Origin of the sequence: Arthrobacter sp. YAF34 (assembly GCF_052113245.1) — a bacterium.
In the GTDB taxonomy this organism is placed as follows: Bacteria; Actinomycetota; Actinomycetes; order Actinomycetales; family Micrococcaceae; genus Arthrobacter.
The window spans coordinates 224,314-278,470 of sequence record NZ_JBFRCV010000004.1; the positions used below are offsets into that span (position 1 = coordinate 224,314).

At 68.2% G+C, this 54,157-nt stretch carries 56 protein-coding genes (2 of these 56 running past the window's edge); 23 read left to right on the forward strand and 33 right to left on the reverse strand.

The annotated features are described in order from the left end of the window. From ftsH to dacB, 5 genes are all read right to left on the reverse strand, one after another. Positions 1 to 485, reverse strand: the start of a protein-coding gene (ftsH, locus tag AB4Y72_RS07030) for an ATP-dependent zinc metalloprotease FtsH (protein ID WP_441425427.1). Its footprint begins 1,582 nt before the window's first position; 485 of the gene's 2,067 nt are visible here — the first part of the coding sequence; it begins with the start codon at positions 483 to 485; the stop codon falls past the left edge of the window. 220 nt (positions 486 to 705) lie between these two features. Next, the gene (gene hpt, locus AB4Y72_RS07035) at positions 706 to 1,257 is read right to left on the reverse strand and encodes a hypoxanthine phosphoribosyltransferase (protein WP_441425428.1); all 552 of its coding nucleotides are present in this window, start codon (positions 1,255 to 1,257) and stop codon (positions 706 to 708) included. A 30-nt stretch (positions 1,258 to 1,287) separates the two neighbouring features. Then, positions 1,288 to 2,322, reverse strand: a complete 1,035-nt coding sequence (gene tilS / locus AB4Y72_RS07040) for a tRNA lysidine(34) synthetase TilS (RefSeq protein WP_441425517.1) — start codon at positions 2,320 to 2,322, stop codon at positions 1,288 to 1,290. Between the two features lie 98 nt (positions 2,323 to 2,420). Further along, a complete protein-coding gene (locus AB4Y72_RS07045) occupies positions 2,421 to 3,608 on the reverse strand; it encodes a zinc-dependent metalloprotease (RefSeq protein ID WP_441425429.1) in 1,188 nt (395 codons plus the stop codon). Between the two features lie 143 nt (positions 3,609 to 3,751). After that, on the reverse strand, positions 3,752 to 5,260 hold the full coding sequence (gene dacB, locus AB4Y72_RS07050) for a D-alanyl-D-alanine carboxypeptidase/D-alanyl-D-alanine endopeptidase (protein WP_441425430.1): 1,509 nt from the start codon (positions 5,258 to 5,260) through the stop codon (positions 3,752 to 3,754). A 142-nt stretch (positions 5,261 to 5,402) separates the two neighbouring features. On the opposite strand from dacB, the gene AB4Y72_RS07055 reads away from it, so the two are divergent. The 3 genes from AB4Y72_RS07055 (at position 5,403) to AB4Y72_RS07065 (ending at position 7,474) form a co-directional block, all read left to right on the forward strand. After that, positions 5,403 to 5,894 (forward strand): inorganic diphosphatase, encoded by a 492-nt coding sequence (locus AB4Y72_RS07055; RefSeq protein ID WP_441425431.1) that lies wholly within the window; start codon positions 5,403 to 5,405, stop codon positions 5,892 to 5,894. 100 nt (positions 5,895 to 5,994) lie between these two features. Then, on the forward strand, positions 5,995 to 6,750 hold the full coding sequence (locus AB4Y72_RS07060; protein WP_441425432.1) for a DUF429 domain-containing protein: 756 nt from the start codon (positions 5,995 to 5,997) through the stop codon (positions 6,748 to 6,750). A gap of 124 nt (positions 6,751 to 6,874) precedes the next feature. Then, entirely contained in the window at positions 6,875 to 7,474 is a 600-nt protein-coding gene (locus AB4Y72_RS07065) for a hypothetical protein (RefSeq protein WP_441425433.1), read from the forward strand. A 61-nt stretch (positions 7,475 to 7,535) separates the two neighbouring features. On the opposite strand, the gene AB4Y72_RS07070 is transcribed toward AB4Y72_RS07065, so the two are convergent. Beyond that, complete coding sequence (locus tag AB4Y72_RS07070) at positions 7,536 to 8,471, reverse strand: HAD family hydrolase (RefSeq protein ID WP_441425434.1); 936 nt, start codon at positions 8,469 to 8,471, stop codon at positions 7,536 to 7,538. A 149-nt stretch (positions 8,472 to 8,620) separates the two neighbouring features. Next, a complete protein-coding gene (serS, locus tag AB4Y72_RS07075) occupies positions 8,621 to 9,901 on the reverse strand; it encodes a serine--tRNA ligase (RefSeq protein WP_120952498.1) in 1,281 nt (426 codons plus the stop codon). Positions 9,902 to 9,979: 78 nt separating this feature from the next. Between serS and AB4Y72_RS07080 the strand changes: the two genes are divergently transcribed. Continuing rightward, positions 9,980 to 11,071, forward strand: coding sequence for a diacylglycerol/lipid kinase family protein (locus AB4Y72_RS07080; RefSeq protein ID WP_441425435.1), 1,092 nt, complete (start codon positions 9,980 to 9,982; stop codon positions 11,069 to 11,071). Here AB4Y72_RS07080 and AB4Y72_RS07085 read toward each other — a convergent pair. From AB4Y72_RS07085 to AB4Y72_RS07095, 3 genes are all read right to left on the reverse strand, one after another. Then, the gene (locus tag AB4Y72_RS07085; RefSeq protein ID WP_441425436.1) at positions 11,068 to 11,289 is read right to left on the reverse strand and encodes a hypothetical protein; all 222 of its coding nucleotides are present in this window, start codon (positions 11,287 to 11,289) and stop codon (positions 11,068 to 11,070) included. The two genes, AB4Y72_RS07080 and AB4Y72_RS07085, sit on opposite strands and share 4 nt — an antisense overlap. Positions 11,290 to 11,383: 94 nt before the next feature. Beyond that, on the reverse strand, positions 11,384 to 12,367 hold the full coding sequence (gene pheA, locus AB4Y72_RS07090; protein WP_441425437.1) for a prephenate dehydratase: 984 nt from the start codon (positions 12,365 to 12,367) through the stop codon (positions 11,384 to 11,386). An 18-nt stretch (positions 12,368 to 12,385) separates the two neighbouring features. Then, a complete protein-coding gene (locus AB4Y72_RS07095) occupies positions 12,386 to 12,712 on the reverse strand; it encodes a rhodanese-like domain-containing protein (protein ID WP_441425438.1) in 327 nt (108 codons plus the stop codon). A gap of 288 nt (positions 12,713 to 13,000) precedes the next feature. On the opposite strand from AB4Y72_RS07095, the gene AB4Y72_RS07100 reads away from it, so the two are divergent. Further along, positions 13,001 to 14,476 carry an amidase gene (locus AB4Y72_RS07100; protein ID WP_441425439.1) on the forward strand — a complete coding sequence of 492 codons (1,476 nt, stop codon included), beginning with the start codon at positions 13,001 to 13,003 and terminating at the stop codon, positions 14,474 to 14,476. An 89-nt stretch (positions 14,477 to 14,565) separates the two neighbouring features. Here the strand turns inward: AB4Y72_RS07100 and AB4Y72_RS07105 are convergent, their stop codons facing one another. Then, positions 14,566 to 15,192 carry a cation transporter gene (locus tag AB4Y72_RS07105; protein WP_441425440.1) on the reverse strand — a complete coding sequence of 209 codons (627 nt, stop codon included), beginning with the start codon at positions 15,190 to 15,192 and terminating at the stop codon, positions 14,566 to 14,568. 148 nt (positions 15,193 to 15,340) lie between these two features. On the opposite strand from AB4Y72_RS07105, the gene AB4Y72_RS07110 reads away from it, so the two are divergent. From AB4Y72_RS07110 to AB4Y72_RS07120, 3 genes are all read left to right on the forward strand, one after another. Beyond that, positions 15,341 to 16,474 (forward strand): alcohol dehydrogenase catalytic domain-containing protein, encoded by a 1,134-nt coding sequence (locus tag AB4Y72_RS07110; protein WP_441425441.1) that lies wholly within the window; start codon positions 15,341 to 15,343, stop codon positions 16,472 to 16,474. 161 nt (positions 16,475 to 16,635) lie between these two features. Beyond that, on the forward strand, positions 16,636 to 18,105 hold the full coding sequence (locus AB4Y72_RS07115; RefSeq protein WP_441425442.1) for a peptide MFS transporter: 1,470 nt from the start codon (positions 16,636 to 16,638) through the stop codon (positions 18,103 to 18,105). A gap of 4 nt (positions 18,106 to 18,109) precedes the next feature. After that, complete coding sequence (locus AB4Y72_RS07120; RefSeq protein ID WP_441425443.1) at positions 18,110 to 18,979, forward strand: phosphotransferase; 870 nt, start codon at positions 18,110 to 18,112, stop codon at positions 18,977 to 18,979. A 10-nt stretch (positions 18,980 to 18,989) separates the two neighbouring features. Here the strand turns inward: AB4Y72_RS07120 and AB4Y72_RS07125 are convergent, their stop codons facing one another. After that, on the reverse strand, positions 18,990 to 19,631 hold the full coding sequence (locus AB4Y72_RS07125) for a DUF4190 domain-containing protein (RefSeq protein WP_441425444.1): 642 nt from the start codon (positions 19,629 to 19,631) through the stop codon (positions 18,990 to 18,992). Positions 19,632 to 19,779: 148 nt separating this feature from the next. Between AB4Y72_RS07125 and pgm the strand changes: the two genes are divergently transcribed. After that, complete coding sequence (pgm, locus tag AB4Y72_RS07130; RefSeq protein WP_441425445.1) at positions 19,780 to 21,441, forward strand: phosphoglucomutase (alpha-D-glucose-1,6-bisphosphate-dependent); 1,662 nt, start codon at positions 19,780 to 19,782, stop codon at positions 21,439 to 21,441. On the opposite strand, the gene AB4Y72_RS07135 is transcribed toward pgm, so the two are convergent. The 3 genes from AB4Y72_RS07135 to AB4Y72_RS07145 all read right to left on the reverse strand — a co-directional run bounded on the left by AB4Y72_RS07135 (position 21,438) and on the right by AB4Y72_RS07145 (position 24,134). Further along, a complete protein-coding gene (locus AB4Y72_RS07135) occupies positions 21,438 to 22,592 on the reverse strand; it encodes a GGDEF domain-containing protein (RefSeq protein WP_441425446.1) in 1,155 nt (384 codons plus the stop codon). The two genes, pgm and AB4Y72_RS07135, sit on opposite strands and share 4 nt — an antisense overlap. 158 nt (positions 22,593 to 22,750) lie before the next feature. Beyond that, on the reverse strand, positions 22,751 to 23,332 hold the full coding sequence (locus tag AB4Y72_RS07140; protein ID WP_441425447.1) for a hypothetical protein: 582 nt from the start codon (positions 23,330 to 23,332) through the stop codon (positions 22,751 to 22,753). A gap of 196 nt (positions 23,333 to 23,528) precedes the next feature. After that, a complete protein-coding gene (locus AB4Y72_RS07145; RefSeq protein WP_441425448.1) occupies positions 23,529 to 24,134 on the reverse strand; it encodes a malonic semialdehyde reductase in 606 nt (201 codons plus the stop codon). 187 nt (positions 24,135 to 24,321) lie between these two features. On the opposite strand from AB4Y72_RS07145, the gene AB4Y72_RS07150 reads away from it, so the two are divergent. Further along, a complete protein-coding gene (locus tag AB4Y72_RS07150) occupies positions 24,322 to 25,671 on the forward strand; it encodes a uracil-xanthine permease family protein (RefSeq protein WP_441425449.1) in 1,350 nt (449 codons plus the stop codon). 100 nt (positions 25,672 to 25,771) lie between these two features. On the opposite strand, the gene AB4Y72_RS07155 is transcribed toward AB4Y72_RS07150, so the two are convergent. Further along, complete coding sequence (locus AB4Y72_RS07155) at positions 25,772 to 26,281, reverse strand: hypothetical protein (RefSeq protein WP_441425450.1); 510 nt, start codon at positions 26,279 to 26,281, stop codon at positions 25,772 to 25,774. Between the two features lie 67 nt (positions 26,282 to 26,348). Continuing rightward, positions 26,349 to 27,248: an SDR family oxidoreductase gene (locus AB4Y72_RS07160; RefSeq protein ID WP_441425451.1), complete on the reverse strand. Its 900-nt coding sequence runs from the start codon at positions 27,246 to 27,248 to the stop codon at positions 26,349 to 26,351. Between the two features lie 219 nt (positions 27,249 to 27,467). Between AB4Y72_RS07160 and AB4Y72_RS07165 the strand changes: the two genes are divergently transcribed. Further along, positions 27,468 to 27,968: a DUF6328 family protein gene (locus AB4Y72_RS07165; protein WP_441425452.1), complete on the forward strand. Its 501-nt coding sequence runs from the start codon at positions 27,468 to 27,470 to the stop codon at positions 27,966 to 27,968. A 43-nt stretch (positions 27,969 to 28,011) separates the two neighbouring features. After that, positions 28,012 to 28,674, forward strand: a complete 663-nt coding sequence (locus AB4Y72_RS07170) for a DUF6766 family protein (protein ID WP_441425453.1) — start codon at positions 28,012 to 28,014, stop codon at positions 28,672 to 28,674. Between the two features lie 3 nt (positions 28,675 to 28,677). Here AB4Y72_RS07170 and AB4Y72_RS07175 read toward each other — a convergent pair whose 3' ends face one another. The 10 genes from AB4Y72_RS07175 to AB4Y72_RS07220 all read right to left on the reverse strand — a co-directional run bounded on the left by AB4Y72_RS07175 (position 28,678) and on the right by AB4Y72_RS07220 (position 37,869). Then, the gene (locus tag AB4Y72_RS07175; RefSeq protein WP_441425454.1) at positions 28,678 to 29,802 is read right to left on the reverse strand and encodes a glycerate kinase; all 1,125 of its coding nucleotides are present in this window, start codon (positions 29,800 to 29,802) and stop codon (positions 28,678 to 28,680) included. 65 nt (positions 29,803 to 29,867) lie between these two features. Next, a complete protein-coding gene (locus AB4Y72_RS07180; RefSeq protein ID WP_441425518.1) occupies positions 29,868 to 30,608 on the reverse strand; it encodes a glycerophosphodiester phosphodiesterase in 741 nt (246 codons plus the stop codon). 207 nt (positions 30,609 to 30,815) lie between these two features. Further along, positions 30,816 to 31,064 carry a hypothetical protein gene (locus AB4Y72_RS07185; RefSeq protein WP_441425455.1) on the reverse strand — a complete coding sequence of 83 codons (249 nt, stop codon included), beginning with the start codon at positions 31,062 to 31,064 and terminating at the stop codon, positions 30,816 to 30,818. 108 nt (positions 31,065 to 31,172) lie between these two features. Next, the gene (locus tag AB4Y72_RS07190) at positions 31,173 to 31,991 is read right to left on the reverse strand and encodes an HAD family hydrolase (protein ID WP_441425456.1); all 819 of its coding nucleotides are present in this window, start codon (positions 31,989 to 31,991) and stop codon (positions 31,173 to 31,175) included. A gap of 98 nt (positions 31,992 to 32,089) precedes the next feature. Then, the gene (locus AB4Y72_RS07195) at positions 32,090 to 32,623 is read right to left on the reverse strand and encodes a YbhB/YbcL family Raf kinase inhibitor-like protein (protein WP_441425457.1); all 534 of its coding nucleotides are present in this window, start codon (positions 32,621 to 32,623) and stop codon (positions 32,090 to 32,092) included. Beyond that, complete coding sequence (locus AB4Y72_RS07200) at positions 32,620 to 33,624, reverse strand: carbohydrate kinase family protein (protein WP_441425458.1); 1,005 nt, start codon at positions 33,622 to 33,624, stop codon at positions 32,620 to 32,622. Before AB4Y72_RS07200 ends, AB4Y72_RS07195 begins: the two co-directional genes overlap by 4 nt. A gap of 106 nt (positions 33,625 to 33,730) precedes the next feature. After that, positions 33,731 to 35,092, reverse strand: a complete 1,362-nt coding sequence (locus AB4Y72_RS07205) for an MBL fold metallo-hydrolase (RefSeq protein WP_441425459.1) — start codon at positions 35,090 to 35,092, stop codon at positions 33,731 to 33,733. Positions 35,093 to 35,121: 29 nt separating this feature from the next. After that, complete coding sequence (locus tag AB4Y72_RS07210) at positions 35,122 to 35,424, reverse strand: rhodanese-like domain-containing protein (protein WP_441425460.1); 303 nt, start codon at positions 35,422 to 35,424, stop codon at positions 35,122 to 35,124. Between the two features lie 135 nt (positions 35,425 to 35,559). Continuing rightward, on the reverse strand, positions 35,560 to 36,921 hold the full coding sequence (gene nhaA, locus AB4Y72_RS07215; protein WP_441425461.1) for a Na+/H+ antiporter NhaA: 1,362 nt from the start codon (positions 36,919 to 36,921) through the stop codon (positions 35,560 to 35,562). Between the two features lie 150 nt (positions 36,922 to 37,071). Beyond that, complete coding sequence (locus AB4Y72_RS07220; protein ID WP_441425462.1) at positions 37,072 to 37,869, reverse strand: alpha/beta hydrolase; 798 nt, start codon at positions 37,867 to 37,869, stop codon at positions 37,072 to 37,074. A 241-nt stretch (positions 37,870 to 38,110) separates the two neighbouring features. Here AB4Y72_RS07220 and AB4Y72_RS07225 point away from each other — a divergent pair, with 241 nt between their 5' ends. Continuing rightward, positions 38,111 to 39,217: a GTP pyrophosphokinase gene (locus AB4Y72_RS07225; protein ID WP_441425463.1), complete on the forward strand. Its 1,107-nt coding sequence runs from the start codon at positions 38,111 to 38,113 to the stop codon at positions 39,215 to 39,217. A gap of 9 nt (positions 39,218 to 39,226) precedes the next feature. Here AB4Y72_RS07225 and AB4Y72_RS07230 read toward each other — a convergent pair whose 3' ends face one another. Continuing rightward, on the reverse strand, positions 39,227 to 40,750 hold the full coding sequence (locus AB4Y72_RS07230; protein WP_441425464.1) for a SulP family inorganic anion transporter: 1,524 nt from the start codon (positions 40,748 to 40,750) through the stop codon (positions 39,227 to 39,229). A 205-nt stretch (positions 40,751 to 40,955) separates the two neighbouring features. Here AB4Y72_RS07230 and AB4Y72_RS07235 point away from each other — a divergent pair, with 205 nt between their 5' ends. After that, positions 40,956 to 41,306, forward strand: coding sequence for a MerR family transcriptional regulator (locus tag AB4Y72_RS07235; protein WP_441425465.1), 351 nt, complete (start codon positions 40,956 to 40,958; stop codon positions 41,304 to 41,306). Between the two features lie 93 nt (positions 41,307 to 41,399). Then, positions 41,400 to 42,467 carry a bile acid:sodium symporter family protein gene (locus tag AB4Y72_RS07240; RefSeq protein ID WP_441425466.1) on the forward strand — a complete coding sequence of 356 codons (1,068 nt, stop codon included), beginning with the start codon at positions 41,400 to 41,402 and terminating at the stop codon, positions 42,465 to 42,467. Here AB4Y72_RS07240 and AB4Y72_RS07245 read toward each other — a convergent pair. Continuing rightward, entirely contained in the window at positions 42,464 to 43,039 is a 576-nt protein-coding gene (locus AB4Y72_RS07245; protein WP_441425467.1) for a LacI family DNA-binding transcriptional regulator, read from the reverse strand. The two genes, AB4Y72_RS07240 and AB4Y72_RS07245, sit on opposite strands and share 4 nt — an antisense overlap. Before the next feature lie 298 nt (positions 43,040 to 43,337). Here AB4Y72_RS07245 and AB4Y72_RS07250 point away from each other — a divergent pair, with 298 nt between their 5' ends. Continuing rightward, positions 43,338 to 43,940 carry a DUF6919 domain-containing protein gene (locus AB4Y72_RS07250; protein WP_441425468.1) on the forward strand — a complete coding sequence of 201 codons (603 nt, stop codon included), beginning with the start codon at positions 43,338 to 43,340 and terminating at the stop codon, positions 43,938 to 43,940. 55 nt (positions 43,941 to 43,995) lie between these two features. Here AB4Y72_RS07250 and AB4Y72_RS07255 read toward each other — a convergent pair whose 3' ends face one another. Then, positions 43,996 to 44,310, reverse strand: coding sequence for an antibiotic biosynthesis monooxygenase family protein (locus AB4Y72_RS07255; protein ID WP_441425469.1), 315 nt, complete (start codon positions 44,308 to 44,310; stop codon positions 43,996 to 43,998). Positions 44,311 to 44,579: 269 nt separating this feature from the next. On the opposite strand from AB4Y72_RS07255, the gene AB4Y72_RS07260 reads away from it, so the two are divergent. After that, positions 44,580 to 44,900, forward strand: coding sequence for a GYD domain-containing protein (locus tag AB4Y72_RS07260; RefSeq protein ID WP_441425470.1), 321 nt, complete (start codon positions 44,580 to 44,582; stop codon positions 44,898 to 44,900). 353 nt (positions 44,901 to 45,253) lie between these two features. Here AB4Y72_RS07260 and AB4Y72_RS07265 read toward each other — a convergent pair whose 3' ends face one another. Further along, the gene (locus tag AB4Y72_RS07265; protein WP_441425471.1) at positions 45,254 to 45,673 is read right to left on the reverse strand and encodes a DUF7793 family protein; all 420 of its coding nucleotides are present in this window, start codon (positions 45,671 to 45,673) and stop codon (positions 45,254 to 45,256) included. 625 nt (positions 45,674 to 46,298) lie between these two features. On the opposite strand from AB4Y72_RS07265, the gene AB4Y72_RS07270 reads away from it, so the two are divergent. The 3 genes from AB4Y72_RS07270 (at position 46,299) to AB4Y72_RS07280 (ending at position 49,498) form a co-directional block, all read left to right on the forward strand. Continuing rightward, the gene (locus AB4Y72_RS07270; protein ID WP_441425472.1) at positions 46,299 to 47,171 is read left to right on the forward strand and encodes a M20/M25/M40 family metallo-hydrolase; all 873 of its coding nucleotides are present in this window, start codon (positions 46,299 to 46,301) and stop codon (positions 47,169 to 47,171) included. A gap of 381 nt (positions 47,172 to 47,552) precedes the next feature. Continuing rightward, positions 47,553 to 48,806 carry an N-acetylglucosamine-6-phosphate deacetylase gene (locus tag AB4Y72_RS07275; RefSeq protein WP_441425473.1) on the forward strand — a complete coding sequence of 418 codons (1,254 nt, stop codon included), beginning with the start codon at positions 47,553 to 47,555 and terminating at the stop codon, positions 48,804 to 48,806. A 98-nt stretch (positions 48,807 to 48,904) separates the two neighbouring features. Beyond that, a complete protein-coding gene (locus AB4Y72_RS07280) occupies positions 48,905 to 49,498 on the forward strand; it encodes an NADPH-dependent FMN reductase (RefSeq protein WP_441425474.1) in 594 nt (197 codons plus the stop codon). 51 nt (positions 49,499 to 49,549) lie between these two features. Here AB4Y72_RS07280 and AB4Y72_RS07285 read toward each other — a convergent pair whose 3' ends face one another. Both AB4Y72_RS07285 and AB4Y72_RS07290 read right to left on the reverse strand, forming a co-directional pair. Continuing rightward, positions 49,550 to 50,380 (reverse strand): GAF domain-containing protein, encoded by an 831-nt coding sequence (locus AB4Y72_RS07285; protein ID WP_441425475.1) that lies wholly within the window; start codon positions 50,378 to 50,380, stop codon positions 49,550 to 49,552. 471 nt (positions 50,381 to 50,851) lie between these two features. After that, positions 50,852 to 51,298, reverse strand: a complete 447-nt coding sequence (locus AB4Y72_RS07290; protein WP_441425476.1) for a hypothetical protein — start codon at positions 51,296 to 51,298, stop codon at positions 50,852 to 50,854. A gap of 71 nt (positions 51,299 to 51,369) precedes the next feature. Here AB4Y72_RS07290 and AB4Y72_RS07295 point away from each other — a divergent pair, with 71 nt between their 5' ends. From AB4Y72_RS07295 to AB4Y72_RS07305, 3 genes are all read left to right on the forward strand, one after another. Then, entirely contained in the window at positions 51,370 to 52,020 is a 651-nt protein-coding gene (locus AB4Y72_RS07295; protein WP_441425477.1) for a LysE family translocator, read from the forward strand. A gap of 99 nt (positions 52,021 to 52,119) precedes the next feature. Continuing rightward, positions 52,120 to 52,386: a GlsB/YeaQ/YmgE family stress response membrane protein gene (locus AB4Y72_RS07300; protein ID WP_441425478.1), complete on the forward strand. Its 267-nt coding sequence runs from the start codon at positions 52,120 to 52,122 to the stop codon at positions 52,384 to 52,386. 42 nt (positions 52,387 to 52,428) lie between these two features. Next, positions 52,429 to 54,157 carry the 5' portion of a PEP/pyruvate-binding domain-containing protein gene (locus AB4Y72_RS07305; protein ID WP_441425479.1) on the forward strand. It continues 977 nt past the right edge of the window, so 1,729 of the gene's 2,706 nt are visible here — the first part of the coding sequence; it begins with the start codon at positions 52,429 to 52,431; its stop codon lies off the right edge, out of view.

Here is a 54,157-nt window from a genome sequence, read left to right on the forward strand (position 1 = left end):
TCCTTGTTGACGAGCTTGGCCTTGGACTTGCCGAACTGCATGACCTTGGATCCGCCGCCCTGCATCCGGGAGAGCAGGAACCAGAACAGGACGCCGAGCAGGAGCACGGGCACCAGGAGGGAGAAGAGCCCGGAGAACCAGTTGTTTTCGATCGGCTGGTCGGTGAAGCCGCCGGACGGTTTGGCGTCCGTGACCGCCTTGACGACGTCCTGGGCGCGGGCGTTGACGTAGTAGAACTGGACGTTCTTGCCCTTGTCCTGGCCGTCGACCTGCAGGTTGTCCTTCAGGACCAGGTCCACCCGGTTCTCGGCGTCAAAGATCTTGGCCTGTTCGACCTTGCCGCCGGAAGTCAGCAGCTCCAGGCCCTTGTCGGTGTCGATCCGGCTGGCGCCGCCCGGGGCCAGGGTGGCAAAGGCCAGCAGCAGCATGGCCACCACGACGACAATCCAGATGCCCGGGCCCTTGAAGAAACTCTTAGCTTTCATCTGTGCGGGGCTGGCCCCGTCCCTCCTGGTAGTGCTGCACGGCGACCGTTCTGCGCGCGTGTGGTGCTGCGTCAGCTTCTAGCTATACACCGTCGCACTAACTCACGCACGGTGAAGGGCAAAAGTTCCCTGAGGGCGTAGCGCGGCCAGGCATCGCCCCGCCCGCTCCCGGGCCGGGCGCCCCTGGCTGAACGGTTTACCGATTGTGCCCGCAGACAAACTACTCGTAGACGTGCGGTGCCAGGGTGCCGACAAAGTCCAGGTTGCGGTACTTCTCGGCGTAGTCCAGGCCGTAACCGACGACGAACTCGTTGGGAATGTCGTAGCCGACGTACTTGACGTCAATCTTGACCTTCGCGGCCGTGGGCTTGCGGAAGGCGGTGCAGATTTCCACCGAGGCGGTGCCGCGGGATTCCAGGTTGGTCTTGAGCCAGGACAGCGTCAGGCCGGAGTCGATGATGTCCTCGACGATCAGGACGTCTTTGCCCATGAGGTCGGTGTCGAGGTCCTTCAGGATGCGGACCACGCCGGAGGACTGGGTGCCGGACCCATACGAGGAGACCGCCATCCAATCCATGGAGACGTGGCTGTGCAGTGCGCGGGCCAGGTCTGCCATGACCATGACGGCGCCCTTGAGCACGCCGACGATCAGGAGGTCGCGGCCCGCGTAGTCCTCGTCGATCTGCGCCGCGAGCTCGGTGATCCGGTGCTGGATCTGTTCCCTGGTGTAGAGAACGTGCTTGAGGTCTGCCTGGACGTCGTTTGAATCCACCAATGGCTCCTGTGTAGATGCGGGGTGCGACTATTTTCGGGGCGGCTGTTGAGGCCGGAATACAAGCTTCCCACAGCGGGCGGCTTCGCGGGGAACACCGGGGGCGGACCGCTCCTCCGCAAGGAGCTGCGCGAGCGAGAGCCGGAAGACGCTCACGGCACCGGGAAGCTCCACCGGGCCGGCTGATCCCTGCCGGCGCAGCAGCGCTTCCGCCGCGAGCAGGCGCTGGTAGCTGGGCTGTTGACCGCCGACGGCGGCGGCGGCCTTGGCGATCACTCGGAACCTCACGGCCGGGGCAAGATCGCGCAGTTCGGCTTCCGGGAGGCTGATCGCCTCCCCGTGCTGCTGACGTAGCCGGTCAAAGGAGTCGTTCGCCACGTCCTCCAGGTAGTCGGCGTCGAGCTGCAGGATCGAGGCCGTGCGGGCGAGGGATTCGGCGACGCCCGGGCCGAGTTTTTCCTCGAGCAGCGGCAGCACTTCAACCCGGGCCCGGGAGCGGGCGTAGGCGGGATCGGTGTTGGACGGGTCGTGCCAGGGATCTAGGCCCTCCACCCGACAGATCTCCAGGGTTTCGGCGCGGCGCAGGCCCAGGAAAGGGCGCAGGAGCCGCCCCCGGGAGGGCCGCATCCCGGCGAGGGACCGCGTGCCGGAGCCGCGCGCCAGTCCGAGCAGAACCTGTTCGGCCTGGTCATCGAGGGTGTGGCCGAGCAGGATCACGCCCGCGCCGGCTTCCTCCGCGGCGGCGTCGAGGGCCGCATGGCGGGCGTCCCGGGCAGCCGCCTCGGGGCCCGCGCCGGTGGAGGCGACGTCGACGGTCCTGATCTGGACCGGGGAGATTCCGAGGTCCTCAAGGGTCCGGGCCGCGGTGGCGGCGATGCCCGCCGATCCCGGCTGCAGCTGATGGTCCACGACGACGGCGCCGACGGACACGGGGTGGCCGTCCACGTGGCCGCGGCGGGCGAAATAGGCGGCGACGGCGGCGAGCGCCAGCGAGTCCGGGCCTCCGCTGCAGGCGACCAGGACCCGTTCCGGGTAGCCGGCACCGGCAAGGGAGTCCTGCAGCATTTTCCGCGCGGTACCGACCACGGGCGCGAGGCGGCCGGGCCGGCGTCGTCCGGTCGAAACGGAGGTGGAACCGCCGGGGATGCGTTCCGGCATGGCAGCTAGAGGCCCATCCGCTCAAGCCAGAGCTTGGAGTCGTGGATCTCGGGTTCGGTGGGGAGATGGCCGGCGGACTCCCAGACTTTGTTGAAGCCTTCCATGCCGGCGGCGGCGACGACTTCCCGGACGAACTTGGAGCCGTCGCTGTACTGGCGCATCTTGGCGTCGAGGCCCAGGAGGCTGCGGATGAATTTTTCAATCACGCCGCGGTCCGTGCCGCGGGCGTTGAAACGCTGCCGGATGGTCTTCACCGACGGGACGATGCTGGCGTCAACGGCGTCCATGACCACGTTGGCGTGACCTTCGAGCAGGCTCATCAGGGCCGTCAGGCGGGACAGTGCCGCCTTCTCCTCCGGGTTCTGGAGCAGGTCCAGGATGGCGCCCCGGCCGGGGGCCGCCCCGGGTGCCGTGCGGTCCCTCAGCGATTTCGCGGCCGCCGAGGCCCGCTCCAGCAGGGAGTCGACGTTGCCCAGCAGCTGGCCGCTGAGGTTTTCGATCTCGTCCAGCATGTAGTGCCGCAGCCACGGGGCGGCGGCGAACTGGACCCGGTGGGTCTGTTCGTGGAGGCAGACCCAGAGCCGGAAGTCCGCGGGGTCGACGTTCAGTTCGCGTTCCACGGAGATGATGTTCGGCGCCACAAGCAGCAGGCGGCCGCCGGCGGGGGTCGTGGAATTTTCGGCGAGCGCGGAGAAAGGATCGTACTGGCCGAGGACCTTGCTGGAGAGAAAGGCCAGGATGGCGCCGAGCTGGCTTCCGGTGATGGCCCCGCTGACGCTGGCGGTTCCGGGGGTGACGGATCCGCGGCCCTCGAGGATCTTTTCCATGGCCGGGCCGAGCATGACGGCGAAGCTTTGCGTGTTGGCCTTGGCCCAGGAGGCGCGGTCCACCACCAGGACCTCGGAGTCGCGCAGGTCCCGGGCGGCGTCCAGGCCGGTGATGTGGTGGACGTGCGGCACGGAGATGTCCGCCATGTGCCGCAGGTTCTCGACGGCCGCGCCGATCTCCGCGGCACCGAGGACGGGTCCGGCCGGCGTCAGGCGGGCAGCCGTGGACGCGGCCAGCTCCCAGTTGATGAGACTCTGGGCCCGGACTGGCGCCGCCCCCGGAGTCTTTCCGGATGGCTCGTTTCCGGATGGCTCGCTGGATGTCTGGCTTGATGTCTCGCGTGCAGAGGACTCCATGTGGTCCATCAGATCACAGGGCCCGGACAATGCGCCTTAATTTTCGCTGACCGGCGAACCTCCCGCCCTCGATTTGCTCCGTACCTGCCGTTTTCGGGGCCTAAAAGGGCGGTTTCGGAGCAGTCGACGGCTCGATGTCGGCCGACATCCGGTCAGTGGCAGCCGCAGCCGGCGAGGACGGCGGCGGAGCGGTCCAGTGCGGCCTTGTTCGCCGAGCCGGGGGTGAGCCCGTTGCCGACGAAGGAAAAGACCAGCAGCCGGCCGTCGGCGTCGACGACGTACCCGCTCAGCGCGATGACCGTGTTCAGGGTGCCCGTCTTCGCGCGCACCAGCCCGGCGCCGGCGGCCGACGCCGCGTCCGTGTACCGGTCCTCCAGGGTGCCGGTGAGCCCGGCGACCGGGAATCCGGCGAGGGCAGCACGCAGCCGGGTGTCCGTGCCCGAGGCCATGGCCCGGACCACGTCCGTGAGTTGCCGGGCCGAAACCTGGTTGGCCAGGGCCAGGCCGGAGACGTCTGCTGCCCGGAGCGCACCGGTGGGGACGCCCATGTCCCTGACCTGCTGCAGCACGGCGGCGATGGCGTCCTTACCGCTGCCGGGCCGGCCGGTGCCGCGGGCAGTCATCCGTCCCATTACCTCGGCGAGGTAGTTGTCTGAGGTCCGCAGCATGAGGTCCACCTGCTCCCCGACGGTGGCGGACTGGACCTCGGCCAGGACCTTGGCGCTTGCCGGCTCCGGCGAGGCGCCGGGCGCAATCCGGGCGACGCCGGGGGCCACGGAGAGTCCGGCGGCCTTTGCGGCGTCGGTGAGCCGGGCGGCGAACGTCGCGGCCGCGGTCATGGCGGCGTCCTGCGGGCGGGGGCCGGTGGTCTTGGCCGGATCGAACCTGGCTGAGTTCAGCGCCAGCGGGTACAGCGGGGCCATTTCCCCGGCGGCGACGTCTTCGGGGCTCCAGGCCGGGCTAAGCGGCGGGCCGCTGAAGAGGGAGTCGTCGAGCAGCACGCGGATGGTGCCGGTGCCCGCGCCTGTGCCGCCGGCGCCGTCTTTGAGGGCCCGCACGGTGGCCCGGGCAAGGGTGGCCAGCCCGGCACGGCCCAGGACGGCACCGGGATCGGATTCGCCGGCGCCGAGGAGCACGTCGCCCCCGCCGGTCAGGACCACCGATCCGGGCGTGGGGCCGGCGACCACCCGGGTGCTGAAGCGGCGATCCGGGCCCAGGACGCGCAGGGCGGCGCTGGCTGTGAGGAGTTTCATGTTTGACGCCGGAACTCGGGCCTGGTCGGCTGCGCGGTTGAAGAGCACCTGCCCCGTGGCGGCGTCCTGGACGATCCCGGTGAAGGTGCCCCCGCCGTCGGTCTTCAGCGTCCCGTTGAGCCGTGCCGCGAGCGCGGCGCCGACGGGAACGGGCGCGGTGCCGGCGAGGGGCCCGAGTCCGCCCGGACCCGTGCCGGGAGCGCTGAGCGTGGCGGGGACCTGCTGCCAGGGCGGCGTCTCCTGCGATGCCTTCGAGGGCCGGTCGGGGCCGAGGAAGGCCGGGGCGATCACGACGCCGGCCGGCAGCGCCACGGCCACCACCAGGAGGGTTTGGAGCAGCAGTGCGACGATCCCGCGGAGCCTGCCGGGCGCCGGTCGGGTGCCCGCGGGGCTAGTGCTCGGTTTCATGATGCTGCTGGTCCTTCGTCCTGAAATGTCCCCACTAGTTCCTGAAACCAGCGCCTCTCGCTATATCCTCAATAGTAGTCGGCGGCACCGACAGCCCTTACGCGCGTGCCGCGCACCCCCTGAATCCGTCAAGGAGCATTCCATGAAGCATGACGTGACTATCGAGATCCCCAAGGGATCCCGCGTCAAGTACGAAGTCGACCATGAGACGGGCCGAGTCCGCCTGGACCGCGTCCTGTTCACGTCGATGCAGTACCCCACCCACTACGGTTTCTTCGAGAACACCCTGGGTGAGGACGGAGATCCGCTGGACGCGCTGGTGCTCCTGCAGGATTTCGACCTCTACCCCGGCGTGATCGTCGAGGCCCGCCCGATCGGCGTCTTCAACATGACCGACGACGGCGGCGGCGACGCCAAGGTCCTGTGCGTTCCGACCGATGCCCGGTTCGACCACATCCAGGAAATCAGCGATGTCAGCGAGTTCCTGATCAAGGAAATCGAGCACTTCTTCACCCGCTACAAGGATTTGGAGCCGGGCAAGTGGGTCAAGGCCGAAGGGTGGGGCGACCGCGCCGCGGCCGAAGCCGAGCTGGAGGCCTCCATCAAGCGCTACGTTCCGGCAGCCGGACACTAGTCGTTTCCGCACTGCAACGCGGGGTCACGTATCGCCCATCCGGAGCTCCGGAACGGGCGATACGTGACCCCGCGTTTTTTCGTGGTGTGCGGGGCCGCCGGTGAGAACCCTCGGCGTCGACCTCGCTGCGGCCGCGAAGAAGACCGCGGCGGCCGTCGTCGAGTGGGCCGACGGGAAGGCACGTCTGGCGCATCTGTCCCTGGACGTCAGCGACGAGGAAATCGTCCGGCTCTTCGCCGCCAGCGACATGACGGGGATCGACTGCCCCCTCGGCTGGCCGAACGCTTTCCTTCCTTTCATCGCGGGGCACCTGGCTTCCGACGCCGGGCCGGTGCTAGAACACGACGGGATCGAAGGCCGCCGGCTCCTCGCCTACCGGGACACCGACCGGTTCGTCACGGGCAAAACCGGCCTGATTCCGCTCAGCGTCTCTGCCGACCGCCTGGCGCACCCGGCCATGCGGTGCGCCGTGATCCAGGCCAAGATCGCCAGGGACGCGGGGGCTCAGGCCCGGGACGGGTCCGGCCGCCTCGCCGAGGTGTATCCGGCGGCGTCCCTGAAGGGATGGGGCATCCACGCGCGCGGCTACAAGGGACGCGGGGCCCCGGAAACGGCCAGGCTGTCCGCGGTCCTGGCGGACCTTACCCTGAAGGCCCCGTGGCTGGACCTGGCGGGCCACCGGGACGACCTTGCGGCGTCCGATGACATGTTTGATGCCCTCATCGCCTCGCTGACGGCCCGCGCCGTCAGCCTGGGGCGCACCCTGCGTCCCGACGCCGGCCACGCCGCGGCAGCCCGGAGCGAGGGCTGGATCCACCTGCCGGCCTGCCCGCTCGCCGACCTCGCGGCCGGCTAGCAGCCGGTAACCCGTCTGGCAGCGGCCGGGCAGCGGCCGGGCAGCGGCCACTGTTACGGTCCCGGTACTGCGGGCCGGCACACAACTTGCCCCCCAACTACCACCGGGTAGTGTGTCATCCAGAATGTTCACGCTGACCATCAACCAAACCGACAGCCGGCGCGACGGCGACCGCGTGCCGCAGCTCCTCAAGGACCTGCGGCACATCCCGGCGCGCCTCGATTTCGACCGTTCCGTGGAGGACGAGGTCCAGGGCATCCTGGACTGTCCGCATCAGGCGGTGGAGGCGGCCATGATCGCCCTGCGCAGCGGCAGCTGGTATGTGGGCATTGGGGTTGGCCCGGTGAACGAACCGCTGCCCAACCAGATCAAGGACGCCTCGGGCCACGGGCTGATCTATGCCCGCCGTGCCGTGGACCGGCTGCGGAACGGCAAGGACCGCGTCCGCGTGGCCGTGGAGGGGCCGCTGGCCGATCTCGCCGCGGAGGCGGAGGCCGTCCTGCGCCTCCTAGGCCACATCGTCCACGACCGGAGCCACGCGGAATGGCGGGTGCTGGATCTGCTCACTCCGGGGGTGCGGGGCCAGCAGAAGGCTGTGGCCGAGGAGCTCGGGATCACCACCCAGGCCGTGAGCAAGGCCGTGGCCCGGTCCCAGTGGAACGAGGAACACGCGGCGCGTCCCGCTGCGGCCCGGCTCCTGGGCCTCATCCTCGACGTCCGCTAGGCCGCGCAGCCCCGGTTTGGGGTTGCCCTGCTCCGGCGGACGTTCCAGCGGCGCCGGCTGGTTAGAGCAGGCTGCGGAGCACGTGCGCGGCGCCGTCGTCGTAGACCGACTTCGTCACTTCATCGGCGGCGGCAATGACCTCCACCGGGGCCTGGCCCATGGCCACACCGCGGCGTGCCCAGGTCAGCATTTCGATGTCGTTGCGGCCGTCGCCGACGGCGACAGTGCGGTGCGTTTCGATGCTGAGCCGGTCGCGGAGGTGCTCCAGCGCGCTGGCCTTCGTGACGCCGGCAGCGGCAATGTCCAGCCACGCCGTCCATCCGACCGAATATGTCACGCCGGCGAGGCCGATATGGCGGATCGCGGCGTTGAACTCTTCGGGGGTGTTCTCCGAGCTGAAGACCACCACGCGCACGGCGACAGCCTCCAGCATGGTCTGGAAGTCCACGCCGACGGCTTCGACGCCGAAGCTCGCGTCCTGGAAGCGCTCCGTGGACAGAAAATTGCCGTCAGCGTCCTCGAGGGCGTACTTGGCCGAGGGCAGCCGCTTGCGCAGGGCGCGCAGTGCGGGCCCTGGATCAAAAGTTGCCTTGTGGAGGATTTCGTAGCCGTCGGGCATCCCGGAGTCGACGCGCAGGATCACGCCGCCGTTGGAGCACACGGCGTACCCGGTGTCGATCCCGATGTGCTCGATGACGGGCAGCGTGGCGTTCAGGGAGCGGCCCGTGGCGATCATGACGTGGTGGCCGGCGGCCACGACGGCCTGGGCGGCCTCGCGGACCGGAACCGACATGTGGCCGTCGTGGTCCACGAGGGTGCCATCGACGTCCAGGGCGACCATCAGTTTGTCGCCGGCGACGCCTCGGACGCTCGTGGTGCCGGTTGTCTGGGACAGGGCCGCCGCGGTCTGGGCGGAGTCGTCTTGAGCTGGGTTGTTCTGGTTTGTCCTGCGCCGGTCATCGTTGCCGGCGACTGAGGATTCAGTCATGGTTGTCATCTCACAAGTAGAGCAGACGCCCCCGGCGGCCGCTAGGACTCACGCCACAGCAGGGCGTGAACTTGCGGTAAATATCCACAACCGGTCCACAGTGTGAATGTTTACCGCGGCGGCCTCCGTGGGCCTGGACGGTGGTGAAGGAACGGTGTTTAGAGAACGGGGAGGACTGTCATGCCGCCCAGGTACTTCTGCAGGGCGGCCGGGACGTTGACGGAACCGTCGGGGTTCTGGTGGTGCTCCAGGATCGCCACGATCCAGCGGGTGGTCGCCAGGGTGCCGTTGAGCGTGGCCACGGCCCGGGTGCCCTTGGGCGCACCGTCCTCGTTCAGGACACGTTCGCGGATGTTGAGGCGCCGGGCCTGGAACGTGGTGCAGTTGGAGGTGGATGTCAGCTCCCGGTACGCGCCCTGGGTGGGGACCCAGGCCTCGCAGTCGAACTTCCGGGCAGCTGAGTTGCCCAGATCTCCCGCCGCGGTGTCAATGACGCGGTACGGGATCTCGCACTTGGCCAGCATTTCCTCTTCCCAGGCCAGGAGGCGGGCATGCTCGGCGGCCGCCTCCTCAACGGTGGTGTAGATGAACATCTCGACCTTGTTGAACTGGTGGACCCGGATGATGCCGCGGGTGTCCTTGCCGTGCGAGCCGGCCTCGCGGCGGTAGCACGAGCTCTGGCCCGCGTAGCGGATGGGACCGCCCGTAAGGTCCAGGATCTCGTCGGCGTGGTACCCGGCGAGGGCTACTTCGGAGGTGCCCACGAGATAAAGGTCGTCTTCGGCGAGACGGTAGATCTCGGCGTCGTGCTTGACGTCAAAGCCGGTGCCCTGCATGGTTTCCGGGCGGACCAGGGTGGGCGTGATCATGGGCACGAACCCGGCATCAATGGCCTGCTCCATGGCCATCTGGAGGAGCGCCATTTCCAGCCGCGCGCCGACGCCGCGCAGGAAGTAGAAGCGGGATCCGGAGACCTTCGCCCCGCGTTCCATGTCGATCGCCCCGATCAGCTCGCCGATCTCCAGGTGGTCCCGGGGCTCGAAATCAGGGAATTCGCGCGGGGTGCCGACGGTCTTGAGAACGACGTAGTCGTCCTCGCCGCCAGCCGGGACGCCGTCTTCAATCAGGTTGGGGATGGTCCGGAGCAACTCCTCGTGGGCGCTCTGGGCGACATCGGCCTCGGCCGACGCGGCCTTGACGGAGGCGGCCAGGACCTTCACCTCGGCGAGGAGGGCCTGCTTCTCCTCGCCCTTGGCCTGCGCAACCTTCTTGCCGAACGCGTTCTGTTCGGCCCGGAGGTTCTCGAACCGGATCAGCGCGGCGCGCCTGGCCGAATCCGCAGCGATGATCGCGTCCACCGCGGCGTCGTCGGCGCCGCGGGCGCGCTGGCTGGCACGGAACTTGTCCGGATTTTCGCTGAGGTCTTTTACGTCGATCACCAGACAAGACTATCCAATCCGCCCACCGTTACGGGGCAATCCGGCCACGGGGCGCTGGCGGGATACTGTTGGAGCACAATGCGCGACTGGCTGCTCTACCTCGTCATCGCTGGGATCCTGGCGTTTGCCGTCTCCAGTTGGTGGGGAGTGCGCCGGTTGAGGGCCAAGCACACTCGCAGCGCCGTGTGGGAGGAAACCCACAGCCCGGGCCTTGGCCGGCAGAAGGTCGCGGTGGTCCTCAATCCCATCAAAGCCAGGTCGACCGAGGCCCGGGCACTGATCGAATCCGCCTGTGCCGAGGCCGGCTGGGAGCCGCCGCTCATCGTCGAAACCACCGCCGCGGACCCCGGCTTCTCGCAGGCGCGGGCCGCGGTGGACAGCGGGGCCGACGTCGTCCTGGCCGGCGGCGGCGACGGTACCGTGCGCGTGGTGGCCGAGGTGCTCGCAGGGACCGGTACCGCCATGGGCCTGATTCCGCTCGGCACCGGCAATCTGCTGGCCCGCAACGTGCACTTGGAGGTGAACGACCTTCAGGGCAGCGTGCAGACGGCTTTGTTCGGGCACCAGCGGTTCATTGATACGGCGCGGATGACCGTGGAGAATTCGCGCACCGGGGCATCGGCGCAATACACGTTCCTGGTGATCGCGGGCATGGGCATGGATGCCGAGGTGGTCGGTGACACCTTTGACGGCCTCAAGAAGGCCGTGGGCTGGCTGGCTTATACGGAGGCCTGGGTCCGGCACCTTGCGGGGCGCCGCAAGAAGGTCTCGATCGCGCTGGATGACCAGCCTGAGCAGGCCCGGAAGATCCGTAGCGTACTGTTCGCGAACTGCGGCCTGATCCCCGGGGGAATTGACTTCATCCCGCAGGCGATGATCGATGACGGGATGCTCGACGTCGTGGTGATGAGCCCGCGCAGTGCCATCGGCTGGCTCGCCATGTACACAAAGATCGTGCTGAAGCACAAAAAGGACCTGCCGGTCATGACGTATTACCGTTCCGGCAAGGTCACCATCCAGTGCTCCGAACCCCTGCCCACCCAGGTCGACGGCGATCCTTCCGGCGAGGCCACGAAGGTCACCGTCCAGGTCGCCCCGGGATCCCTGCTGGTCCGGGTCAGGGAGGGTGCCGAGGCGGCCAGGGCCGGCGCCGGGTGGGCCAGGGTCTAGGCGCTGGCAGCCTTCTTCGCGTCGGCCGCCTTCTTGGCGTCTGCGGCGGCCTTGGCGGCCCTGGCTTCGGACTGTTCGCGGATCATGGCCTGCTCCTCTTCGAAGCGCAGACGGTCCGCGCGGTCGGCGTCGTCGCCGTCCCAGTCCTGGTTGTCACCTGTCGGCTTGGGATTGACAATCATTCCCTGGCCGTCATTTTCCGTGCTGGTGTCTGACATGACCCGCTCCCTCCGGTAGAGGATTTCCCCAATATGGATCAGGCAAGCATACGCACAGTTGGTAAGGGGTGGAAGTGCGCCAGCCGGCATTTGCCTACGCTCTGGGCGAAGCGCCGGGGGTATATTCCGTCACGGCAGATACGCCGCCGAGTATGTCTTTCACCCACGCATGCGCAGACCGGAATGCCTGGTCCGAGGTATGCGGCGCAACCACGGACCGGTGGGCATCCGCACGCCGGTAGGATCCGAGAAACCGGGTGGCCGGGCTGATCCGGTGAAGGCCCGCGAGCGCATCGGCGACCCGGGCATCGGCCACGTGGCCGTCCGCGTCAATGCTGAAGAAGTAATGGCCCAGGTACTGCCCGGTCGGCCGGGACTCGATCCGGCTCAGGTTCACGCCGCGGGTGGCGAACTGGTCCAGGATCTCCATGAGCGCGCCGGGCCGGTCCTCGGGCAGCGGCACCACCACGGTGGTCTTGTCCGCTCCGGTGCGGGCCGGGAGTTCGCCGGGCCGGCCCACGAGCACAAACCGGGTGACCGCGCCGGGATTGTCGCCGATGTTGTCGGCCAGCACACTCAGCCCCGGCTGCTCTGCGGCCACGATCGGGGCGCAGATCGCGGCGTCGTAGTGGGCGCCGTCGTCGTCCAGCAGGCCCAGGGCGGCAGCCGCGGTGGAAGAACCCGGAATGTATTCCGCATCGGGCATATTGGCGTCCACCCAGAGCCTGCACTGGGCCCAGGCATGACCGTGGGTGGAGACCCGGCGGATGTCACCGAGGGCCACGCCCGGCCTGGCCACGAGGACGAAGCTGATGGGCACCAGGGCCTCTCGGAGGATCCTGAGTTCCTGGCCCGTGGCGATGGCGTCGAGGGTAGCCGTGACCCCGCCCTCGACGGAGTTTTCGATCGGCACCATGGCTGCGTCCGCGGAGCCGTCCCGCACCTTGTCCAGCGCCGTATTCACGTTCGAAGACGGGATGCGGATGGCGTCCGCCGCGCCCGGAACTTGCATCAGGGCCGCCTCGGTAAAGGTGCCCTCGGGGCCGAGGAACGTGTAGGTGGGCGTTGATGCGGGCATCGGTGCTTCCTTCTTCAGTTAGAGGACGACTGGCTTGAGGCCATTGTCGGACACCAGCGGCATGCCGGTCTCGACCCACTGGTCCATGCCGCCGGCGACGTTCAGTGCGGAATAGCCCATGCCGGCGAGCCACTGGGCGGCCCGGTAGGAACGGCCGCCGGTGCGGCAGATGACATAAACGTCGTCGTCCGGGTCAAGCTCCTCGATCCGGGCAGGCAACTGGTCCAGGGGTATGTGCAGGGCGCCCTCGGCGTGGCCCGCGACCCATTCATAGTCCTCGCGGACGTCAAGGATGCTGGCACCGTCGGGGATGCCAGACACGTTTACGGTCTGGAAGTCGCTCATGTTCGCCCTCTCCGCAGATTTCTAGGTCCCCTCCCAGCGTATCCCCCGCCGCTGGCCGAGCGCCCCCGCGGGCGGCACGTTACGCTTCTGGGGAGCGCAAAGGAGACCTCATGGCTGCCAATCACCCCGTGGAGCGGCCTGTCCGCCGCGGCATCCACGGGACATGCCCTCCCCGGGCTGCGAGCGCTGGACATAAGCCCACAGTGCCCTTCCGCAGCGCCCAGGAATGGACATGTCCCACCGCGGCGGGCGTTGCCGGGCTCCGGAAACGGCTGGAATCCCTACCCCTTGGTTGAGATCCACGAACTCTCCGCTGTCCGACTCCGCGATGCGCTCCGCGCCGGCGAGCTGTCCGCCCGGCAGGCCACCGATCATTTCCTGGACCGCATCGAGGCCGACAATGCGCGGCTGGGGGCCTTCGTCACGGTCACGGCGGAACAGGCGCGGAAGGACGCAGCAGCAGCCGACCGGCTCTACACCCTCCGGGCCCGGAACGGCGGATCACTGCCGCCGCTGCATGGCATGCCGCTCGCATTCAAGGACCTGACCGATGTGGCCGGGGTCGTGACCACGCACGGGAGCGCCGCCATGGAGCACAAGCCGGCGTTGACTGACGGAGCACTTCCCGCCCTGCTCAGGACCGCCGGCGTGGTCTCGCTCGGGAAGACCCAGGTCCCGGAGTTCGGCCTGACCGCCTACAGCGAGAACCGCATCGCCCCGCCGTCGCGCAATCCGCACGCACCCAGCCGCAGTTCGGGCGGGTCCTCGGGCGGCAGCGCTGCCGCTGTGGCCGCGGGGATGGTGCCGTTCGCGCCAGGATCCGACGGCGGCGGATCGGTGCGGATTCCGGCCGCGGCCTGCGGGCTCGTCGGGCTGAAGCCGGGCCGGGGGCTGGTGCCTGCCGGGGAAAGCTCGGGGGATCCCGCCCGGCTGGTGGTTGCCGGCCCGCTCGCCCGCTCCGCCCGCGACGCCGCCCTGCTGCTCGATGCCCTGGTGCCCGGGCCGGCCCGGCACGTTACCGGTCAGCATGGCCCAGACTTGCCCGAGGTGACGGCCCCGCCGGCCGCCAGCTACCTCGAGCTGACTGCCAGGGAACCGCGCCGTTTGAGGATCGGCGTTAGCCTGGACAGCCCGTGGCAGGCGGTCTTTCCCTTCACGCCGGACCGCGAGGCGCTGGATGCCTTGGCCGATGGTGTCGCTCGGCTGGAGGCCGCCGGCCACGAGACGTCGGAAGCGGCGATCCGGTATGACAACCGCTACGCGGATGCGTTCACCACGGCCTGGACGGCCGGCGTCGGGAGCGCGCGGATCGCACCCCAGCGTGAAGCCCTCCTGACCCCACTGACCAGGACGTTCCGGCGGCGTGCCCAGAAGCGCAGCGCGGCCCAACTCAATGAATCCCTCGAGTTCCTCCGGCAGTTCCAGCGGGACACGATCGTTCAGTATTCCGGGTGGGACCTCATTGTGACGCCGGCCCTGGCACAGACACCGCGCCCGGTGGGCTGGTTCACCGGCGCGGCCCACGGCGGAGGCTACTGGCCGGCCGCGGAATGGGCGGGCGACGCCGACGGCGACTACCGCAAGCAGTGCGAATACGCGCCGTGGTCATCCATGGTGAACGTCTGCGGACTGCCGGCCATCAGCATCCCCGTGCACTGGACGGGAGGGACCCCCGGGTGCGGCCTGCCGATGGGCATTCAGCTGATCGGCCCGATGGGTTCCGAGGGGCTGCTGCTGCAGGTGGCTGCCCAACTCGGCTTCTAGCCTCTGGCCGGCCCCTGCCGGTGAGGACAGGTCGACGCGTCGTGCCGCGCAGGCAGGAGACCCGCCGGCAGTTGCCTCATCGCATCAGTTCAGACCGGCGGCTCATCGCTCTTGTGGGTCAGGGCGTGGCGGGCCTCCCGCACGGCGTAATAGATGATGACAGCACCTGCCAGCGGATCAGCCCACCACCATCCGAGCAGCGCGTTCAGGGCCAGCCCGGCCAGGACGGCCCCGGCCAGGACGGCGTCGACGAGGGTCACCTTTCCCTCGGCGCGCAGGACCGGATTCCCCAGGGTCCGGCCGGTGCGGATCTTTCCCCACGCCAGACCGAGCATCACCACGAACGTCAGAGCCGTCCACGCGATGCCAAGTCCCGAAGGTTCCGGGCGCATCCCGGCCGCGAACACCACGGCCAACTGGATGACCAAGTACGCGGCGAGGACAGCGAAGGCCACCCCGATCAGCCGCATCGCCCGGGTTTCCCGGTTCTTGTGGACGCCTTTGAGGTGCCAGACAACGACGAGGGAGGCGAAGACCTCAATCAGTGAATCCAGGCCGAACCCCGCGAGGGCTGGAGACGCGGATGCGAGGGCGGCGGCAGCGAGGATCCCCAGTCCGGCGACGTTCCAGGCCAGGGTCGCGTATTCAAGGCGCAGTCCGCGACGCAGCAGGCCGTCACGGTCTATTGCGGCCTCGGTGTTTTCGGCACTGATCATCCATGGGTCCTTGTTCTTGCTGGGAGCCCGGGCTATCGCCGGGCACCGCCAATTATCGCAGGGCGTGCCCCGGGCCTTGCAAATGGACGCTGGCTCCGGCCGGCGGCTATGGTTCACTCAAACCTGACCAGGCGGCGAAAGAGGATCAATGAAGATCACCGGTGCAGTACTTGAGGAAATCGGCCGCCCGCGCCCGTTCGCGGAGTCCAGGCCCATCAGCATCTCCGAACTGGAGCTGACGGCTCCGGGGCCCACCGAGATCCTCGTCCGGCTGGAGGCCGCCGGGATCTGCCACTCGGACCTGAGCGTCGTCGACGGCAACCGGGTCCGGCCGGTGCCCATGCTGCTGGGCCACGAAGCCGCAGGCCGCGTCGTGGAGGTCGGCTCCGGCGTCACGGACCTGCAGCCCGGACAGCGCGTGGTCATGTCCTTCCTGCCCCGCTGCGAGAACTGCGCGAACTGCGCCGAGGACGGCCGGCTGCCCTGCACGGCCGGGTCCAAGAGCAACAACGAAGGAACCCTGCTCCACGGCCCCGGGCACTTGAGCCGCGGCGGCGAGCCCGTCCACCACCACCTGGGCGTCTCGGGATTCGCCACCCATGCAGTCGTGGACCGCGCTTCCGCCGTGCCCGTGGACGACGACATCCCCGCCGACATCGCCGCGGTCCTGGGCTGCGCCGTGCTGACCGGCGGCGGCGCCGTGCTCAACGCGGCCCGGCCCCGTCCGCAGGACAGCATCATGATCGTCGGCCTCGGAGGGGTCGGCATGGCGGCACTGATCACCGCCATCTCCCAAGGGATCTCCCGGATCATCGCCGTGGACACCCTGGGACAGAAACTCGAACACGCACACCGCCTCGGCGCCCACGAGACGTACACCCCGCAGCAGGTCCTCGACGGCGGGGTCAAGGCCAGGTTCGTGATCGAGTGCGCCGGAAATCCGCGCGCCTTCGAAACAGCCTTCGCCGCCACCTCGCCCGGCGGCACCACCGTCACGGCCGGGCTGCCCTCCCCCGATGCCCGCGCCCAGCTGGCACCGCTGACCGTCACCGCCGAAGCCAGGACTATCGTGGGCAGCTACCTTGGCTCCGCCGTCCCGTCGCGGGACATCCCGCACTACGCCCAGCTGTGGCGGGACGGGAAGCTGCCGGTCGAGGAGCTGATCTCGGAGCGCATCGCCCTGGCCGATATCAACCGGGCCATGGACCAGCTGGCAGACGGCAAGGCCATCCGGCAGATCATCATGTTCGACGCCGCAGAGACCGCGGCGGAGACCACCTGACGGCACGCAACCCGGCCCGGCCAGATCCCTGCCGAAAGTTTTTTTGACGCAGATCACATCCCCGGATACCGCGGAAAAAGCGGACGAAACACCATTCAGACTGCTTGCCCTGAGGCGCTGCGAATGTGACAATCCCGCTTCACAATGTCAGCATTAAGTAAATGAGCACTACTCATTTAGACACGCGCCCCGCCACAACGCCGGGCGATACCTCATTTTTTGGCCACCCAAAGATGCTGGCCAGCCTCTTCTCCGTAGAAATGTGGGAGCGCTTCTCCTTCTACGGCATGCAGGGAATCCTGCTCTACTACATGTACTTCTCGGCTGAGAAGGGCGGCCTCGGGATTGACCAGGGGCTGGCCGCCAGCCTCGTCGGCGCCTACGGCGGCGGCGTGTACCTCTCCACCATTCTGGGCGCCTGGCTCGCCGACCGGCTGTTCGGTTCCGAGCGCGTGCTGTTCGGCGCGGCCATCATGATCATGGCGGGCCACATCGCACTGGCCCTGGTCCCCGGAATCCCCGGTCTCATCGCCGGTCTTGTGCTGGTCGGCGTCGGTTCCGGCGGCCTGAAAGCCAACGCGACCGCCCTCGTCGGCAGCCTGTACGGCGAGAAGGACGAACGCCGCGACGCCGGGTTCTCGATCTTCTACATGGGCATCAACGCCGGTGCGCTGATCGGCCCCCTCGTCACCGGCTGGCTGCAGGAAAGCCAGGGTTTCCACTGGGGCTTCGGCGCCGCCGCCGTCGGCATGGCCGTGGGCCTGGTCGTCTACGCCATGGGCCGCAAGAGGCTCCCCGCCCAGAGCCAGCGGGTCGCGCACCCGCTCCCGGATGCGGAGCGCAGGAAGTACGGCCTGATCTTCGTCGGGATCGCCGCGGTCATCGCGGTGCTGCTCTTCACGGGCACGGTTAACGCCGAGAACCTGGCCACGTCCATGGCCTACGCCGCCATCGGCGCGTCCGTGATCTACTTCGCCCTGATCTTCAGCAGCAAGAAGGTCGACGCCACCGAACGCGGACGGGTGGCCGCCTTCATCCCGCTCTACATTGCCTCCGCCGCGTTCTGGGCCCTGTTCCAGCAGCAGTTCACCTTCATCGCCGTCTACTCGGAGGAGAAGCTGGACCGGAACTTCTTCGGCTGGGAAATGCCGGCCGCGTGGGTCCAGTCCATCAACCCGGTGTTCATCATCATCTTCGCCGGCATCATGGCGGCCCTGTGGACCCGGCTCGGCCGCAAGCAGCCGGGCTCGGCGCTGAAATTCTCCATCGGCCTGTTTGTGATGGGCCTGGCATTCCTGGCCTTCATCCCGCTGTCCGGTGACGGGAAGACCCCGCTGCTGGCCCTGGCCGGAATCCTGCTGCTGTTCACCCTGGCGGAACTGTTCCTGTCCCCCATCGGGCTGTCGGTGACCACCAAGCTGGCGCCGAAGGCCTTCCACACCCAGATGGTGGCGCTGTTCTTCCTGTCCGTGTCCCTGGGCACCACGCTGGCCGGCATCCTGTCCGGCCTGTACAACCCGAAGGACGAACTGCCCTACTTCATCGGAGTGGGCGGAACCGCGATCCTGCTCGCCGTGGGCATGGCCGCCGCCTCGCCGGCGATCAAGAAGCTCATGGGCGGCGTACGCTGACCCGATGAACCCCGCACATCGCGTCCCGGTTGCCTCGCGCGTCTACACCCCCGCCCCCGGCGGGCCGTCCGACGTCGAACTTATGCCGGCGGGCGATGTCACCGATGGCGTGGTGCGGGTTGGCGGAACCATCCGCCGCCCGCACCAGCCGCAATCTTTCGCCGTGGGCGAGTACTTGGACTGGCTGGAGGACGCCGGTTTCCAAGGATCCCCGCGCTTCCTCGGCCGCGACGCGCAGGGCCGGGACGTTCTGAGTTTCGTGCCGGGACGGTGCGCCGGGGCCTTGCCGGAAACCTGGGTCCAGTCCGAGGAGCTTTTGGCCTCCGTGGGCAATCTGGTGCGACGGCTGCATACCGCGTCGGCGGGCTACCTGCCGCGGACCCACCCGTTCCCGCCCCGTCCGTTTCCGAGCAGTCCGGCCCGGCCAAACCCCACCGGTGCTGCCGGGCTCATCTGCCACCTGGACGTGACACCGCAGAACGTCGTGGTCCGGGACGGCGTGGCCGCGGGGCTGGTGGATTTCGATCTCGCCGGCCCCTCCACCGCACTGCACGATTCACTCAACACCGCCATGCACTGGGTTCCGCTCCGGGACCCGGCCGACGCGTGGCCGGGGTGGGAGGACCAGGACCCGTTCCGCCGGCTGCGCATCTTCGCCGACGCCTACGGCTGGACGGAAGAAGAACGACGCCGGGTGCCGGGCGCCGGGATCGACGCCGCAGCGCTGAGCTACGAGCGGATGCGGCACAACGCCGCAACCCTGGGCGGAGGCTGGGCCCGGATGTGGCAGGAGGGCGTGGGCGGGCTCATCAACCGCCGGCGCGCCTGGCTGGAGGACAACGCCCGGCCGCTCGTGGCTGCACTGACACGCTGACCGGGACGCCTTATCCGCTGTTGCGCACGCTGCCGATAACCAGCCCGAAGATGACCAGCACCAGGACCGTGATGGCGATGCCCACGTACCCCATCACCAGGCCGGCGATCGCCATGCCGCGGCCGGCCGGTTCGCGCCGCAGGGCCAGGTGCCCCAGGATCACGGCGGCCAGCTGCGGGAGCAGGAAGAACCCGAATCCCACCAGCGCGGCGATGCCGCAACACATGCTGGCGATGCTCAAGGTCTTAGGCGACGCCGGCACGCCGTAATACGCCGGCTGGCCGTAGGCGTTGGGGCTGCCCGGCTGGGCGTACGGCGACGGTTGGACGTACGGCTGGACCGGCTGGCCATAATCCGCGTGACCGGAGCCGGAGGGAGTCCGGCCGGAGTCCCCGTACATCGGCGGGTACGGGCTTGAGAACTGGCCGCGGCCAGGCTCCGGTTCGCCGGGCTGCCGGCCCGGGTAGGCCTGCTGCGGGTGCTCGGGCTGCGCGAACTGCTGCGTCGCCGCCTGTCCGGCGTCCGGGCCGGCCGGCGCCTGCTGCGGCGGAACATCGGGCTGGTGGTCCGGGAGCCGCAGCGTCGGCTGGTAACCTTCCGGCGTCCCGTCCGTGCCGTGCTCGTTTTTCCCTTGTTGTGGCTGTTCAGTCATGGCGTGTCCCCTCAAGAAGTCCCTGCGTCCAGCGTACCGCCGCGGCGGTGCGCTGGGACGGCCCTGATCTGCGGCTTTCTTGCGTCACAGGAGCCGGTTTGGCGCGAAACCATGTTGCACCCCCGCCGTCGTCTGGCATGCTGGTGCCATGGCTAGCCGCGCGGGCACAGTTGCCCAACCCCAAGACCTTGTTGACCTCACTGCGCTCCTGGATGCGTACTACGACGTTTCGCCGGACCTCACTGACCCGGGCCAGCGGGTGGCCTTCGGCACCTCCGGGCACCGGGGATCGAGCCTGAAGGCGTCCTTCAACGAACCCCATATCCTCGCCATCACCCAGGCGATCGTGGAGTACCGGGCGGGCCAAGGCATCACCGGTCCCCTGTACATGGCAAAAGACACCCACGGCTTGAGCGAACCGGCGCAAAACTCCGCGCTCGAGGTGCTGGCGGCCAACGGCGTGCACGTCCTCATCGACGCCCGCCACGGGTACACGCCCACCCCTGCCCTGAGCCACGCCATCCTGACGCACAACCGCAAGGCGGCCCCCGGCGCGCCGCAGGCTGACGGGATCGTGGTGACTCCGAGCCACAACCCTCCGGGCGACGGCGGATTCAAGTACAACCCTCCGCACGGCGGCCCGGCGGACACGGACGCCACCGGGTGGATCGCCAACCGGGCCAACGAATTGCTCGAAAACGACCTGCGCGGCGTCAAACGGATCCCCGTGGCCGACGCCCTCGCCGCCGGAACCACTGGCAAGTTCGACTTCCTCAGCAGCTACGTGGACGACCTCCCCTCGGTGCTGGACCTGAATGCGATCCGCGACGCCGGGGTCCGGATCGGCGCGGACCCCATGGGCGGCGCGTCCGTGGACTACTGGGGCGAGATCGGCGAACGCCACCACCTCAACCTGACGGTGGTGAACCCGACCGTTGACCCGCAGTGGGCCTTCATGACCCTGGACTGGGACGAGAAAATCCGGATGGACTGCTCGTCGCCGTCGGCGATGGCGTCGCTGATCAACAGGATGTCTGTTGGTGCGGACGGGTCCGCGGCCTTCGACGTCGCCACCGGCAACGACGCCGACGCCGACCGGCACGGGATCGTTACGCCGGACGGCGGACTGATGAACCCGAACCACTACCTCGCCGTCGCCATCGATTACCTGTACCGGCACCGCACCGGCTGGAACCCGCAGTCCGTGATCGGCAAGACCCTGGTGTCCTCCTCGATCATCGACCGCGTGGCCGAGAGCCTGGGCCGCAAGCTCGTGGAGGTCCCCGTGGGCTTCAAGTGGTTCGTTCCCGGCCTGCTGTCCGGCGAGGGTGCGTTCGGCGGAGAGGAATCCGCGGGCGCCTCCTTTAACAAGATGGACGGCAGCGTCTGGACCACCGACAAGGACGGCATCCTGCTGGCGCTGCTGGCCTCGGAGATCACGGCCGTCACCGGCAAGTCGCCGTCGCAGCTCTACAAGGGGCTCACCGACCGGTTCGGCGACCCTGTCTATGCCCGGATCGACGCCGCCGCCACGCGTGAGCAGAAGGCCGCGCTGGGCAAGCTCTCGCCGTCGGACGTCACCGCTACCGAACTGGCGGGCGAAACGATTACCGCCAAGCTGACCGAGGCGCCCGGCAACGGTGCCGCGATCGGCGGCCTGAAGGTAGTCACCGAGAACGCCTGGTTCGCGGCGCGGCCGTCCGGCACGGAGGATGTCTACAAGATCTACGCCGAGTCCTTCAAGGGTGCCGAGCACCTCAAGCAGGTCCAGGCCGAGGCGAAGGCCCTGGTGGACGGGGTTATTTCCTAGCTGCCACCGCCGGCGGCCAGTTCGGCGCGGTCCCTGCCCAGCGTCTTTGCCTGGTAGAGGGCCGCGTCGGCCGAGGCCACCGCAGCGTCGAGGCCGCCCGGGCCGGCGTCGACGGCCGCGATGCCGTAGCTGACGGTGGGCAGGCGCGGAATGACACGGGACCCGGACTGCTGGAGCCGGCTGCTGACGTCGGCAGCGATTTCCCGGGCGCGTTCCGGTGTGACGCCCGGCAGCAGGAGGATGAATTCCTCGCCACCGTAGCGGCCAATGAGGTCCGTGGAACGGACCGTTCCGGTGCAGGCCCGGGCAAACGCCTGCAGGGCAGAGTCCCCGGCCGGGTGGCCGAACTCGTCGTTGATCTTCTTGAAATGGTCAAGGTCGGCAAGGATGACCGATGCCGTGGTTCCGGTCCGGCGCAGGCGGCGCAGTTCGTTTTCCGCGAGATCCAGGAAGGCCGAGCGGTTGAGCAGGCCCGTGAGACCGTCCACGGTGGCGCGCGCACGGAGGTCCGTGGTCTGTTGTTCGTAGCTCAGCTCGGCCATCGTGAACGAGGCGACCACGAGCGTGACAGACGTGAAAACGGTCATCGGAGCGGACCCGAAGAACGACCCGAAGACCGCTCCGTCCGCCCCGTCCGCCAGGAAGGCGATGAGGCGCCCCGCGTAAAAAGTGGCAAGGATGCCGGCCCCCACGGCAAGGGGACGGTGCACGCGGGAGTAATCGCGCTCGAGCAAGAACAGCTCCCGGGACGCCAGCCCGATCAGGACGGCCATGAACGCGAGGTACGCCGGGCCGCCCGCCCAGATGTTGGTGGCCGGATGGTCAAGGACGGAAGCGACCGCCGTGATGCCAGGACCGGCCGCGAGCTGCCAGGGCCGGGGTGCGGCGGCCCGCAGTGAGCGGGCACCGGCCCAGATGCTGGCGGCACCGGTGACCAGCAGGACGTTACCGGCGGGGTTGGTCCACGCCTGGTACGCCGTCCCGTCCAGCAAGTATGCGGCGTTGCCGACCAGGAACAGCAGGAGGGCCATGCACCACCAGCCGCTGTAGGCGGACCGGGTGCGCCGGTAGGTGATGAAGTAAAACAGCATCAGAAGTGTGAGATCGACCAGCGCTAACGCAACCCGCAGTGTCCCCGTGTCAAGCATCATGTAGTGGCCCCCCGGTCCGCCCGTAATTTGCCTGCAATGCGTCGCTTCTCTGTTGAATAACTGTCGAAGTTGACCCAAGTATGGCACCCGCCGTCGGGAATCCATCGCCGACGCCGCGATGTGACGATCCGCTCCCTGGGCCGGCGCCGCCGCGGCGATTATGCCGGGGGTTGGGTCCACAGCTTGAGGATCCGCCGGGTGGCGTGGCCGCCGTCGGGCGCCATGTCCACCAGCGCTATCCGGTCCAGCAGGACGGTGTCCCCTTGGTGGAGCCGTTTGTCTCCGTGATGGGAAACATGCGGCCGGTACCCTTCCAGGGTGTAGGCGGGCGTGGAAATCCTGCCGGGGAGCTCTTGGACCATCCGGACCAGTGCGTCGTGCAGGGACTGCAGCGCGGCGCTAGGCTCAATCAGGTTCACCGGGATCGACCCGGCGCGTCCGAACCCCGCTTCGCCGCCTACAGCCACCGGACAGCCCAGCACCGCGGCCACGGGCTCCGCCATGATGGTGGCGATCTTCCCGGCAAGCCGATCGCCCTCGACGGGAGCCTCGCCCACTTCTCCTGCCGGGACGGGAGCCTCGCCCACTTCTCCTGCCGGGCCGGCTGCCGCGTCGGCTTCCTGGCGGGGCTCGACGACGTCGAACTTCACCAGGGTGATGTGCAGCGGCCAGTCATCGCGGGGAAACTCGAGCCCCTCGGTTACCGGCTCCATGAAGGCCACCGCGATCAGGTTCCGCATGGGAAAAGTGTGCCATGCCGCGGCCCCAAACCTCCGGTGTCCGGCGCCGGCCGACGGCAAAACGCACAGCGCCGGCGCCCAAGGCGCGGACTAAAATGGGAAGTGGCCCTGGAAGCGGGCCTTGCGCTGAACCGCAGAATCGCCTCCCGTGTGCCTCCGGCCTGTCCCCCATGGTGTCGGAGGCACCTCCGCGACCCTAGACCGTGCGAACGACGTCCTCGTAGGCGAACTTCGGCTTGGCTGCGCCCCAGGCGTCTTCACCGGGCTGGCCGATGTTGACCACCAGGAAGCTCTTCTGGCTCCCGTCGGGGAAGAACGCGGCATCGATTTTGGCGAAGTCGGCGCCGGTCATGGGACCGGCGGCGAGGCCGAGGGAGCGGACCGCGAGGATGAAGTAGCCGGCCTGCAGGTGGGCGTTGTTGTTTCCCGTGGCAGCGGCCAGGTCCGGTGCCGCGTCATACATGGCCTTGGGAGCGTTGTAGCCGGGGAGGAACGTGTCCCACTGATCCTGCCAGGCGGTGTCGTAGCTCAGCACCGCGACGAGCGGGGCGGTGGCGGTCTTGGCGCGGTTTCCCGCAGCAAGCGCGTCGACGAGCGTGGCCCGGGCTTCTTCCGAGCGCACGTACGTGACGCGCAGCGGCTGGGAGTTGAACGCGGTGGGGCCGAACTTCGTCAGTTCGTAGATGGCGCGGGCCTGCTCGTCGGTTACTTCTCCGGTGAAGACGTTTGCCGTGCGGGCTTCGGCAAAGATGGCGTCGACGGCTGCTGCCTCGATTACTGCTTCATCGTGGGCGATTGTCATTGGCATCCCTTTCGCTGTGCCGCCTGCGGTGGCGGGCTTCTCCGTTGTCCATAGTTGCAACTTCAACGGTCGGAGCCTGCTTCCCGCCGAGCCCTGTGAGGTCCGACACAGATATGCCGTGGCGGTAAAGTTGCTCGGGAAGATTCCTTCCGCGCCCGCCCCACATTTCTCTGAAAGGCTCCCGGCAATGAGCATGCTCGGCACCAAATGGAAGCTCCACGGCACCGGCAAGTCCGTCCGCCCCGGTGAAGTCGTCAGGCCGGATGAGCGGCTCACCTGGCCGCTGACCATAGGGATCGGGATGCAGCACGTGGTGGCCATGTTCGGCGCCACCTTCCTGGTTCCGATCCTCACCGGCATGCCGCCGGCCACCACCCTGTTCTTCTCCGGCATCGGGACCCTGCTGTTCCTCGTCATCACGCAGGGACGGGTGCCGAGCTACCTCGGTTCCAGCTTCGCGTTCATCGCACCGATCCTGGCCTCCCAGCAGCAGTTCGGCATCCCCGGTGCGCTGGGCGGCGTGGTGCTGGCCGGGGCGATCCTCGCCGTCGTCGGCGCCGTGGTGCAGAAGTTCGGCGCCGGTTGGATCAACCGGCTTATGCCTCCGATCGTCACCGGCGCGATCGTGGCTCTGATCGGCCTGAACCTGGCGCCGGCTGCGAAGAGCAACTTCGACAAAGCGCCGGTCACCGCTTTCATCACGCTGGCCGTCATCATCGTGGTCAGCGTGCTGTTCCGCGGCATCCTGGGCCGGCTGAGCATCCTCGTCGGCGTCGTGGTGGGCTACCTCGTTGCGATGCTCCGCGGCGAGGTGGACTTCGCCAAGGTGGGCAGCGCAGGGTGGGTCGGGCTGCCGCACTTCCAGACCCCCGAGTTCCACCTGGGCGTGGTGGGCCTGTTCGTGCCGGTAGTGCTGGTGCTCGTGGCGGAGAACATCGGCCATGTGAAGTCCGTGTCGGCCATGACGGGCCAGAACCTCGACGGCGTGTCCGGCCGGGCGCTATTGGCTGATGGCGCCGCGACGGTGCTTGCCGGGCTTGGCGGCGGGTCGGGGACCACCACCTATGCCGAGAACATCGGCGTCATGGCTGCCACGAAGGTGTACTCGACGGCGGCCTACTGGGTGGCCGGCATCTTCGCGGTGGTGCTCAGCTTCTCGCCCAAGTTTGGCGAACTCATCGCCACCGTCCCGGCCGGTGTCCTGGGCGGCGCGGCCACCATGCTGTATGGCATGATCGGCGTGCTGGGCGTCAAGATCTGGGTCCAGAACAAGGTAAACTTCTCCAACTCAATCAACCTGACCACGGCCGCCGTGGCGCTGATCATCGGCATCGCGAACTACACGTGGACCCTCGGCGACCTGACGTTCAACGGGATCGCGCTGGGCACGGCGGCGGCCCTGGTGATCTACCACGGCATGAAGGCGATCGCGAAGGCGCGTGGCACGGTGGCGGAGCCCGAAACGGAAGAGCCGGCGTCGGTTGCCGTGGCGGCGGTCAGGGCCGCTGCGAAGCGCGCCCCGAAGAAGCGCCGCTAGCGGCAATCCCCGCGGCACCGAGCCGCGGTCCAACAGGCGAAAGGCCGGCGCCCGGCCACCTCATGGTGGGCGGACGCCGGCCTTTCGCCGCGGCAGTGGCTTATCCGGCGTCGAAGGATTCCTCGTCGTCGTTGCCTTCCTCCGGCGATTTCTCCTTGGGCAGGTCAGTTCCGGAACCGTCGGGCAGCCCCGCCGCATCCTGTCCGGATTCCGAGGAGAACGGCCGCCCGGCGTCGGGCTCTTCGGTGTTTGATGCGTCCATCTCGGCGTCGGTCGAGGGCACTGCGGTGTCGCGGTTGTCCGCGTCGAACCCGCGCTCTGTGCTGGCGTTCTCTGAACTCATTTGTTCCTCCGTTCCGCCGAGGCGTCCTGCGCCCGGCTCTCCTGCACTGTCTTGGTCTTCTGCGCCGAACTGGCTCAGGTCCGGCGCTCCGGCCGGATACGTCTCGCCGTCCGGGCTGTCCTGGTTCAGGCCGGCGGCGTCGAACGCCTCTTCCTGGCGAGGCTGGGCGAAAGTCTTCCCGTCGTCGCCGGGCAGCTCCTGCTCGGAGGTCGGCGTTCCATAGCCGCCGGCCTCCTCGATGGGGCTTTGCTGGTTGTTCTGCGTCATGCCATTCCTCCTGCATTGCTGGGGTTGGAAGTGCTGATCTGGTTGGGCGCGGCCCGCAATCTCAAGGTCAGAGGCCCTTGCCGCCGGTCACGGGCAACACCGCGCCGGAGATGTAGGAGCCGTGGTCAGAGGCGAGCAGCACATAGGCCGCAGCCAGTTCCGCGGGCTGGCCAGCGCGCTGCAGTGGCGTGTCCTGGCCGAAGGACGGCAGCTTGTCCGGCCACTCGGTCGCCGGGATGAGGGGCGTCCAGATGGGGCCCGGCGCCACGGCATTCACCCTGATTCCCTGCGGTCCGAGCTCCTGCGCCAAGGCCTTGGTGAAGGCCACCTGCGCCGCCTTGGTCATGGCATAGTCGATGAGTTCCGGGGAGGGGTTGAACGCCTGGATCGACGCGGTGGTGATGATCGAGGCGCCGGCCTCGAGGTGTGGGACCGCGGCGCGGGCCGTCCAGATCGGCGAATAGAGGTTGGTTTTGAAGACGCGGTCGAACTCCTCCGTGGACAGGGAATCGAAACTGTCGCGGTTCTTCTGGTAGGCCGCGTTCAGCACCAGCACATCCAGCCGGCCGAACTCGGCCAGCGCATCCCTGACGATCTTCCCGGCGAATTCCTCGCTGCGGCCGTCGCCGGGAAGCAGGAGCGCTTTGCGGCCGGCCTTCCGGATCCACTCGGCGGTGTCCTGCGCGTCGGCTTCCTCCTCCGGCAAGTAGGAAATCGCGACGTCGGCGCCCTCGCGAGCAAAGGCGATGGCCACGGCCTTGCCGATTCCGGAGTCGCCGCCGGTGATCAGGGCTGCTTTGCAGCTCAGCGCGCCGCTGCCGTGGTAGCTTTCCTCGCCGTGGTCCGGTTTGGGATCCATGGGCGCGGTGAGCCCGGGCTGTTTCTGCACCTGCTCCGGGAAGGGGCCGGCATGGTATCCGGCCCGGGGATCGCGAGGCTGGTCCTGCTCCTTGCTTGAATTACTCAAAGTCCACCTACTCACTGCGTCGGTTTCCTGGGATGTTTTGGGCCCGGCACTGACCAGACGTCCAAAAAACTATCCCGGCGAAGTAAACAGTTTCAACCATAGCCGCAAAGTAGTCAGCAGACTTACTACCGACTTGTTTTTTGGCAACTTTCAAGCCTACGTTGAGGGTGAGCCGCACGTTGCGGCAGGTTCTCGACTCTTACACGCTGAGGAGCACCCATGGCCGGCCCGGTAGCGCCGAAGGATTACGGCAGGGACGAATCACGCGCCGAACGCATGGACCGCAACTGGTCCGAACTGCTCCAGGAACTGCGGGTACTCCAGACCGGCGTCCAGCTTCTCGCCGGCTTCCTCCTGACTCTTCCGTTCCAGGCCCGCTTCGAGACCCTGGACGGCTACCAGACCAGCCTTTACCTCGCCAATGTGGTTCTGGCCGCCCTCACCACGGCCACGATCCTGCTGCCCGTGAGCGTGCACCGCCGGCTCTTCCGGCAAGGACTGAAGGCCACCCTGGTGGCCAGCGCCGACGCCATCATGAAGGTGTCGTTGGCCGGCGTCGCGCTCCTCAGCGTGGGCACCACGTCCCTGATCTTCGACGTCACCTTGGGCCGGGCGGCCGGCCTCATGGCCGGCCTCGGACTGCTGTCCGTTCTCGTGCTTCTGCTGGTGTTCGTCCCATCCGCGCTCCGCCGGAAGGGACGCGAGGAGGGTCCGGCATGACGGACGTGTCACCGGGCACCGCGCGGGAGGAAGAGGAGGAATCGTGAATAAGTGGGTCAAGGAGCACGGACTGCTGCTGGCCAATGTCGGCCTCTTTGCTGTGTTTTTCGGCGGCATGGTTCTCAGCGGGGCCGCCAGCTACAGCGAGGACCAGCTTGCCCACGGCCAACCGGCGGTGAGCGTCCTGCAGTACCTGGGCACAGGGGCATTTGTTGAGGCCACGTTCGAGAACTGGGAGTCGGAATTCCTGCAGATGGGCATGTATGTCCTGCTGACGGTTTTCCTGTTCCAGAAAGGGTCATCGGAGTCCAAGCCCATGGGCCGCGCCGCCCCGCAGGACGAAGATCCCCGGCAGGCCAAGCTCGGAGCGTCCACACCCTGGCCCGTCCGGCACGGCGGCTGGGTCCTGAAACTTTACGAGCACTCCCTGTCCATCCTGTTCCTGTTGCTCTTCCTGATGTCGTTTGTTCTGCACGCAGTCGGCGGCAGCGCCGATTACAACGACGACCAGCAAGCCCACGGACAGCCGACCGTGACGGTGCTGGGCTATCTGGCGACGAGCCGGTTTTGGTTCGAGTCCTTCCAGAACTGGCAAAGTGAGTTCCTGGCCGTGGCAGTCTTGGTGGGCGCCTCGGTGTATCTGCGCGAGAAAGGCTCGCCAGAGTCCAAGCCCGTCGCCGAGCCGCACTCCCAGACCGGCGCCTGAGTCTCAGGCGCCTTCGAGCACCTGGCTGGTGACCCAGGCAAGGTACTTGGCGGCGTTGGCGACGGCGTCGTCCGGGCCAGCGGCGACGTCCAGGAGCTGGGCCGCGGCCACCACGCCGTGCCGGGCGAGGTCCTCCGGGGTGACGAGGATCCGGCCGGCCACCACGATCACCGGAATGCCGCGGGCCTGCGCGGCGTCGGCGAGGGCGATCGGCGCCTTGCCGGTCAGCGACTGGCTGTCCATGGAGCCTTCCCCGGTGATGACCAGATCGGCCACGGCGAGCTTCTCGGCAAGTCCGGTGAGTCCGGCCACCAGCTCGAAGCCGCCTTCCAGGGCGGCGTCGCTGAAGGCCAGGAACGACGCCGGGAAACCGCCGGCGGCCCCGGCGCCGGGGACGTTGACGTCCCGGCCCGTGGACTCGCGCAGGACCGAGGCCCAGTTGCGCAGGCCGGCGTCAAGCAGCTCCACCGCATCCGCGTCGGCGCCCTTTTGCGGGCCGAACACGTGTGCCGCGCCGTCGCTGCCGTAGAGCGGGTTCTGCACGTCGACGGCGATCCTGAACTTCACCGCCGAGAGCCGCGGGTCCAGGCCGCTGCGGTCCACGGCTGCGACGCCGGCGAGCGAGCCGCCGCCGAGGGGCACCACGTTGCCGGCGGCATCCAGCGGTTTGAGGCCGAGTGCCCGGAGTGCGCCGCTGCCGCCGTCGCTCATGGCCGAACCGCCCACGCCCAGCACGATTTCCGTGGCTCCGGCGTCCAGCGCGGCGGCGATCAGCTGGCCGCAGCCGTAGCTGTGGGCGCGCAGGGCGTTGGCCGGCGTGGGCTCCATGTGCGCCAGCCCGGAGGCTTGCGCCGTTTCAATCACCGCGGTGGCGCCGCCGAACGCGTCCTTGGTGATGGCCCACGCGGCACCGATCGGGGCCAGGATCGGGCCAACAACGGCGTTGAGCCGCTCCTCGTAGCCGGCCGCGACGGCAGCCTCCAGGGTCCCTTCGCCGCCGTCAGCCACCGGAAACTGGATGGCTTCGGCGTCGGGGTAGACGCGCAGTGCGCCTTCGGCCATGGCAGAGGCGGCTTCGGCCGCGGTGAGGGAGCCCTTGAATTTGTCCGGGGCGATGAGGATGCGCATGGCTCTATCCTGCCAGCCCGGCGGCCCCGGCACGCTGACCGGGCCGGTGTGGCAGGACGCTGCCTCTAGGCCCAGGTCCCACGTTCCTGCAGGACCGCCTTGAGCAGGTCCGCACGGTCCGTGACGATCCCGTCGACGCCAAGATCCAGCAGCCGGTGCATTTCCACGGGCTCGTTGACGGTCCAGACGTGCACCTGCAGGCCGTGCCGGTGCGCCCGCCGGATGAAACCGGGCGTCACCACGGTCACGGCGCCGTAGCGGACCGGAACCTGCAGCGCGTGGACCCCCTGCAGTGCCCGGGCCGCCACGAGGGACATCAGCGCCGCCGGCAGCACCGGGCCCAGGATGACGAACAAGGCGTTGGACACGGTGCCGGCCGAGCCCGCGGCGGGCCGGCTCAGCTGCTTCAGCACCGCGCGGCGCCGCCGGTCCGAAAAACTGGCCACCAGAACCCGGTCGTGCAGCCCGAGGCGCTCAATCGCCGAGGCAAGGGGAGCCACGGAATTCCAGTCCTTGACGTCGATGTTGAACCGGGCGTCCGGGAAGGCCGCCACAAGCTCCTCGAACCGCGGGATCGGCTCCGTGCCGCCGATCCTGGCCCGGGCGACGGCCGCGGCGGGAAGGTCCGCGATCCGGCCCCGCTCCGCCGTGATCCGGTCCAGGGTGTTGTCGTGGAAGAGCACCAACACCCCGTCGGCCGTCGTGTGGACATCCGTCTCCAGGTGCCGGAACCCGAGGTCGACGGCGGCGCGGAACGCGGCCATCGAATTCTCCAGGCCGTCCAGCGAAAAGCCCCGGTGGGCCATCGCCAAGGGCGCCGGCGGCCCCACGGAGGCACGGCCAGCGGCTCCGGCTCCAGCACGGGCCGCGCTGTCCTCTGGACCGGCGTCGCGATGGTTGCGAGGGGCGAAATACGGGTGCGGACTGGTCACTCCTGAAGCGTACCTGAGCCGTGATCCACCGGCTCGGCGGGTGAACCGAACCGTAGCCGGGAGCGGCGGCCGAGGCTGGCGTCAGGAGCCGTGCGGGCGGATTTCGACGCCGTCGCCGCAGTGCAGCAGCGTGCGGCCGCGGCCGCCGTCGAGGTCCACCCAGACAACGCTGTGGTCGGCCGTCACGGCGTCCACGAGGCCGCTCGCCTCGAAACCCGGGGCGAGCCGCACGCTGACGCGGTCGCCCGTGCGCAGCAGCCTCCAGTGTTGGTCCGGCTCCACGCGGCGCAGGGGTTGTTCGTCTGTCTTGTTGACGCGGTACTTGGCCATGATGTCCCCACTATCGGTCAAACGATCTGTCGCGAGCCTTCAGCCTAGGAGGCCTAAGTGAACGCCAGTTGACCGCCCGCTGGGAATCCGGTGTCCGGCTGCGGCACTTCAGCGCAGCCGGACACCTAGGGCGGCGAGCTTGGCCTCAAGGATCTGGGCCACGCCGTCGTCGTCGAAGTGCGGCGCCTGCTGGCCCGCGGCGCGGATGGCCTCCGGGTGGCCGCTGGCCATCGCGTAACCGTCCCCTGCCCAGCGAAGCATCTCGATGTCGTTGGGCATGTCGCCGAACGCCACCACGTCCGCGGCGCCGATGCCGAGCGAGGCGGCGTACTCGGAGAGAGTCACGGCCTTGTTCACGCCGGGAAGGGACAGTTCGAGCAAGGCCATGTTCGGCGCCGAGTGCGTCGCGGCGGCCAGATGGGCGACGGCGGGGGTCACCTCGGCCAGGAAGTCGTCAGCAGTGCCCTCCCGGACGATGGCCAGGAACTTCACCACGGAGTCCCCGGCCGCGAGGGTGGTGTGCAGCGGGGCGGGGGTGACCTCGGCGAGCAACCGGCTAGTGCCGTCGTCGAGGAATCCCGGTTCCAGGTGGAAGCCGGTCAGGGTCTCGGCAGCAAACAGGGCCGTGGGGCGAAGCTGCCGGATGATGCGGCGGGCCTCGAACACGGCGTCCAGCTCCAGCCCGCGCGCCGAGACCACGCGGTCCGCCTCAAGGTCCCAGACCACGGCGCCGTTGGAGCAGATGACGGTGCCGGCGTGTCCGAGCTGGTTCTGGAGGGGGTGGAGCCAGCGCGGCGGCCGGCCGGTGACGAACACCAATTCCACCCCGGCGTCGCGGCAGGCGTGGAACGCACGGACGGTCCGGTCACTGATTTTTCCGTCATGGCCAAGGATGGTTCCGTCGATATCGCTTGCTACGAGCCGCATACTGCCAGTCTACGTTGGGCGCCGCGGCTCGACGTCCGGCGGCGGCCGGTTGCGGCCGGTTGCGGCCGGGGAGGGTGACCCTGCCGAGGCCGGGGCGTTTAGTGCTGTTCGTAGTGCCCGGTCAGCCGGGCCCGGCCCAGGGTGTGGCTGAACAGGGCGAATCCGAGGCTGGCCGGGCTGTCGTTCTTGCCGACCTCAAGCTTTTCGACGTCCACGGCATGGACCACGATCAGGTAGCGGTGCGGACCGTGTCCCTTGGGCGGGGCCGCGCCGACGTAGCCGGCGAACCCGGCGTCGTTCTTCAGCTGCATGGCGCCGGCGGGGAGCGCCGCGCCGTCACGCGAACCGGCGCCGGCAGGCAGTGAAGTGACGTTGGCCGGGATGTTGAGCACGGCCCAGTGCCAGAAACCGCTGGCAGTGGGGGCGTCCGGGTCGAAGACGGTCACGGCGAAGCTCTTGGTGCCGGCCGGGGCGCCGCTCCAGCTCAGCTGCGGGGATTCGTCGCTGCCTCCGGCGCCCATGACGCCGCTGCGCTGCGCCTGGGGCATGGTGCCGCCGTCGTCGAGGGATTCGCTGCTGACGTCGAAAGTGGGGACGTCGGGCAGCGGTGCGTAAGGATCGTGGGCTGTCATGGCTGCCTTTCTTGTACTTTCTGTTGTTCTTCTGAACTCTGGCGTGCCTTGCCGGTCCCCACGCTACCAAGCTCCGTCCGGGCCAACTCGGCCCGCGTGGGCGGGTTGGCGCCGGCGCGGGACACGGTCACCGCGGCGGCCCGGGAGGCATGGGCAAGGATATCGCGGAGGCTTTCGGCGGAGAGCTCGCGCAGGGCCTTGCGGTTTTGTGCCCCGTCCAGACCCAGGTCCACCACGCCGGACAGCAGCGCGGCCATAAACGAATCCCCAGCCCCGACGGTATCCGCGACCTCGACGTTGGGCGGGTCGAACTGTGCAACACCGGCGGCGTTGATGCCCCAGGGGCCCCTGCCGCCGCGGGTCACCACCACCATGGCCGGCCCTTCCGAGCCGCCCAGCTCCAGCCAGCGCCGGGCCGAATCCAGCGGGTCGGCACCAGGATAGAGCCATTCGAGGTCCTCGTCGGAGGCCTTTACGACGTCGGCCAGCGCCACGAACTTTTCCGCCTGGCCGCGGGCGTAGTCCACGTCCGGGATGATGCTGGGGCGGCAGTTGGGGTCAAAGCTGATGGTGGCGGACGGGTGGGCGCGCTCGACGGCGGCGAGCACCTCGGCGGCGCCGGGCGCCAGCATGGTGGCGATGGAACCGGTGTGCAGCAGCGTGGTCCCCTGCAGCAGGAACGGCAGGCGCGCCGCGACCCCGGGCAGCTCCCAGGCGAGGTCGAACGTGTAGGTGGCTGCGCCGGCGTCGTCAATGAGGGCGGCGGCCACGCTGGTGGGCAGTTCGTCGGGTCCCACCGGGAGCAGCACGGAGCTCGACTTCAGGTGCGCGGCCAGGGCCTCCCCGTAGGCATCCCGGCCGTAGCGGCCAATGAACTGGACCGGATGGTCCAGTCGCGCCAGCCCCACGGCCACGTTCAGGGGACTGCCGCCGACATGGGCCTGGACGCCGGAGGAACGCTGGACGACATCAACCAGCCCCTCGCCAATAACTGTGAGCATGCTCATACTCTGCCAGAGAATCCGATCCCGCGCCGGGTGTTGCCCGGCCCGGCCAGCGCGTGACGGACTATCCTGGCGGCGCGGAGCCGCGTTTCAGCCGTAGGCGTCAGGCGGCCGTCCTGTCGACCGGGACCCCGGAAGATTCGGCGTCGGCGAACCTCGCGTCGATGTGGACCACGTCCCGGCCCGCGCGCTGCAGGAGGCTGGCGGCCACCCCGGCGCGGTAGCCGGAACCGCAGTGCACCCAGAGCTTCCCGGCCGGAACGTCTTCCAGGCGCAGCAGCAGTTCGTGCAGCGGCACGTTGACCGCGCCCACCACCCGTGATGCGGCGAATTCGTCGGACCGCCGGACGTCCAGAACGGTGTCCCCGGCGGCGCGGCCGGCCAGCACACCGTCCCAGCCCACGCGGGGGTAGGAGGCGAGGGCCGCCTGCGGGGCCAGGACGTGGGGTTCGGTTCCGACGGCGGCGTCCGGGGATTCGATGCCGATCCGGGAGAGGTCGCGGATCGCGTTCTGGAGGTCCTCCTGCGAGCCGACCAAGGTCAGTGGGTCACCCCACGGCAGCACCCAGCCCAGGTAAGTGGTGAAGCTGGAGCCGGTGCCGTACTCAAAACTGACGCTGCCCTTGAGGTGGCTGCTCGCGAAGGCCACCCGCCGCCGCAGGTCCACCACCCATTCGCCGTCGTCCAGGCGCCGGGTGAGCTCGGCGGCGTCGAGCGATTCGGGCACGGACAGGTCTGCAGGGCCCGGCCCCCGGACGTTGGCCGGGCTCATGTGTGCGTAGTAGGAGGGGTGGTCCGTGAGGTTGGCGATGAGCTGGCGGACGAAGTGGTCCTCGTCGGGGTCCGTCAGGGCATGGTTTGCGGCGAGCTGCTCGCCGATCGTGGAGGACCGGGCGCCGGTGGCGGGTCCGGAGGAGCAGAACGAGCCGAATCCGTGGGTCGGGAACAGCGCGGCGTCGTGCCCGGACTCGGCGACGAGACGCCGGACCGAGGCGTACTGGTCGTGGGTCAGCCCGACCGTGTCCGCCTCCGCAACAAGGTCGGTGCGGCCCACCGAGCCGTAAAGCAGGCTGCCTCCGGAGAACACGGCCTGCTTCCGGCCGTCGTCCACGATGTACGACACGTGGGTGTGCGTGTGGCCCGGGGTGGCAACTGCCTTGACGGTGAGTGAGCCTACCTGGACCGTTTGCCCATCGGTCACGGGCGTGCGCTCGAATGCCACGGGGTCGGCGGCGTTCACGAGGTAGCTGGCACCGTGGGCGCGGGCCAGGATCAGGCCGCCGGTGATGTAGTCATTGTGCAGGTGCGTCTCGGCCACGTGCGTGATGGTGACCCCCGCGTCCCGCGCGGCCGCCTCGATGCGGTCGGTGTCCCGCTGCGGGTCGATTGCCAGCGCGACGGAACCGTCGTGGACCAGGTAGCTGCGGTCCCCGAGCTGCGGGGTGTCGATGACAATGACTTCCATGGCGCCTCCGTTCAGGTCAGCCGTTAGCGTCAGCCCCGGTTGACGGGGTGGCCCTCATCCTGCCACTGCATGATCCCGCCGGTGACGTTGACGGCGTCGTAGCCCTGGTCCTCCAGGTAGGTGGTGGCCTGGGCGCTGCGACCGCCTGCGGCGCACATGACGTAGACGGTGCCGCTGGCCGGAACCTCGTCGATGGACTGTACAAACCGTGAGAGCGGGATGCTCCGGGCGCCGGGAACGCGGACCGCCGCGTATTCGTCTTCCTCGCGGACATCGACGATTTCGGTGGCGTCGCCCAGGGCGGCCAGGTCCTTGACGGAGATGCTCTTCATGCCTGTTCCTTTCGAGGGCGCCGGAGGTCCCGGCGCGTATTCCAGCAAGACAATGATACCCCTTGGGGTATCAACGGCGCTCGGGTGGCCCCACCCGCCCGGCGCCTAAATCCAGTTGCCACTCTAGCCTGCGACCTAGCCTGCCGGATGGCCTTGCTGGTAGACGTCCGGGATGCCGTCGTGGTCCGAATCGATCTTTTCCTCCTCCTCCGCCTGGCGGTACTGCGTGTTGCGGACCCGGAGCACCGCGGTGGCGAGGAACGCGGCGAGCAGCGAGGCTGCCAGGATGCCCACCTTGGCGTGGTCGTCGTGGACGGCGCCCTGGCCGAAGCTCAGTTCGGCCACCAGCAGGGAGACGGTGAAACCGATTCCGGCCAGGATGGACAGGCCGAAGACGTCGATCCATTTGAAGGACGTGTCCAGCCGGGCGCGCGTGGCTTTGGTGATGAGCCAGGTGGTGCCGAGGATCCCGGCCGGCTTTCCGAGCACGAGGGCCAGGATGATGCCAACGGCCACAGGGTCCGTCAGGGCGGCGCCGAGGCCCGGCACCCCGCCGACGGCCACCCCGGCTGAGAAGAACGCGAAAAGCGGGACGGCGATTCCGGCCGAGATCGGGCGGAACCGGTGTTCGAAGATCTCCGCGAGGCCCGGTCCGGCCTCGGGGCCGCCGCTGGCCTGTGAGCGGATCACGGGAACGGCAAGGCCGAGCAGGACGCCGGCCACGGTGGCGTGGATGCCGGAGGCATGAACCAGCGCCCACGTGGCGGCGCCGAGCGGTAGCAGGATCAGCCAGGCGGCCATTGCGTGGGTGCCGAAGAACCGGCGGTATTTCTGCACCAGGAACGTGTACAGTCCCAGCGGAAGCAGGGCCAGCAGGAGCGGGGCGGGATGGAGTTCGCTCGTGTAGAAGACCGCGATGATGGTGATGGCCAGTAGATCGTCCACGACGGCGAGGGTGAGCAGGAAGATGCGCAGTGCGCTGGGAAGGTGGGAACCGATGAGCGCCAGCACAGCGAGGGCGAAGGCGATGTCGGTCGCGGTGGGGATCGCCCAGCCCTGCAGGGTCTCGGGGCTGGAGAGGTTGACGGCCGCATAGATGAGCGCCGGAACGGCCACCCCGCCCACGGCGGCGGCCACCGGAACCACGGACTTGCTGAACTTCCGCAGGTCGCCTGCGACAAACTCGCGCTTGAGTTCGAGGCCGACCAGGAAGAAGAAGATGGCCAGCAGGCCGTCGGCGGCCCACGCGCCCAGGCTCAGGTCCAGATGCCAGGGCGCGTAGCCGACGGTGAAGTCGCGCAACGCGAAGTAGCTTTCCGACGCCGGGGAGTTCGCCCAGATGAGGGCCGCCACCGCCGCGGCGACCAGCAGCGCCCCCCCGACGGTTTCCTTGCGGAGGATTTCGCCGATGCGCAGCGCTTCCGCGTAACTGCCGCGGCCGAAGACGCTGAGGCGCGGGGATGCGGGAGGGGTGGAAGAAGGGGGCACGGCGCTCATAGGGTCCTTAAAGTGGGGTCGACGAAACTATGCCGACCAGACTTCCCGGCGCACCTGGGGTCCAGTCTATGCGTTTTCGGCACCCCGGGGGGCGGCCGGTCTGAGCCACCGCCCGCACCATCCACGTCCCGGGCGTCCCGGGACGGATTGTCAGGCCAGCATCTGCTGCACGAGTTCGCGGCATTTCCGGTAGGCGGGCGCCTTCGGGTCAATGAGCGCAAAGTGGTCGCCCGGGACCTTGAGGAGCTGGACGGGCGCGCCGGCCGCCTTGGCCGCTGCGGCGTAGGTCTCCGACTGGCTGGCCGGCACCGTGTCGTCCTCCGTGCCGTGGACGGCATAGACGGGCACGCCCAGAGGCACCGCACTCATCGGATCGGCGTATTTATGCCGTTTGGGGTATTTCTCCGACGATCCGCCCAGGAAATTGCTGACGGCGCCGTTGCTGAGGTTGAGCCGCTCGGCGGCCGCCAGGTTCAGGATTCCGGACTGGCTGACGACGCCGGTAAGCTGCACCGCGCCGTCGCCGTCCGTGCGGCGCGTCAGCTGACGGTCCGCGTCGGGGGCGCCGAGACCGGTGAGCCTGCCGCGTCCCGCTGCCCAGACCGCAAGGTGGCCGCCGGCGGAGTGGCCGAGGGCCACCACCCGGTCAAGCCCGAGACCGTGGTCGCCGGCGAGCTCGCCGAGTTTGTCGATGCCGGCCAGGACGTCGGCAAAGGTGTTGGGCCAGCCTCCGCCGTTGCCGGCCCGCCGGTACTCCAGGTTCCAGGCCGCCATGCCGTGTGCGGCCAGGTCCCTGGCCAGGGGCTCGCCGAGTTCTGCGCCGTACTGTGAACGCCAGTAACCGCCATGGATCACCACCACCACGCCTTTGGGCGCAGCCACATCCGGGAGGAAGAGCTCGCCCCACTGGCTGGGGTCCTCGCCATATTGGTACTTCTGCCTCTTCACTGCGTCCTCCTTGGGGCCCGGTGAACAGGCGGCGGAGACTGCCCCCAGTGTCACCGTCGCTGCGGCTGCGATTAAAGCCCGTCGCCGCATATCAGCCATGTGCTGAGCCTACAGCGGGCGCCGCGCGGCGCCGCGCAGGACGTCGCACACGCCCGGTCCGGTTGCGCCGCCGGAGGGAGCCGCTGCGCGCCGGCCGCGGGGGGTGCGGGCCGGCGTCGGGGGTGCGCCGTAAGCTGGACACATGGCGAGCAACTGGGATCGTTTGGACCTAAGCCTGCGCGATTCCGTGCAGGAGAACGTAGAACTGTACGAGCGGGTCCGACCTGCCCTGAAATTGGTCACCCGGGAGGTCCTGCTCAATCTGCGGGCCATGCTCAAGGGCACCGAGGTGACGCCGTTGTTCGTCACCGGCCGAACCAAGACCGTGGAGTCCTTTCGCGAGAAGATTTCCCGCACGGAGGAACCGCTGGAGCCGGGCGGGCCGCCCCTGCTGACGTTCCCGGACCCGTTCCGGACCCTGAACGACATGGTGGGCATCCGGGTGATCACCAAGCTGCCGGCCGAAAATGCGGTGGTGGCAAACCTGATCAAGCGCCAGCGTCAGCTCTTTGACTGCCGCGGGGACCGCGAGAAGGACATCGGCTCGATCGAGTCCGGCACGTACGGCTACTCCAGCCGGCACCTGATCCTGCGGACCATCCAGAACGAGGCCGTGAAGGACTATCAGCAGGCGTTCAACCCGGACGTCCCCCCGAACGGCAGCTACTTCTTCGAATGCCAGATCCGCACGGTGTTCGCGCACGCGTGGAGCGAGATCGAGCACGACATCCGTTTCAAGGCCGAGGACCCCCGGGCCTGGACTCCGCACTTTGACCGCCAGTTCACCGCCACGGCCGCCATGCTCGAGACCGTGGAAAGCGCGTTCTCGGACCTCCACGAGCGCTACGAGGAGGTCCGCAGTTATTGGGATGTGGACGGCGAGGGTGCCGCGCCGCTGACGCCCAACCGAATCCGCGACGTCTGGCGGACCCTGCTGCCGCACGTGGACCGGAAGGTCGACGACGACTGGGGCTGGGCCGCGGAGCTTATGGCCGCCCATGGCCTCAACCAGACCATGCAGCTCGCCGGGCTGCTCAGCGCCAACCGGATCACCGAGGTCCGCAAGGCCCTGGACCACCGCTACTCCCCCGGCCCGGACCGGCTGCTCGATGACCTGCTGCTGTGGCAGTACGGCACCGAGCACATCGAGCTCACCGCCGAACCGGCCGACGCCGTCCCCCACCCCCGGCGCGACAGCCTCCTGCGGCGGCTCAAGCAGATCGAGCGGTACCGCCTCACGCAGGGGTAGGCGGCACGGCTAGTGCCCGGCGCCGAGCTTCCCCGCGAGCCGTTCGCGCATCAGGACGCTGGCATCGTTCAGGCCCACGACGTCGACGCTCTTGCCATGCTGCCGGTACTTCTCCGTGATCGCATCCAGCGCCGCAATCGTGGAGGCGTCCCACAGGTGCGAGTCCCGCATGTCAATGACCACGCGGTCGGGGTCCAGGGCGTACTCGAACTGGGTGTAGAGGTCGTTCGAGGAGGCGAAGAACAGCTCGCCGTCCACCTTGTAGGTGGCGAGCTGGCCGCCGTCGTCCTCCGCCAGGGACCGCTCCACCGTGACGAAGTGCGCCACCCGCCGGGCGAACAGGACCATGGCGACCAGAACGCCGACGCCGACGCCGATCGCCAGGTTGTGGGTGGCGACGGTGACGACCACCGTGGCGATCATGACGAGGGTCTCGCTCTTGGGCAGCGCCTTGAGCGTGGCGGGCCGGATGCTGTGCCAGTCGAAAGTGGCCACGGACACGAAGATCATGACGGCCACCAGTGCGGCCATCGGGATCAGCGAAACCACGCCGCCAAGCGCCACCACAAGGATGAGGAGGAAGACGCCGGCCAGGAACGTGGAGATCCGGGTGCGGGCTCCGGAGGCCTTGACGTTGATCATGGTCTGGCCGATCATCGCGCAGCCGCCCATCCCTCCGAAGCAGCCGGTGACGATGTTCGCCACGCCCTGGCCCCAGGCCTCACGGGTCTTCGGCGAGCGGGTGTCCGTGATGTCGTCGACGAGCTTGGCCGTCATGAGCGATTCGAGCAGCCCCACGAAGGCCATCGCGAGTGCGAAGGGGAAGATGACCTGCAGCGTCTCGAGGCTGAACGGCACCTTGGGGAGGAACACGGAGGGCAGCGAATCCGGCAGCGCACCCTTGTCCCCCACCGTGGGAACGGCGACGGCGGCCGTCACCGTGATGAGCGTCAGAACCAGAATGGCCACGAGCGGGGCGGGGACCGCCCTGGTGAGCCTGGGCAGGCCGAAGACGATGAGCAGACCCAGCGCCGTGAGCGGGTAGACCAGCCAGGGAACGCCGATCAGCTCGGGTACCTGCGACATGAAGATCAGAATGGCCAGGGCGTTGACGAAGCCCACCATGACCGAGCGCGGGATGAAGCGCATCAGTTTCGCCACCCCGGACAGGCCCAGGACGACCTGGAAGATGCCGGCCAGGATCACTGCGGCGACGAGGTAGTCCACGCCGTGCGACTTCACCAGCGGTGCTGTCACCAGGGCGACGGCGCCGGTGGCCGCCGAGATCATCGCGGGCCGGCCGCCCACGAAGGAGATGGTCACCGCCATGGTGAAGGACGCGAAGAGTCCGACCCGCGGGTCCACGCCGGCGATGATCGAGAAAGCGATCGCCTCAGGTATCAGGGCCAGGGCCACGACGAGTCCGCCGAGGACCTCGGTCTTGAGCCGGCGCGGGGACCTCAGCGCGCCCCGGACCGATTGCAGCTGCTCGGGCGTGAAGGCCGGGGAAATCCCGGCGGATTTGACGGCCATTTCTGGCTCCGTTCGTGGTCAAGAAGGCACTAGGACGCCTTCAGATTTCAAAGAAAGTGGGACGCTGCGTCGCGCCGGACAGGGCAGGGAGCTCGCCGTGATGGGCTCACCTGCTCCTTCAACCCTACCCTAACGTGATGGTAGAGTTTGGCTGGAGGCTGTGAACGACGGTCTTTTACCCGCAACAACCGGGAGCACCGCAACCATGCACATTGGCGAACTGGCCGAACGGACAGGGCTGTCCCTGCGGACGATTCGGCACTACGACGACGTCGGGCTCCTCCCTGCGACGTCCCGGACCGAGGGCGGCTTCCGGGTCTACTCCGAGGCCGACGCCGGCCGCCTGATGCTGATCAAGCAGATGAAACCGCTGGGCTTCTCCCTCGAGGAAATGGCCGAAATCCTGGGCCTGCTCGCCGACTCCCCGGATACGCCGGAGTCCGACGCCCGGCTCTCGGAAATCCTGGCGCAGGCTGCGCACCAGCGCGCCAAGATGGCCCGCAACCTCGCGCAGGCGGACGAGTTCATCGCCCTGCTGGGCCGCCGAACCGCCTGACCCCTTCTTCGCGGCAGCCTAAAATCTGACATATTTGTCCGGCAGGTGGTCACGAAGTAGCCAGTCCGTGGACGCCGGTGGCACCATGCTTGGATGCTTGAGGCAACTAAAACCCCGAATACCGGCCCGGTCGCGGGCGCCGACGCCGACGTCCCCGCCAATCCCGCCCTCGCCGCCGAGGCCAAGGTCGCCCGCATCGCGGTGACCGTCTTCCCGATCCTGGTGGTGGTGGCCGGCCTCGCCGGTTTCCTGCTCCCCGGGGCCTTCAAACCCCTCGCACCCAGCGTGCCCTTCCTGCTGGGCATCATCATGTTCTGCATGGGCCTGACCCTGACCCCGCCCGATTTCGCTTCCGTGGTCAAGCGCCCTTGGGCGGTGGCCCTGGGAATCGTGGCGCACTACGTCATCATGCCGGGGGCCGGCTGGCTGATCGCTGTTGGCCTGCACCTCCAGCCAGAGCTCGCCGTGGGCCTGATCCTGGTGGGCTGCGCGCCGTCGGGCACTGCGTCCAACGTGATGGCGTTCCTCGCCAAGGGCGATGTTGCCCTGTCCGTGGCCGTCGCTTCGGTGTCTACCCTGATTGCCCCGATCGTGACACCGCTCCTGGTGCTGTTCCTGGCCGGCTCTTATCTGAGCATTGACGCCGGCGGCATGGTCCAGGACATTGTCAAGACCGTCCTCCTGCCTGTCATTGCCGGCCTGCTGTCCCGGCTTTTCCTCAGGAAGCTCGTGGCTAAGGTCCTGCCGGTGCTGCCGTGGGCCTCGGCTGCGGTCATTTCGCTGATCGTGGCGATCGTGGTGGCCGGCAGCGCCAGCAAGATCGTCGCCGCAGGCGGAATCGTGTTCCTCGCGGTAGTGCTGCACAACGGCTTCGGCCTGGGCCTGGGCTATCTGGCAGGCAAGCTGGGGCGCCTGGATGACAAGGCACGCCGGGCCCTCGCCTTTGAGGTCGGGATGCAGAACTCCGGGCTGGCCGCCACCCTCGCCACGGCGCACTTCGGGGCGCTGGCCGCCCTGCCGTCGGCCGTGTTCTCCCTGTGGCACAACGTCTCCGGCGCGATCGTTGCCGCCTGGCTGGCCCGGCGTCCCGTCCGGGAAGCCTCAGTACCGGGAGCCCCAGCACTGGAGGCCTCGGCACTGGAATCCTCAGCCGGGAGCTAGCTCCGCAGCCGGCCCAGGAGCAGGGCGACGGCGCGCCCGGCCAGGACCTCCGGGCTGTCCGTTCCGGCGGCGATCACCGTGTATCCGCCGTGAACAGCACTGCTGCCGTCGCCGGCCTCGTCCGCGATGAGCACCTGGGCGACGCCGCGGCCGGCGAGCTCCGCCGTGGTCACGGCGTCCTCGTCCGCCGCTGCCGCGCCGATGCGGATGACGCCGTCGGCGCCGCCGGAGAGCATGAACTGCCGCCAGCCGGCGCCCAGCAGGATGATCGCCTGGTAGCCGTGTTCCGGCAGCATCCCGGCCAGCAGCGTAGCGAGGGCTCTCTCCCGCGGTTGTTCGAGGTCCGCGACGGCCACTGCCACGAGCTCGGTCCGGCCCCGCCGCATCCCCCGGGCGGCACGGTTGGCCACGTAGCCCAGTTCGCGGACCGCGGCGTGCACCCGGTCCTGGGTGGCCGCGCTGATCCGGGTGGTGCCGCCGGAGCGGCCGGAGAGCACGTAGGAGACGGTGGTCAGCGACACCCCGGCCACCTCTGCGACGTCGCGGATGGTGGGGCTGGATCCATGCCGCAATGTTGACTCCCGGATGCTTCGCGGCCGCGGGTCCGCGGCGGCTCGTGAAAACTTCGTCCTGGGGTGGACCCCCTGTGTGAACTCTAGCCCGAAGCGCCGGCCCGGGGCCCATGGCGGGCGGAGCGACGCGGGTCCGCGGACCGGCCCGGGGGCGCCGGATCAAGGGGTGGTGCCGAAGATTGCCCTCCGTGACGTGGCGGGACGGAAAGGTTCACGGCGGGCCTGAACTGGCCTAGCCTGCATAGAAGAACTGCAGAAAACCCAAGCCGCAGTCCAGCCCATAGCGAAGGAGGCCCGAATGTCCGAGGACAGGTTCACGACGGAACGGGACAGCTTTGGCCGGCTCCTCGCGGACCGCGAGGTCTGGCGGCAGGCCAGCACCATCGCGGCGGCGGGTGAACTGACCGCGCGCTGGCTCGAAGGCAAAAGCCAGTACCAGGCGGGGGTCTTCTCCGCAGGGTACGACGACGAGACCAGGGCCATCGCCGGCGAGCTCGCCAGGCTCAACCGCAACGGTCTCTTCACCAAGGAATCCCAGCCCGGCGTGGAGGCCGGAGACCTTGCGCAACGCGCCTACGTGACGGCCTTCTGCAGCCCCGAGACCGCAATGTCACTCCTGGCGTTGTCCACCCGCACCAGCCTGGTGACGGTCGCCCATGCCCCGGGTGAGTCGAGCAGCGCTTCCATCCCCGTAACCGTGCAGGACGGCGACGTCGTGACCGTGCTGGGAAGCAGCGAAGAGCCGGTGGCCGAAGACCAGCTCAGGGACTGGGCGGAAGAGTCCAACGAGACTTTGGCCCTCGTCCTGGCCGACGCCTGGTACGTGGAAGTTTTCGATCCCGTCTGGGGCCGGAACGAAGTCCTGCTGCCCGCCGTGCTGGAGGCGCTGCAGGCCGACTAGCCCGCGGGAACGCGCATCGGCGCGCGGGCGGCGGCTGCCCCTTTTCCCGGGAATGTCACATGTCGGTGGCATCCCAGCCGATGCTGGCCGCCTCGTCCAGGGTACGGGACTCGAAATGTTCCAGCATGTCCTTCATGGCCTCGACGCTCTGCTTGAACAGGTCAGAGTCCCGCCACTGCTCAATCTGTTCCAGGGAATCCCAGGGGCCGGTGCTGATGAACCGGTTTTTGACGTCGCGGTCGTGCATCAGCACGGCCTTGGCGTTGGGATAATCTTCCTTTGTCTTCCTGGCCAGGTCCCGCCAGGCCTGCACAAAATCGTTCTCGCGGCCGGGATGCACCAGCCAGATTCCGAGCGTATAAACAGACACGCCGATCGCCTCCATTGTCCGTGCGGGGTTGATACGGCGATTATGTTCCAGTCCTCCGGCCGGCGGTAGGGCCGGATTGCCCGAGGGGCCACGGGCCCGCGGGCATGTGACAGCACCGCGGGGCCAACCAACAAACCGTTGAACGGGTGAAGTGGAAGGCCTAGCATGTGGGCAGGCCCCACTCCAGGGACCAGCCCCGGACCTTCCATCATTGGGAGCGGGCAGGCTTGGGAGGCCGATGTCCTGGGCGTCACAGGATAGGAAAAATCATGAGCAAATATCTGTTCGAAGCGAACTATGTTGGCGACGGAATCAAGGGCCTCATGCGTGAGGGCGGCACCAAGCGGCGGGACACGGTGGTCGAAGCCCTCAAGTCGGTGGGCGGCTCGCTCGATTGCTTCTACTACGCCTTCGGCGAGACCGACGTCGTGGGCGTCTTCGATATCCCCGATCAGGCCGACGCCGTCGCGCTGTCGCTGATGATCAATTCCACCGGTGCCGTGAATCTCCACCTCAAACCGCTGATGACGGCGGAGGATCTCGATGCCGCAACCACGAAGAAGCCGTCCTACCGGGCCCCGGGGCAATAAAGGACGAGCACCCTGACCTTCAAAGTGCCGGGCCGGAGTGTCCCGGCCACGCCGAGGCCCTCACCGGGATCTTGGCGCGGCCGGGACCGGATTCTGGGCGCTACCTTCCGCTGTTGTATCCCTCGTCGGTGAAGAGATCGCCCCCCCTCGGACTCCGCGCCCTCGGCAGGGGCCTCCCACGTCGCAAGGTGCTTCCTTACTTCAGCCCTTCAGCCCGTAAGCAGTCCGCAATCCCATTTCATGACGTTTTTATGGGCTGTCTTGACGCAGCTCAAGGTGACTTTGAGCTGCTGCTTTGAACGCGTCGTTGCTGGAGCTAATTCACCTGCTTGGGGAGAGTTGGGCCGTGGACGTCAGCTCAGGGCGGAAATGCCGTCCGCATGCCCCTCGGGGTGGCTGTCGCCGGGGGTGTAACTGCTCAGCCAGGCCATGGCGTCGTCCCGGGATGTGAAGAACTCGTGGGGATACCGGGTGTGCCGCCTCATCGCCGCCGCGACCACACGGTCCACCGTGCTGGATCCAAGCACCGCGATCGCCAGGACCCCCGTCGTCTGGGCGAACTCGTATCGGGCAGCAGCGCTGATTTCCACGTCGGTCATTTCCGAGAGCATCGGCAGCGGGGTCCCGCCGGTGATCTGGTCGACTGCCCGCATGGCATCCCTGGCGTCGTCGACGTCGACGACGGAGCCGGGCATCCAGACCGAGGTGATGATGCCCGCGCTGACGCCAAGCACGTTCTTTCCGTGCGCTGCGGTTATGTGTCCTGGCATCATTGTGACCATTGTAGGGCCGGCCCTGTTGAGCTGGGGCTTTGTGGCTCGGCGCGCCTGGCGGACCGCAAAATGAGCATGTCCCCCGGCGCCGGCCCGCAGCAATGAGCATGTCCTCCGGCGCCGCCCAGGAATGGACACAGTGGACGCATGCCCACTCCTGGCCGCCAGAGGAGGGCATGCCCCCGTGGCAACCAGCGCCACCCGCCAATGATTTCCACAGCAGATTCACAGCCGGGAGTGCTATCGCATATCGAGCCGAAAGACCGACAATGGTTCGAACTGATAGGAGCATTTGCCGGGCGATGGTGGCCGCGACTCGCTGGAGCATCAGTGGCGGGCGCCGTGACCAATCGAGCCGGAAGCAAGCGAACTTGTACCGACTACTGATGGGGCTCCCAAGATGATCACGTTCAGAAGGCACGTACTGCCCCCGGTCCTCGCCCTCGTTCTGCTCTCGGCGTCAGCCTGCACCCCCGGGACGCCATCCGGCTCCGGGCCCGACGGCTCAAGCGGTCATTCGGCCAAAGCCACCGCGCCCTTCACCCCAAGTGCTGCAGGGCCCCAGTTGGTGCCGGTGAGCACCGTGGGCGCCCGGACTGTGCTGGCGGCCTTCAAGTCCCGGGGTATGACCGATCACCTGAAGGCCCTGCAGAGTATTGCCGACGCCAATGATGGTACCCGCGCCTCGGGCACGTCCGGGTATGAGGAATCGGCCAAGTACGTCGAGGACCAGCTGCGCGCGGCCGGATATTCACCGGTGCGGCAGACCTTCTCCTTCAAAGCGGGGCGCCGGGGCAAGCCGAGGGTGGAGTCCTTCAACATCCTCGCGGATACCGGGGGTAGCGCCAAGCACACCATCGTGGTCGGTGCGCACTTGGACTCCGTCAAGGAGGGGCCGGGCATCAATGACAACGGCAGCGGGGTTGCGGCGGTCCTGGAGACCGCGCGGTGGATGAAGGAGACCGGGATTACGCCGGCCAACCGGGTCCGCTTCGCGTTCTGGGGCGGCGAGGAAGAGGGCCTGTACGGCTCCCAGCACTACGTCGACGCACTGAGCCAGGCCGAGCGCGGCCAGACCGCGGCGAACCTGAATGTGGACATGGCGGCCTCGCCCAACGGTGTCCGGTCCGTCCATGACGGGGACGGCTCGGATTTCGGCCACGCCGGGCCGGCCGGGTCGAAGGCGATCGAGGACATATTCTTCCAGTACTTCAAGGAGAACTCGCTCACGGCCGAGACCACGCCGTTTGACGGCGGCTCCGATTACGACGCGTTCCTTTCGGCAGGTATTCCCGGCGGCGGGCTGTTCACCGGAGATGAGAAGAGAAAGACCCAGGCCCAGGCGCAGTCCTTTGGCGGCGCGGCCGGCAAGGTCCTCGATCCCTGCTATCACGAGTCCTGTGACACGATCGACAACACCAATTCCGAGCTGCTCCAGGAGATGTCCGGCGCCCTGGCGTACGCCACTGCGGCCTACGCGATGGCGAAACCCGCATAGTCGCCCGGTCGAGAGGAGGCACCCCCGCGTCGACTTGGGAAAAGCTTGAGCCGGGCGGTGACGTTGTTTTCTCCGGGGCGACGCGGTGGCACACTGGGTGAACTATCAAGTGACTGGGGGGATCCACGTCAGGAGATCGTCATGGGCACTCTGGTATACACGCGCGCTTCGGGCCCCCGGGCGGCCGGCAAACCATGATGGCCGGATGGGCCTACCTCATGGCGGGAATCATGACCGTAGACTCGCTCCTGCTTGGACTGCTCCTGTTGAATGTGAAGTGGCCGAAGCGGTGAAAGAAAAGCGGCAGAGGTTCCGGCCAGCCACCCCCAGCGGCTGATTCCGCCCGCACCCGTAAAGGCCCGCACCCGAAGGATGGTACCGATGCCGCAAGCCCGGGAAGCCGCTCCCGCCTACCTCCTCCGGGGCGACCTCCTCACGGACGGCACCGTCACGCCGGATTCTGTCGTGGCCGTGACAGGCGGCCGGATCGCCTACGCGGGACCCGTCAGCGGCTTCGACGCCAAGCAGTTCCCGGGTGCGGAGGAGGTCCGGCTGCCGCCCGGCACCTCACTGCTTCCCGGGCTCATTGACCTTCACTGCCATGGCGCCGCGGGCGGCGGATTCCCGGGCGGGGACGACCGGTCCTGCCGGGAGGCTGTGGATTTCCTGCACCGCAGCGGGACCACCCGCCTTCTGGCCAGCCTGGTCACCGCCTCGGAGGATGAGCTGCTGAGCTCCCTCGGCGTCCTCAAAGTCCTGGCGTCCGAGGGCCTCATCGCGGGCGTCCATTCCGAGGGGCCATTCCTTTCCCGCGCCCGTTGCGGCGCGCAGAACCCACTCTGGCTCCGGGACCCCGATCCGGTTCTGCTCCGGGACATGCTGGCGGCCGCCGGCGGGACCCTGCAGACCATGACCTACGCTCCCGAACTCCCGGGCGCGGGCGAACTGCTCCGGATACTCACGGAGCACGGCGTCACCCCGTCGCTGGGCCACACCGACGCCGACGCACGCCTGGCGGCCGCCTCGCTGGCGGAAGCTGCGGACCTCATGCGCAGTGCTGGGGCAGGCGGGGGCTTCGGCGCGCTTGCCAGGCCAACGGTGACCCATCTGTTCAACGGCATGCCGCCGCTGCACCACCGGAGTCCCGGACCCGTCGCTGCGTGCCTGCGGCTGGCGGCTGCCGGCACGGTCGTGGTCGAGCTCGTCGGCGACGGCGTCCACCTGGACCCGGCGACGGTCCGGATGGTGTTTGATCTGGTCGGGGCGGCCGGCATCGCGCTCGTGACGGACTCTATGGCGGCCACCGGGCTGCCCGACGGCGACTACGGGCTTGGTCCCTCGGAAGTGGTGGTGCACGACGGCGTGGCAACTCTGAGGAGCAACGGCGCTCTCGCCGGGGGCACGGCAACCCTGCTGGAGGTTGTCCGCACCACCATCGCGGCGGGCGTAAGTCCCGCCGACGCCGTCTTGGCGGCGACACTGGTCCCCGCCCGGGTGCTGGGCGTGGAAGCCGAGGTCGGAGGGCTGCGGGCTGGAATGCGCGCCGACCTCGTGGCCGTCGACCCGAGCTTCACGCTGGTGAGGGTCCTGCGCGACGGCCAGATCCTGCCGGACCGTCCGCGCGTCGGGCCGTAGTCTCGAACTTGCGCGGCGGCTGGTGCCGCGGAAGATTCGGGTCGCCCGGGTTGTTGTTCTAGATGTGGGCATCACCAACTCCCGGAAAGGAACCGGCCATGATTCGCATCGCTATCGTGCTGGGAAGCACCCGGCCCGGACGCCTCGGAAAACCCGTCGCCGACTGGGTGAACTCCCGGGCGGCAGAACGCAGTGATGCCACCTTTGACGTCCTCGACGTCGCCGACTTCCATCTCCCGCTTCTCGACGAGCCGCTGCCGCCGTCGTTCGGCCGGTACAGCAACGCGCACACGAAGGCATGGTCCGATGCTGTCGACGTATTCGACGGCTACATCTTCGTCACAGGCGAGTACAACCACTCGATCCCCGGAGCCCTGAAGAACGCACTGGACTACCTGTATAAGGAGTGGAACAACAAGTCCGCGGGGTTCGTCAGCTACGGAAGCAGCGGCGGCATCCGCGCCGTCGAACATTTGCGGGCAGTGGCCGGCGAACTGCAGATGGCAGACGTCCGGGCCCAGGTCGCGCTACCGCTGGCCACGGAGTTCGAGAACTACCGCGCCTTCGTTCCTTCCGCCGCCGCGGAGAAAAGTCTGCAGATCCTGTTCGACCAGGTGATCGCCTGGGCCGGGGCCCTCAAGACCCTCCGCCCCAACCAGGTCCACGGAAATGTGCCCGGCGTCGCCGCCTGACGCGTTCCGGCCGCCCTCCGCCTACCCGTAAACGCTGCCATCCCGTCAGGTTCAGGCTGGACTGTCCGCCCTCCGGCGCCGCCGACGGACGGGGACAGCGTCCCCGGCATGGACTGCGGAGGACGGCGGGGCCGGCGCAAACGCTCCTTGGCTCTGGCCGGAATCAACGACGAGGACTCGGACCGTGCCGCCGACTGATTCCCGCGGAGTGCCGCCCGCAGCGCTGCGAAGATAGTCAAGAGCTCCCTCTTCACTAAACCCGAAATCCCTCACCAGCGTCCGCAGGGCCAGACCGGCCAGCACCCGGGAGAGCTGGGCCGAGGACAATTCCGCGCCCACCCCCGACCTGACCGCCAGTTCTTGGACCAGTTGTTGGACCAGGCGCAGCGTTCGGGACACTTGGCGGGCGAGGAGCGCCGCCGCGGTGATGTCTGCGCTGGTGAAGACATGCGGCCACGGCGCATACAGGTTCACGGCGGCACGGAAAACTTCTGAGGGGACCAGCGGGATGGAGACGAGTGACCCTATTCCCTCGGCAGCGGCAGCGCTGGCATATCCTGGCCAGCGGCGTTCCAGGGCTGTGTTGCCCACGGTCACGAATTCACCGCTCCTGACCGCCTGACGGGCCGGCCCGTCGTCGAAAGAGCGCTGCTCCTCGTCCGCGGCCCGCGCCGGGGCGCTGCCCGCGGTCAGGGTGACGGTCTCCCCGGAGCCCAGAACGGTAATCGCCCAGCTGATTCCCCGCCTGGGACCGCCGATGCCGTCAACAAGCTCAGTCACGACCTCGCTGAGGAAGGCACCGATATCCGGGTTATTAAAATGCGTCTCCCAGAAAGCGGTGTGAAGATTCCGCCCGCTGTCTGTTGCAGTTCCCTGGTTCATGTTTCACGCTCAAGATCAAAGCACGCAGCTCACTGCTGAACCGATGAAAACAGCATACGTCCGCACGGACACCGCTGCGCCACCCAATGTGCCGGCGCCGAATTTTCCGACAATGGTTGCCCAACGGCGGCCCAGAGCGATGTCCCGCCCTGGACCGCCTGCCCCGGCTTCAACAAAAGTCACGGAGGACCTTTCCGCCGTAGCACCACCATCTATACCCGCGTTCGCCGGGTCGCAAAAGAGCCATTGTGCCCCTGGCGGTCCGCCGTCAGAACCTCACCGAGGGCCGCTCCGCAACCTCCGGATCCCCCTGCCGGGGCATGCGGTTGACGGGCATTTGGGCCGGGAATACGATTTCTGCAGGCGCCCCGAGGCAACCCCCAATGTCTTCGGGGCGCTTCCACGCCTCCCCCCAGCGCTTTTTGATGCCCGTGCGGCCTCCTATCCCGCCGCGGGTGCAGTCCCGCCGGTTCAGATGCAGGAATGGTCCGAATCGAACCCTGCCGACATGTACTGGGTAATGGTGACCGTCCCGCCGGCAGTCAGCGGCGCGTCCGAGCACTTGCGTTTCGCCAGGGCGAGTGAGTTCACTCCGGCCAGCCAGCCGGGCCGGGCGTACAGGTTGCTGGAAGACGGCACTGTTCCAACAATTTGGGTCCACTGCGTTTTGCTCGAGTAAAGGCCCGTCCTGGCCCCGATACTCGCGAAGTAAGCCGCCATTCCCTCCAGATCGGCCCGGTTCGCCGCCGTACTGGTTGACCAGCTGTTGCCGGTCTCGGCATCGAGCCACCACAGGTACGCGGCCGGGTTGCTTATCCCGCGGATGTTCGCGTCGTCATAGGCTTTGGCATAGCCGTACATGTAGGAGCAAGCTTCCGCGACCGATCCGGCAGTGCACTGCCCGTACGGGTTGGCCACGGTGGTTCCCCCGTAGGTATTGGTCAGGCCACCATTGCATCCTGCCGGACAGCACCCGGACAATGGTGCCCATGACCCCTGTGACCCTGTTGGCGTTTGCCGGACTATGCCTGTTGCTCTCCGTCACCCCGGGCCCGGACACCTTCCTGGTGCTGCGCATCTCGCTGCGGAGCGCCGGGGCCGGCATCGCCGCGGCGCTCGGCTCGGCCGTGGCATCCCTGGTGTGGGCCGCTCTGGTGGGCGTCGGGCTCGCTGCCGTGCTGGAGGACTCAGCGGAAGTGTTCCGCTGGCTAAAGATCGCAGGCGGGTTATACCTGCTGTACTTGGGGATCTCGTCGCTGATCCGGGCCCGCCGCACGGGAGCACCCTCCGCAACGGCCGGGCACTCCACCGGCCGAAGCAACAGCCGAAGGTACAGCTGCAGGGCCGGGTTCGGCGCCGGCGCATTCTCGACCTTGCTCAATCCAAAGGTGGGCCTGTTCTATCTGGCCGTCGTGCCGCAGTTCATTCCGCACGGCGGCGCCACCCTGGACACCGCCATGGTGCTGGGCGCCATCGAAAGCACCATCGGTTTGTTCTATCTGGTGGCCGTATCCGTCGCGGCTGCGAAGGCCATGGCCTGGCTGCAGCGCCCCCGGGTGAGCAGCTGGCTCGAACGCGGCAGCAGCGGCATCATCGCCGCACTCGGCCTGGGCGTTCTGGCATCCAGCGCCGGGTCGTAGGCCGCCCCGGACGGGGTATTGCGCGTCACTAGGCATACTGCTCTAATCATTCGTTAGGCCGCCTATCACGCGACCGACCGACCGAAAGGAGTTACAGCCATGGGAATTCTCGCATTCCTCATCCTCGGACTGATCGCAGGGGCACTCGCCAAAGCCCTTCTTCCGGGCCGGCAGGGAGGCGGCTGGCTGATCACCCTCGTTCTGGGTGTCGTGGGCGCCATCCTCGGCGGCTGGATTGGTTCGCTGATCTTCGGCGGAGGCCTCGGCAACTTCTTCGATCTGCGGACCTGGCTCCTCTCCATCCTCGGCGCCGTTATTGTGCTCCTCATCTACGGCGCAGTAACCGGCCGCAAGAGCAAGGCATAAATATTCCAGCACCCGCGGCTCCGGCAGAAAGGATGCGCGGTCATGACCTACATCAGCGACTTCGGCGATGTGGGACCTGACGACGTCGCCGTGGCCGGCGGCAAGGGCGTGGGACTGGGCGGCCTGGTTCAGACCGGGCTGCCAGTGCCTCCCGGATTTGTGCTGAACACCGCAGCGTATGCGGATTTTGTGGCAGCCAATCACCTCGGGGCCGGCATCCAGGAGCTGGCCGCCCTGCCAACGCTGGCGGCGCCGCAGGACTACGAGGATGCCTCGAAGCGGATCCGTGCCCTGTTCACCGGCGGAACCCTGCCGGCCGTGATCGCCGCAGAGCTCGACGGCGCTTACCGGCTTCTCGGTAACGGGGACGCGGCCGTGGCCGTGCGCTCCTCCGCCACGGCCGAGGACCTCGCCTCGGCCAGCTTCGCCGGGCAGCAGGACACCTACCTTAACGTTCGCGGGCCGGAGGCCCTGGCCGCGGCCGTGATCGACTGCTGGGCGTCCCTGTGGACGGCGCGTGCCATGGCCTACCGGGCCCGCGAAGGCATCGGACCGGACGCGGTGCGCCTCGCCGTCGTGGTCCAGCAGATGGTGGAGGCCGACGCGGCGGGGGTCATGTTCACCGCCAACCCGGCCAACGGACGCCGCGACCAGACCGTGATCGGTGCCGCGTGGGGCCTGGGCGAATCCGTGGTCAGTGGAACGGTCACCACGGATGACGTCGTCGTCGAAGCAGACACGGGCCGCGTGCTGTCGCGCCGGACCGCTGACAAGGAGGTCATGACCGTCTATGCGGACCGCGGCACGCACGAGCAGCCGGTGCCGGCGGCCCGCCGTCGTCAGCCCGTGCTGGACGACAAGGCGGCGGCCGAGCTTGCCGGCCACGGAACACGGATTGCGGATCATTTCGGGGCGCCGCAGGACATCGAGTGGGCACGGGCCGGTGATCAGTTCTTCATCCTGCAGTCCCGACCCATCACCGCCCTGCCCGAACCGTCGGCCGACACCCCGGGCGCCTGGCCGGTGCCCTACCCGAACGGGCTCTACTTCCGGGCCAGCATCGTGGAACAGTTGCCCGACCCGCTCTCGCCGCTGTTCGCCGACCTCATTGACGGCTCGGTGTCCCGGTCGCTGCGAGCCTTGATGGCCGACGCCGTCGGCAAGAACGTGGTCCGCGAGGACGACGTCGGACTGCCGACGATTAACGGCTACGCCTATTACTACTACCGCAACTCCGGAATGTGGCGGGTGATGACCAAGTCGCTGACCGCGATGCGCGCTCTGGCCCGCGGCAAGGCGCACATGGGAGTGGCCGGCTGGCGGGAATTCTCGCATCCCCGTTACGTGGAGGTGATCAAAAACTGGTCGACGAAGCCCGTCGGGGAGCTCTCCGGAGCGGAACTTCTGGAGGGTGTACAGACGCTGTTGGACGCCGGCACCGTGTACTACACGGCCGTGCAGTCCATCATTCCGATCGCCGCAACCAGCGAAATTTCCTTCCGGATGTACTACGACAGGTTCGTGCGGCGTGCCGGAGACCCGCCTGCCCAGACGTTCCTCCTCGGCTACGACAGCGAACCCATCCGGGCGGAGAAATCGCTGTACGACCTCGCCGCCTGGGCCCGGGACATCCCGGGGCTGGACCGGGCGATCCTCAATTCGCCCACGGCGGCGCTGGCTGAGTCGCAGCGCACCGGGTTGCCCCCTGCAGGGGTGGATCCGGCCCTCTGGCAGCAATGGCGTCCCCGCTTCCAGGACCATCTCGGCCGGT

What these genes read in the sequence shown, in the direction of transcription:
- AB4Y72_RS07125 (WP_441425444.1), bottom strand. Translation starts at nt 19,631, where the DNA reads ATGACTGAACAGCCACAACAAGGGAAAAACGAGCACGGCACGGACGGG.
- AB4Y72_RS07275 (WP_441425473.1), top strand. Translation starts at nt 47,553, where the DNA reads ATGCCGCAAGCCCGGGAAGCCGCTCCCGCCTACCTCCTCCGGGGCGAC.
- AB4Y72_RS07195 (WP_441425457.1), bottom strand. Translation starts at nt 32,623, where the DNA reads ATGACAGCCCACGATCCTTACGCACCGCTGCCCGACGTCCCCACTTTC.
- AB4Y72_RS07285 (WP_441425475.1), bottom strand. Translation starts at nt 50,380, where the DNA reads ATGAACCAGGGAACTGCAACAGACAGCGGGCGGAATCTTCACACCGCT.
- AB4Y72_RS07165 (WP_441425452.1), top strand. Translation starts at nt 27,468, where the DNA reads ATGGCCGGCCCGGTAGCGCCGAAGGATTACGGCAGGGACGAATCACGC.
- AB4Y72_RS07190 (WP_441425456.1), bottom strand. Translation starts at nt 31,991, where the DNA reads ATGCGGCTCGTAGCAAGCGATATCGACGGAACCATCCTTGGCCATGAC.
- AB4Y72_RS07120 (WP_441425443.1), top strand. Translation starts at nt 18,110, where the DNA reads ATGAACCCCGCACATCGCGTCCCGGTTGCCTCGCGCGTCTACACCCCC.
- nhaA (WP_441425461.1), bottom strand. Translation starts at nt 36,921, where the DNA reads ATGAGCGCCGTGCCCCCTTCTTCCACCCCTCCCGCATCCCCGCGCCTC.
- AB4Y72_RS07145 (WP_441425448.1), bottom strand. Translation starts at nt 24,134, where the DNA reads ATGACAATCGCCCACGATGAAGCAGTAATCGAGGCAGCAGCCGTCGAC.
- AB4Y72_RS07205 (WP_441425459.1), bottom strand. Translation starts at nt 35,092, where the DNA reads ATGGAAGTCATTGTCATCGACACCCCGCAGCTCGGGGACCGCAGCTAC.
- AB4Y72_RS07140 (WP_441425447.1), bottom strand. Translation starts at nt 23,332, where the DNA reads ATGCGGAACCTGATCGCGGTGGCCTTCATGGAGCCGGTAACCGAGGGG.
- AB4Y72_RS07110 (WP_441425441.1), top strand. Translation starts at nt 15,341, where the DNA reads ATGAAGATCACCGGTGCAGTACTTGAGGAAATCGGCCGCCCGCGCCCG.
- AB4Y72_RS07270 (WP_441425472.1), top strand. Translation starts at nt 46,299, where the DNA reads ATGACCGATCACCTGAAGGCCCTGCAGAGTATTGCCGACGCCAATGAT.
- AB4Y72_RS07185 (WP_441425455.1), bottom strand. Translation starts at nt 31,064, where the DNA reads ATGGCCAAGTACCGCGTCAACAAGACAGACGAACAACCCCTGCGCCGC.
- AB4Y72_RS07175 (WP_441425454.1), bottom strand. Translation starts at nt 29,802, where the DNA reads ATGCGCATCCTCATCGCCCCGGACAAATTCAAGGGCTCCCTCACCGCG.
- AB4Y72_RS07250 (WP_441425468.1), top strand. Translation starts at nt 43,338, where the DNA reads ATGTCCGAGGACAGGTTCACGACGGAACGGGACAGCTTTGGCCGGCTC.
- AB4Y72_RS07210 (WP_441425460.1), bottom strand. Translation starts at nt 35,424, where the DNA reads ATGAAGAGCATCTCCGTCAAGGACCTGGCCGCCCTGGGCGACGCCACC.
- AB4Y72_RS07230 (WP_441425464.1), bottom strand. Translation starts at nt 40,750, where the DNA reads ATGGCCGTCAAATCCGCCGGGATTTCCCCGGCCTTCACGCCCGAGCAG.
- AB4Y72_RS07065 (WP_441425433.1), top strand. Translation starts at nt 6,875, where the DNA reads ATGTTCACGCTGACCATCAACCAAACCGACAGCCGGCGCGACGGCGAC.
- AB4Y72_RS07295 (WP_441425477.1), top strand. Translation starts at nt 51,370, where the DNA reads ATGACCCCTGTGACCCTGTTGGCGTTTGCCGGACTATGCCTGTTGCTC.
- AB4Y72_RS07115 (WP_441425442.1), top strand. Translation starts at nt 16,636, where the DNA reads ATGAGCACTACTCATTTAGACACGCGCCCCGCCACAACGCCGGGCGAT.
- AB4Y72_RS07225 (WP_441425463.1), top strand. Translation starts at nt 38,111, where the DNA reads ATGGCGAGCAACTGGGATCGTTTGGACCTAAGCCTGCGCGATTCCGTG.
- AB4Y72_RS07300 (WP_441425478.1), top strand. Translation starts at nt 52,120, where the DNA reads ATGGGAATTCTCGCATTCCTCATCCTCGGACTGATCGCAGGGGCACTC.
- AB4Y72_RS07265 (WP_441425471.1), bottom strand. Translation starts at nt 45,673, where the DNA reads ATGATGCCAGGACACATAACCGCAGCGCACGGAAAGAACGTGCTTGGC.
- AB4Y72_RS07085 (WP_441425436.1), bottom strand. Translation starts at nt 11,289, where the DNA reads ATGTCAGACACCAGCACGGAAAATGACGGCCAGGGAATGATTGTCAAT.
- AB4Y72_RS07155 (WP_441425450.1), bottom strand. Translation starts at nt 26,281, where the DNA reads ATGACGCAGAACAACCAGCAAAGCCCCATCGAGGAGGCCGGCGGCTAT.
- AB4Y72_RS07200 (WP_441425458.1), bottom strand. Translation starts at nt 33,624, where the DNA reads ATGCTCACAGTTATTGGCGAGGGGCTGGTTGATGTCGTCCAGCGTTCC.
- AB4Y72_RS07150 (WP_441425449.1), top strand. Translation starts at nt 24,322, where the DNA reads ATGAGCATGCTCGGCACCAAATGGAAGCTCCACGGCACCGGCAAGTCC.
- AB4Y72_RS07045 (WP_441425429.1), bottom strand. Translation starts at nt 3,608, where the DNA reads ATGGACCACATGGAGTCCTCTGCACGCGAGACATCAAGCCAGACATCC.
- AB4Y72_RS07135 (WP_441425446.1), bottom strand. Translation starts at nt 22,592, where the DNA reads ATGATGCTTGACACGGGGACACTGCGGGTTGCGTTAGCGCTGGTCGAT.
- AB4Y72_RS07095 (WP_441425438.1), bottom strand. Translation starts at nt 12,712, where the DNA reads ATGAGCGACTTCCAGACCGTAAACGTGTCTGGCATCCCCGACGGTGCC.
- AB4Y72_RS07235 (WP_441425465.1), top strand. Translation starts at nt 40,956, where the DNA reads ATGCACATTGGCGAACTGGCCGAACGGACAGGGCTGTCCCTGCGGACG.
- AB4Y72_RS07240 (WP_441425466.1), top strand. Translation starts at nt 41,400, where the DNA reads ATGCTTGAGGCAACTAAAACCCCGAATACCGGCCCGGTCGCGGGCGCC.
- dacB (WP_441425430.1), bottom strand. Translation starts at nt 5,260, where the DNA reads ATGAAACCGAGCACTAGCCCCGCGGGCACCCGACCGGCGCCCGGCAGG.
- AB4Y72_RS07070 (WP_441425434.1), bottom strand. Translation starts at nt 8,471, where the DNA reads ATGACAACCATGACTGAATCCTCAGTCGCCGGCAACGATGACCGGCGC.
- AB4Y72_RS07260 (WP_441425470.1), top strand. Translation starts at nt 44,580, where the DNA reads ATGAGCAAATATCTGTTCGAAGCGAACTATGTTGGCGACGGAATCAAG.
- AB4Y72_RS07080 (WP_441425435.1), top strand. Translation starts at nt 9,980, where the DNA reads ATGCGCGACTGGCTGCTCTACCTCGTCATCGCTGGGATCCTGGCGTTT.
- AB4Y72_RS07180 (WP_441425518.1), bottom strand. Translation starts at nt 30,608, where the DNA reads ATGGCCCACCGGGGCTTTTCGCTGGACGGCCTGGAGAATTCGATGGCC.
- AB4Y72_RS07055 (WP_441425431.1), top strand. Translation starts at nt 5,403, where the DNA reads ATGAAGCATGACGTGACTATCGAGATCCCCAAGGGATCCCGCGTCAAG.
- AB4Y72_RS07280 (WP_441425474.1), top strand. Translation starts at nt 48,905, where the DNA reads ATGATTCGCATCGCTATCGTGCTGGGAAGCACCCGGCCCGGACGCCTC.
- tilS (WP_441425517.1), bottom strand. Translation starts at nt 2,322, where the DNA reads ATGCTGCAGGACTCCCTTGCCGGTGCCGGCTACCCGGAACGGGTCCTG.
- AB4Y72_RS07105 (WP_441425440.1), bottom strand. Translation starts at nt 15,192, where the DNA reads ATGATCAGTGCCGAAAACACCGAGGCCGCAATAGACCGTGACGGCCTG.
- pheA (WP_441425437.1), bottom strand. Translation starts at nt 12,367, where the DNA reads ATGCCCGCATCAACGCCCACCTACACGTTCCTCGGCCCCGAGGGCACC.
- pgm (WP_441425445.1), top strand. Translation starts at nt 19,780, where the DNA reads ATGGCTAGCCGCGCGGGCACAGTTGCCCAACCCCAAGACCTTGTTGAC.